Origin of the sequence: Pseudorhodobacter aquimaris (genome assembly GCF_001202025.1) — a bacterium.
Taxonomy (GTDB): domain Bacteria; phylum Pseudomonadota; class Alphaproteobacteria; order Rhodobacterales; family Rhodobacteraceae; genus Pseudorhodobacter; species Pseudorhodobacter aquimaris.
This window is the reverse complement of sequence record NZ_LGHS01000014.1, coordinates 54,943-112,278: the sequence shown is the minus strand read 5'-3', so window position 1 is coordinate 112,278 and position 57,336 is coordinate 54,943. Positions and strand designations below refer to the sequence as shown.

The following is a 57,336-nucleotide window of genomic DNA, read 5'->3' as shown; positions in this document are numbered from 1 at the left end:
TTGGACCCATCCACGGACACCATACAGGCCAGCGGCGTGTGAAAGCTGCATATATAGGCCGGACACACGACTGCACTGATCACATGTTCTGAGCAATCTGAAAAACTTCTTGCATTGAAAGGGGCATCCACACACGGGTTCTATAACCCACAAAGGTGGCATTCATCCCTTAGTGGCAAAAGCCCCTTGGCCGTTGGAAGAAAGACTGCCTAAATGAGTTGAGGGGTCGGAACGTAAGCGTGACAAGACCAAGTTCGATCCACGCCCGCCATTTGCTTTGCCGTCCCAAAGCACACCATGTCTGGTTTGAAAGCCTGCCCGACGATCTGAAAACGCGGCTTACCAGCCGCGCGCAACGCCGTCTTTTGCAGGTCTACAGATGTGGGGCAAAGTGTCTGCCGCCCATCGAAGGCGCCTGACGATGCCTTCGATGATAATGTTCCAGCTTTCTATCGGTGTGTCCCGGCCGGGGCGCATAACGCGCCCCGCCAAAACCACAGTGACGCGTCACTCTGCCAGTTCAGGCTTCGGGGACAGTTCCTCGGCCGATTTGGCCGACATGCCCAAAGCCTTGGCAACACCTTCGCCATAGTTTCGGTCGCAGCGCGTACAGTTGTCGATGTGACGCTGCTTTATGAAATCCGGAGCATCGCCCATGTTTCTCCCGGTGTTTTCAAACAGAACCTGTTGTTGTGCCGGAGTCATCAGTTGGAAAAGCTTGCGGGGCTGGGTGTAATAATCGTCGTCATCCTCACGGAAGTCGAACATTGCGGCGTTTCCGTCAATCTTGAGTGGCGGCTCTGCGTATTGGGGCTGATCGACCCATTGACCAAAGCTGTTCGGCTGATAGTGCGGCAGCCTGCCGTAGTTGTCATCTGCCCGCATAAGGCCATCACGGTGGTTGCTCATGACCGGGCATTTGGCGGCATTGACCGGCACCTGCTGGTAATTCACACCCAGGCGGTAGCGCTGAGAGTCCGGATAATTGATCAACCGCGTCTGAAGCATCTTGTCGGGCGAAACGCTGATTCCCGGCACGAGGTTGGACGGTGAGAAAGCGGCCTGCTCAACATCGGCGTGATAGTTTTCCGGATTGCGGTTCAGTTCGAATTCTCCGACTTCGATCAGTGGGTAATCTTCCTTGTACCAAACCTTGGTCAGGTCGAACGGATGAACGTGATAGGTTTCTGCCTCGGCTTCGGGCATCACTTGTACATACATCTTCCAGCGCGGAAAATCACCGCGTTCGATCGCATCAAAGAGATCGCGCTGATTGCTTTCGCGGTCATCGGCCACAACGGACGCTGCCTCTGCGTCGGTCAGGTTTTCAATGCCCTGCTGGGTCCTGAAATGCAACTTCACCCAGAAACGCTCACCAGCGGCGTTCCAGAAGCTATAGGTATGGCTGCTGAATCCGTGCATGTTGCGGTAACTCTTGGGAATGCCGCGATCAGACATCACCACCGTGACCTGATGCAGGGCTTCGGGCAGAAGCGTCCAGAAGTCCCAGTTGTTTGTCGGGGAACGCATGTTGGTTCGTGGATCGCGTTTGACGGCCTTGTTGAGGTCCGGGAATTTCTTGGCATCGCGCATGAAGAACACAGGCGTGTTGTTACCCACCATGTCCCAATTACCTTCTTCGGTATAGAACTTGAGCGCAAAGCCGCGAATATCCCGTTCGGCATCTGCCGCGCCGCGTTCACCTGCCACGGTGCTGAAACGGGCGAACATCTCGGTCTTTTTGCCGATTTCACTGAAAATGCTGGCGCGTGTGTAGCGGGTGATATCGTTGGTCACGGTGAACGTGCCGAACGCACCGGACCCTTTGGCATGCATGCGGCGCTCAGGGATGACTTCGCGCACGAAATTGGCCAGCTTTTCGTTAAGCCAGATATCTTGCACCAACACGGGCCCACGTTTCCCTGCGGTCATCGAGTTCTGGTTGTCGACCACCGGAGCACCGAAAGCCGTTGTCAGGTGGGACACCGGACATTTACCCTTGTTTAAGACATCATCTGACATGGCCATTCTCCCTTAAATAAAGTGAATTTCCATGGCACCTTAGAATGAGTATCAGAATTAATAAAGCGATGATGATGGAATAACAAAAACCAAAGTCTTTAAAGTCGGTGGCTTCCTGGCCTCCCTAGCAGTTTTGCGTCGGCGAACCCAAGTATCACGCACTTGTAGGGAACGGCAAAAAAGTCCGCAACTTGATCCACGGGATTACCAAGGATGAAGGTCTGTTCCAGGCCAGAAATGCTTGGGGTTTGGGTCAGTGTTGTATAACGCGGAACGTTGGTAAGATTCAGAAACCCGCGCCCATAGCGTCTAAGATCTGCAAGGTGCCACACGCGATATAAAAGCCACCGCATTCCCAACGTCCAGAGGCGACAAGAGCATCCGGCATTCCAAAGCCACGTCGCGGCGTTGTAGGATTTTACATAAAGGACGGCGGCAAAGCGTGCAGCCCCCGACCCCTCCCCAATCGCAATAACCGCATTGCCGAAACGCCAGAGGTGACGCCATCAATGCTGGTCTCCTCCAACGAGATCATCAACCCGGTGTCACGCGTGCAACCGGTCTCGTCATCAGGTTCTTTGGCGTAAGGCAGATGTGCATATAGCTTTGGGTCAGTCGGAATCAGCGCGCGCCCCCGACGTATAAGAAAAGTTGGGGCAATTTTGGGTGAAAATACCGGTCAGTTCTCAGTGGCAATCAAATGCACCCGACAACGACTATCACATATAGGCCCACCATTCCCAAAACGCACATCACTGCAAGGGAGCCGAGATCTTTTGCGTTGCGGGCAGCAACGCTCCATTCCGGTGATACGTGGTCAGTCAGGCATTCGATGGCGGTGTTGAGAGCTTCGACCGCGACGAGGAGAAGGAACAAACCGACAAGAATGAAAAGCTGGGCGGCGGAGGCGCCGACACACTCCAAGAGGGCCATACAGGCCAGAAAAGCCGCAAGTTCGTGACGAAATGCTGTCTCGCCCCAGAGCTTTTTCAGACCACCCCACGAATATCCCGCTGCCGCAAAGACATGCGCCGGCCCCGTGATGCGCGGTGGCACGGTTGTATCTTGGTGTCTGGGTTCAATCATTTACTCGCATTCCTGATAAAAAGTTCGCATCCATCACAAAGATCTATATCAGCCTCGGGTGCAATTGTCTGAACCCGCGCATCCCGAGACCGGAACAGGTCATCGTGACTGGTGGGGGCGTGTTGACACAGGCCTTGGTGATGGTGGGCCGCGTCATTCGCAACGGTTTGTTTGTCAGTGGTGCGAATGCATAACCAAGGGATCCGGCACGCCGGTGTAGGTTTGCGAGAACACGGCTGCGGTGGCGTTCTTCGTAAGCTGCCGCACCTGGATCCTGGCAGGCCATGCCAAAGCGGATGGCATTGTAAAACAGGACGGCGATCTTGCGGGCCGTCGCGGTCACTGCCTTCCGCTTTCCGATACGCGAAGACAATCGGCGATAGAATGCACCAAGTGCCGTGTCGCTCCGGCCAATCGTGACCGCAGCCAGACGCAACAGAGCTGCGGCCCGGCTGGAGGATCTCCGGGTCCGCGATGACAACAACTTGCCGCCGGATATCCTATTGCCCGGTACGAAACAGAGCCATGAGGTGAAATGCTTTGCGCCTTTCCACGCCTGCAGGTCGGTGCCGCATTCGGCGACCAGCTTCAGGGCAAGCGAGGGACCAAGGCCATGGATTTGGGTCAGGTCCGTGCCTAGAACGCCATACAGCGCAGCCCTGACGTCAAATGACGGAACACTGACTTGGCTGCGTTTGGTCCGGGCTTTGGCCAAAGGGGGAACATCGCAGATGGCCTTGATCGTGAGCGCGGCGACCGCCGCTTCCAACTTGCGATTACATTCCTCGATCTTAGTCTGATAGAAATCGTATAGATCGAGTGACTGGGTCAGGGCGAAGATATGTTCGTCCCTATCATTGCAAACTAAGGCGGCCTTGATCACCTCGATGGACGAGTGGCAGCGGACATTGCGAAAGGATGCCAACACGTCCGGATCGCGTTCGCCCGCAACGATTGCACGGATGATCCGCATTCCGGTGGCACCTTTGATGTCAGAAACGACATGATGGACCTGCAAGTTCACCTCTATCAGGGCTTTTTGCATGTGCTGAATGTGGGCGGCCGCATGCTCCACCAGGCGTTCGTGCTGTCGCAGATAGGCCCTCAGGGTGGCAATCTCAGCCTCGGGCCGGAAGCTCCCCCGCAACAGACCGTAGGAGTACAATTGGCGCAGCCAGCCCGCATCGCTGACGTCAGTTTTGCGGCCCGGTACATTCTTGGCATAGCGAGCATTCACCAAGATCACCTTAAAGCCGCGGGCTTCCAGCACCTCAAAAGCCGGGATCCAGTAAACACCGGTTGATTCCATTGCGATGCTGGTCACGCCGCAGGCTTTGAACCAATCCGCCAGATCATTCAGGTCTTGGGTGAATGTCCCAAAAGACTTCACCGGCGTGTCGCAGGCATCCGGACTGACGGCAGTCATATGCATGGTTGATCCAATATCAATCGCCGCCGCTGTCGGGTTGACCATCTTCAGGTCCGGGTGGCCACCGGTCGCAATCGGCATCATGGCATCTTCTCCAATTTGGAAGAAGGGCGTGGGCCATGCAAGTCCGTCATCTTCCTAACCGGGATCACCGCCAAAACGGCGTCACCACTCTCAGGTGCGCATCAGCCCATGTGCCACGTTTTTTAACGGGGTCTAACCCTCCAATAAGCAATCGGAAACTGCCCTCCCGGGGCGATGATAGCACAGGTTGTTTATACCGCGCACAGGCGGGCGGCGGCCCGTGACGGTTTTTTAGCACCTCCCGCGTCTCGTGCAGAAGTCGGACCTCTTTGCGAAGGCGGGTGTTTTCCTTCTCAACATCCTCATGCGGCCCAGACATCAGATTCTCGTGCTGATGTTGTTGACCCATTTGTCCAGCGTCGAGACGTCAACCCCCGAATTCGACGAAAGCTGCAGGCGCGTTAAGCCACTGGTCGCGGCCATCCGCACTGCATCACGCCATCCTCCACGGCGGGCCATGTAAATGTATGCCTTTCCAGCCGCTTGTAAGCCATCAGCAGCCCGGTGCCTTCCCAATAAAGCAGCGTTAATTGATCCGCCTTTTTGGCACGAAAGACAAAGACGGTCCTCGTGAACGGATCTTTGTGCAACTCGTTCTGCATCATTGCGGCCAAGTTGTCATCGCCCTTACGGAAGTGTGGACTTGGACGCCTCCGATACCTCCCACGCAAATCTCCATGGAAGCTGCAATCGCAGCTTGTAGATCCAGCCGGAAGGCGGGCTTGGAACAGCACTTACGATTTTCTGGCCCGTTCAATACCAAACCCGATCAACACCAAAAATGAGATAGAGTTTGCCTTCAGCCGTCTGAACTTCACTACCACCGCTTTGGCGGAATTGTCGCGCGAGGTTACTTTGGCCCAATCCTTAAAAGCGGCCCCGCGATGGGGCCGCTGGTATTTGGTACAGGAAATCAGACCCAGTACATCGGCAAGCGATAGTGTTCATGGGTACGCGTTTCCCAATCACGGTCAGCATGCCAATTATCATTGCGCGGCGGGGCGCCTTTGACTTCTTGCTCCGTTAGATCGGTGACAAAACCGTTTTGGTTCCTGTCATATTGTAGTTTGCCCCATGGGATGGGCTGATGGTCTTCGCCCATGCCCAAAAAGCCGCCGAAGCCCATCACGGCATAGGCCACTTTGCCCGACTGTTTATCAATCATCAGATGGTCGATCGATCCGATGTGCACACCGTCACGGCCGTAAACCTCGGTGCCATTAACGTCTGACGATGAAACAAGGCTGGTCTGTGTAGTATGGTCCATGTTGTCCTCCTAGGTTGCGATTACAAGAGGACAACACCGTAGGCATAAACCAGTTCCGGCGCGTTTTGGTGACAGGCAGAAAACTGCGCAAACACCTTGGCGATGGCCGGATCACCCCCGGTTAAGCAGATTGGCTTCGCCTTCTTCGACAATGGGCGTGGACTGTCTTTGCAGCAATTCATCATCTACGGCCAGATCTTTGTCAGTTGCGCTTTCGGCGGGTTCTGCAGTGTCCAGCGACCAGCGTTTTTCGATTTTCTTGCGCTCGGGTGTTGCATCCGTCCCGGCATCCAATTGCGTCAACGGCAGGCCCTGAGGAAAGATCACCTCGCGTGCGGCATCGGGCATGGAAATGCCGGATTCCATAAGGGACCGCTTGCATTGGCGCAGCAACGAGGACCGCAATTTGATGGCGGCAACAGATCGGCCGTTGAACCAGTAGTACGCTCTGATATCAACGGTCGATGCACCCAACTCATCGATCAACGCCATTGGCGCGGGATCGGATAACACGCCATCATGCTCGGATAGTATTCTGGTCAGGATTTCTTGCGCTTCGGAGGTGCTGTCATCATAGCCGATCCCAATTACGAAACTGCCACGAAGATAGGGGGCAGCCGTCTGGTTCTCGATGATGCTTTTGAAGATCAGCGAGTTTGGGATCTGGATATGATTGCCGTCTGGCGTAATCAAAACTGTACTTCGGGTGTTCATACTTTGAACGGTACCGGTTTCACCGGCGACGGTAATCAGGTCGCCGCTTCGAAATGGCCGGCGGATGCTTAGCAGCAGGCTTGCCAGAAAATTCTCGGCGATATCTCTGAAGGCAAAGCCGATGACAATGCCCATAACGCCAGCGCCACCAAGCAGGGACAGCGCAAGCTGGGTCAGGCCCGCAACCTGCAAGACGACGTAAATCCCGACCAAAAATACAGGAAACGCCACCGATCGCGCCAGCACTTTGCGCAAAAACGAAGACTCGACCCGCTTTTGCAGCGACCAGTGCATCAGTTTCGATACCAGCCCCGACAAGTACCACGCCAGCGGCAGGATGAGCAGTGACAGCAAAATCAGCGGCGCCGCGAGGATGAAATCATCGGCGAGAAGCCTAAGCTCGTTGAAGGCGGGCTCCAGGCTCCAGTTCACGATCTCTTCGACATCCAGTTGGTTGACGACTGCAACCACACCATCCGTTCTGGTGATCAACCGCCGTGCCCAGTCTTTGTACTCCACGCTTGTGGTCTGGCCGTCCAGAAAAACGATGCCGTCATCAACGCGCACATTTAGCGCGGTAAACCAGTTCGTGGCCTCCAGGATGTTTGTCACGCGATTGGCAATTTTTGCATCATTCGCAAGCGGTTCAATCTCTACGCGGTTCTCGGTGGTGCTGACGGTTGGCTGCGGCGCGTCTTGCTGGGCGTGACCAATGCCCGACATCAGAAGCAGTGAAATTGACACTAGCGCGATTAGAAAAAGTGACCGAGCGCCCGCACGTTGGGCCGCAATCGGTTTCAATGGGTGCGTTTTGCGCATCAAACTGTTCCTTGTTGCATTCGGCCAATCTGCCTTTGCTTTGGCGGCAATCGCATGTGTGACGTTCTGGGGACGCGCTGTGGAACGCCGATAGGCCTGCAAACCACCCTTTCAGGCTTATCCAAACGCCGCCGGAAAATCAAATTCCAATGCCGGGACTGAACAAGAGGCCCGGTTCTCTCGACACATCCAATCAGGTGGGGCACCTCAAGCGAAGAGCTCTTACAGCAAAAAAATATGTGCAAAAACGACCGCTTGAATTAATAGGAACACGTACCGCTGACCGAACAGCCCGCGCAGGCGACCCAGCCACCAGTCCGGATCAGCGGCGTGAATGTGCAGTTATCCACGCCATTTGACATCTCTTTGGCCTCTCTGGCGCCGTCTCTGTCTCACTTTATCAATTCGGTGGTTGCCTTTCGAGGAAAAACCATTAGCCCGTAACACCTTGCCCGCCTTGCAGATCGCCAAGGGGGAAAACATATCGAAATTCAATCTGCACGACCGTTTGGAGCGCGCCATGACCATCACCCATCTTGTCACACATTCCGGCGGCTTTCATGCGGATGAGGTTCTGTCTTCTGTTGTGCTAACCCGGTTGTTTCCGCAGGCCGTCTTGTGCCGGAGCCGCGAACGGCAATGGATTTCGCCCCAATCGGACCGGATTATATATGACGTCGGCGGGGATTATGATCCTGCGGCGCAAATCTTTGACCACCACCAACGCCCCGGTCCCCTGCGCGAAGATGGCCAGCCTTTCAGCTCTTTCGGTCTGATCTGGGCGCATTACGGGCGCGATTATCTGACGACGCTGGGCGTGCCCGCCGATCAGGTTGAGGCGATTCACCACAAGTTTGACACCAATTTCGTCTTGCCGATTGACCTGCTCGACAATGGCGCGATGGAACCATCCGTGGCGGGCCCACTGTCGATCCTGACCCTGCCCACGCTTTTGGGCAGCCTGAAGCCGGTCTTTGACGACGTATTGCCAACGGCCAATGATGACGCGTTTTTCACCGCCCTGCCCATTGCCCGACAGTTTGTCGAGGCGCAGATCCGCAATCTTGCCGCCAAAGCACGCGCCGTCGGTATCGTAAAAGAGGCCATCGCCAAGGCCGGCTCATCCCCTATATTGGAGCTGCCAATGGGGATGCCCTATCGCTCGGTGCTGGATCAGGCAGAGGCAGACCATATCCTGTTTGTGGTCCATCCGCGCGGCGACGACTGGACGCTGGGGGGGATCAAGCTGTCGGGTGATACGTTTGACCAACGCGCCGATCTGCCTGCGGCCTGGGCGGGTCTGACGGACGAGGCACTTGAAGCGGCAAGCGGCGTCAAGGGCGCAAAGTTTTGCCATAACGCGCGCTTTATCGCGGTTGCGACAACCCGTGAGGCCATTCTGGAAATGGCCAGGATCGCCGTACAGGATGTCAGTGACGCCCGTTAATCAGCCAAGCTGAGCAAGGGCCGCTGCACCAAATATCCCGAAATTGCGCCTTCTTTATCAGGCGGCGTTAAAACCGTTTATGCGGCCCTATGGTCCTGCCTGAATAAAATCATCGATATTACAGGACCTTGGGGCTTCGGCTTGCGCAAGCGGGGGATGCTTACCCATCAACGAAAATTCCTCTTGCAGAAGGGTGTTTTTTATACAGAATGACTTCGGGAGGCTATCCACAAGAATGATTCTTCATTTCGATCCGGATAACGCGCGTGTCTCCATCAGGTTCGCAACAGATGGGCCATCATTTGCCGCGAGAGGAGACCAAGAGGCGCGCAAGAAGGGGTTGGCCGATGCATGGCGCCACAACAGACCCCTTGGCCACACAAGAGTTACTACTCTAGGAGGAGAGACATATGTATTGCCAATGCCTACGTGTATTCGGCCAACCGCTTGATGGCGAAGATCGCCCCGACATGGTCCCGCAAGGAACCGAAGTTATCATCCGCGTCACGGCGGCGGGCGTTTGCCACACCGACCTGCATATCCGTGAGGGCGGCTTTGATCTGGGCCACGGGCGTCGACTCAGCTATGCCGAACGCGGGATGAAATTGCCGATGGTTGCGGGGCATGAGGTGGCCGGTGTTGTTGCGGCCGTAGGGCCGGATGCAGTGGGGGCGGATGGCCAGCCGATTGATAACGCCAAGACCTATGTGGTCTATCCATGGAGCGGGTGCGGCAGCTGTGATGTCTGTAAAACCGGCGCCGAACAGCTTTGCTCCAATCCTAGGTTTCTGGGGATCCACCGCGATGGCGGCTATGCCAGCCACGTGCGGGTGGCGCATCCGCGCTATCTGGTGGATGCGGGCACTATTGCGCCTGAAATCGCGGCACCTTTGGCCTGTTCGGGGCTTACAACCTATGCCGCGCTGAAAAAGATCGCGGCGACGGCAAGCACCCATACGCCGGTGCTGATCGGCGGCGGGGGTTTGGGGCTGATGTGTCTGGAGCTGCTCAAGGCGCAGAACATGAAAATGCCGGTCGTGGTCGATATCGCCGCAGACAAGCGCGAGGCCGCTTTGGCCGCAGGGGCGGTTGCCGCCGTTGACCCAACCGATGCGGATGCCTTGCAGCAAGTGCAAAAGGCCTGTGGCGGCACCCCGATGGCGGTGATTGATTTTGTCGGGGCGGAAAAAACTGCCGAATTTGCGATGGATGTGGTGGGCAAGGGCGGAACCATCATAATTGTCGGTCTTTTTGGCGGCGCAGCCCCTTGGGCGCTTCCGATGCTGGCGCTGAAATCGGTCACTGTTCAGGGCAGCTATACCGGCTCGCTGACCGATTTTCGGGAACTGATGGAGATCGCCCGCACCGGCGCGATCACCCCGATTCCGACCAAGATCTATCCCCTGACCGATGCAGATGACGTGCTGAATATGCTGGAGGGCGGCAAGGTTATTGGCCGGGCTATTTTGGCAAAAAGCTAATGACGGCGGCCCGCTCGGGCCGCTGGTCCATCAAACAGGAGGAGCAATCATGAAAAATTATAAAACACTGGCCTTTGCGACGACGATGCTTTGCACCGTTGTATCCGGCATCACCGCACATGCAGAAACCCTGCGTTATGCCATCGGCTTCCCCCCCGGCGGGGCCGCGACGGACGGGGTTGCCGAGTTCAACGAACGCCTCAAGGCCGAGACCGATCTGGAGTTGAAAGTCTATGAGCTGTCATTGCTCGACCTAAAGGAAACACCCCCGGGGGTGCGCGACGGGATGGCCGATGCGGGCTATATCATCACGCCCTATTACCCGGCCGAGTTTTCGGAAACCAACCTGCCTGCCAATATGTCGATGCTGGCAACGGTTGGCACACCGGCAAAATCCTCGGGCGCGGTTATGGCCGGTGCGATGAGCGAATACATCATGTTGCATTGTGACGAATGTCAGCAACAATATACGGCGCAGAACCAGATCTTCCTCGGGGCGATTGGCACGCCGGAATATGTGCAGCTTTGCACCACCCCGATCCGCAGCATCGCTGATATCAAGGGCAAAAAGATGCGGTCCTCCATGGATGCGATGGGCCGTTGGGCGGAAAGTTTCGGCGGCACCAAAGTATCCTTACCCGCGAATGATATCTATGAGGCGATGTCGCAAGGTGTGGTCGACTGCACCATGATTTCGGCGCCCGAACTGGGCAACCTGCAACTTTTCGATGTCACCAAATACATCACGCTTGGCCTGCCGGGTGGCAGCTTTGCGGGTGTGGGCTCGATGAATGTGAACCTTGATACCTGGCGCGGGCTGTCACCCGAACAACGCACGTCCCTGATCCGGCTTTCGGCGTTCAACTCGGCGGCGATCACGGTGAACTATTACCTTGCCGCGGCGCAGGACATTGAAAAAGCAAAAGGAATGGGCACCGAAATCATCGCGCCCCCAGAAGAGATGCTCAAGGCAACCGAGGCCTTTGTTGCGGCTGATGCCGATGTCATCCGCAAGAGTTTCCAAGACGATTACGGGCTGCAAAATGTCGATGCAAAATACGACACCATCGCTGGTCTGATCGAAAAGTGGAAAGGTCTGACGGCTGATGTCTATGACGACAAAGACGCCATGACAGAGCTGCTCTGGACCGAGGTTTTCTCAAAATTGGACGCTGCAAGCTACGGCATGGAGTGAGCCTTAGGGCGGGCTGACCCATCGGCCCGCCCCCTGAACCGAGAGGTTTTTATGCAAAAAACAGACAAGCTATTGCGCGTTATGATTGCGGTTTACGGGGCTGTGGGTGCGGCCGCGATCTTTTTGATGATGCTGCATATTACGGCCGATGTTATCGGAAAATTCATGTTCAACCGTCCCCTGCCCGGCACCACCCCGATTGTTTCGCAATATTATATGGTAGCGGCGGCCTTTTTGCCCTTGGCGATTGTCGAGCGGATGACGGGCCATATCTCGGTCGAGGTTCTGTTCACGACCTTTCCGCGCAGGTTGCGGGCGGTCCTGACCCTTTGCGCCACGGCCTTGGGGAGTGTCGTCTTTGCGGCGATGACATGGGCAAGCTGGAATGAGGCGCTCAAGAAACATGCCATGGGGTCGTTCAGCTATGAGCAGGGCGTCAAGATTTTGATCTGGCCGACGCATTTCATCGTGCCTGTCGGAACCGCGTTGATAACGCTGGTGCTGTTATGGCGGCTGACTGCGTTCTTGATGCGGATAGAGGATGCCTCTGCGCTGGCTGTGGGTCAGGCCCATCCACGTCATGAGGGAGCGTCCATTGACTGATATTCAAATCGGCTTTGCAGGCATTGCGATCCTGCTGGCCCTTATTGCGCTGCGCGTGCCAATCGCGATTGCCCTGATCAGCGTGTCTTTTACCGGCATCGGGCTTTTGGTCTCGTTCAAGGCGGCTTGGGGCGCGCTTGGCGTTATTCCCTATAGCTTCACCGCGACGTGGCACCTGTCGTCGATCCCGATGTTCGTTCTGATGGGCTTCTTTTGTTTTCACGCGGGGCTGACGACGGGGTTGTTCAAGGCCGCGCGTATGTGGCTTTCGGCCCTGCCCGGCGGGCTGGCGATTGCGGGGGTTCTGGGCTGTGCGGGTTTTGCCGCGGTGACCGGCTCCTCGATCGCCTGTGCGGCGGCGATGGGGCGGATCGCCGCGCCAGAGATGTTGCGCTATCGCTATGATCCGGGGCTTGCCACCGGCACAATCGCGGCGGCGGGGACCATTGGCGCGCTGATCCCGCCCTCTATCCTGTTCATCCTTTACGGGATGATCGCACAGGTACAGGTCAGCCAGCTGTTTCTGGCCGGGACGGTTATCGGGCTGATCACGGTTCTGGCCTATACTTTGGTGATCGTGATCCGCGTGATGTTGAACCCCGCCCTCGCCCCGCCGGTCGAAGAAGACATCAGCTGGGGTGACCGTTTTGCCGCCCTGCGAGAGGTCTGGCCGGTTCTGGTGCTGGTCCTTGGCGTCTTTGGCGGCCTCTTTGCCGGTATTTTCACCCCGACAGAGGCCGGCGGTGTTGGCGCCTCGATGTCACTCGTGATCGCTTTTGTGCGCCGCTCTATTGATGTCAAAGGGATCTGGTCGTCGCTGATGGAGACGCTGACGATTTCCTCCTCGATCTTTATCATCGCGGTAGGGGCCAGCATGTTGACACGGTTCTTCACCTTTTCCGGCGTCAGCGATGCCCTGGCCGATGGTGTGCTGGAAATGGGCGTATCGCCGCTGATGCTGATCCTTGCGATTACCCTGCTCTATCTGGTGCTGGGGATGTTTCTGGAGCCGATTGGCGCGATGCTGCTGACCTTACCGATCCTTTTGCCGCTGGTCGAAACCGCCGGGATTGAATTGCTCTGGTTTGGGGTGCTGGTCGCCAAACTCTTGGAGATCGGGATGATAACCCCGCCAATCGGGTTGAATGTCTTTGTCCTCAAGGGGGTGATGGCCGACCGGGTTTCGACCGGTACGATCTTCAGGGGGGTTGCCTATTTCATCATGGCCGATCTGGTGATTATCGGCCTGATGGTCGCCTTTCCCGACATGATCCTCTTTACCCAGAATATGTTGCCATAACGGGCACATCACGAAGGAAATATCTTATGCTGACTGATACAAAACTGTTCATCAACGGTGTTTGGCGCCCCTCATCCGATGGGGCCCGCGCGCCGGTCCATAACCCGGCCACCGGCGAGGTGATTGGCCATCACGCGGTGGCAACCAAGGCCGATCTGGAAGAGGCCGTGCAGGCCGCTGAAAAAGCCTTTGCGACTTGGCGCGAGGTTTCCGGGATGGAGCGGGGCGCGATCCTGCGCCGCGCGGCAACGGCCCTGCGCGACCGGATGCCCGAGGTGGCGCGGGTGCTGACCCTTGAAATGGGCAAACCATTGGCTGAGGCCGAGAACGAGTTGCGCACCGCCGCCGACCTTCTGGATTGGTTCGCCGAGGAGGCCCGCCGGATCTACGGTCGTGTGATCCCTGCGCGCAGCCCCGATGTGATGCAGCTTGCGCTGAAACAGCCGATCGGGCCGGTTGCGGCCTTCACGCCGTGGAACTTCCCCTTCTCGCAACTGGTGCGCAAAGTGGCCCCTGCCCTTGCCGCAGGCTGCACGATGGTGGCCAAGCCGCCAGAAGACACACCTGCAAGCCCGGCGATCCTTGCCGAAATTCTGGCCGAGGCGGGGCTTCCGGCCGGTGTGTTGAACTTCGTTTACGGCAACCCGCCCGATATCGCCAACTATCTGATCCCGCATCCCGCCATTCGCAAAGTGTCCTTTACCGGCTCGGTTCCGGTGGGCAAATTGCTGGCCTCGCTGGCCGGTCAGCATATGAAGCGCATCACGATGGAGCTGGGCGGTCACAGCCCTGTTCTGGTGTTCGAGGATGCCGATATCGAGGCCGCCGCCCGTGATATCGCCGCCTTCAAGTTCCGCAATGCCGGTCAGGTCTGTATCTCTCCGACACGGATTCTGGTGCAGCGCGGCGTCTATGACCGTTTCGTCGCTGCCTTGAAGGCCGAGGTTGAAAGCATCACCCCCGGGGCGGGTATCGACCCTGAAACGCGGATGGGGCCCTTGGTCAGCAAACGCCGTGTTGAGGCCGTGACCGAGATCATCGCAGAGGCTGTCAACGAGGGTGCCAAGCTGGTGACAGGCGGGGAACGTGTTGACCATCCGGGGTTCTTCTATCGTCCGACCCTGCTGGAAAACGTGCCGCAATCCGCGCGCATTATGAATGAGGAACCCTTTGGTCCGGTGGCCTTGCTGGCACCTTTCGACACGGTGGATGAGGCCGTGACCGAGGCGAACCGTCTGGCCTACGGCCTTGCCGCCTATGCCTTCACATCCTCGATCCGCACCTCGCAGATCCTGCACAATAATATCGAGACGGGGATGCTGGCGATCAACCACACGGCGCTTGGCCTGCCCGAATTGCCATTGGGCGGCATCAAGGATTCAGGCTTTGGCTCCGAAGGCGGGCCGGAGGCGATTGAATCCTATGTCTACACCAAATTGGTGACGCAGAAATCCTGATCAAAAGCATGGCCGACCCCTGCAAAAGGGTCGGCCATTCAACGCTTGCCCAAGGTCAGGCGGCGATCCGGGCAATCAGTTTCGCCAGCCCGTCTTGCTGGTCCAGCCCCGCCACGGTTTGCCACAGATCCGCGGCCCCCTCTGCCCCCAACAAAGAGGTGGCCTTATCGCGCAGCCGCCCTTCCAGCACCGCAGGGTCATTCTCGGTCAGGATATCATATCGGGCGGTAACATCCCCCTGCCCCGCCGTGGTCACCGTCACCTCAGAGGCGCTGTCGGCCAAGCTGTCATCGGCAATCACCTCGATACGGTCGCGCAGGGCAACCAGATCGGGACGGGCACAAAGTTCATCGGTATATGTCTCTAATGCCGCGGTATCGACACCTGTCAGCATCATCGCAGCCGTCAGCCGATAGCTGAATTTCGCCTCCAACCCCGTTGCGGGCGCGGGTTTGTTGCAGACCGCAAACCAGCGCGGATGGGTGCGGATGGTGATGGATTGCAGGTCATTAGGTCGGTTTTCATGCAAAGGGCCGTCCCGAAGGCTGCGAACCGCCTCTAGCATCGCATGAAGACCGTGGCAGCAGGCATGGAATTTATAGGAAATGTTGGGGAACAGCCACGCCTGCCCAAGCCCGTCAAAGACACTTTCATCGGCAGCCCCCGCATGGGTCGGACCAAAGCCTTGCACGCCCTCGATTGCGTTCTGCGCCGATTGCGCCCCCGCTTGGGCCAGCAGGGCCGAGGTCACGCCCACTTCGGCCGCAAATCCGGCATTGAGCGGTTTGCCCATCGTTCCGAACTGGCTTTTCAACCCTGCGGCGCGGGTGGCCGTCAGGCGGAACCCCTGTGCCATCTGCTCGGCATCAAGGCCCAAAATCCGCCCCGCCGCCGCCATCGCGCCAAATGCGCCCGAGGTGCCTGTCTGGTGAAACCCCGCCTCATAATGTGCGCGGCCAAGCCAGGCCCCCACACGGCAGGCGGTTTCCAGCCCCACGGCCAGCGCCTCCAAAAGGGTCGCGCCATCCACGCCCTCGCGTTCGGCCAGGGCAAGGGCTGCGGGTGTCACGGCAACGCTGGGGTGGCCGATATGGCCGAAATGCGTGTCGTCATAATCCAGCGCATGGCTGGTGGCGCCATTGACCAGCGCCGCCGTTGCCGGTGCCACGCGCCCGCCCCGAAACACAGTCGCGCCCGTTTCCATCGCCGCATTGCCCAAGGCCATTTTGCGCGCGGCCTGTGCCACCGGCTCATCCCCACCCGCAATGCCGACTGTGGTCCAGTCGAACAATGAGAGGCGCACGAAATCGCGCATGGCCACTGTCGGATTGATCGGGCCAGCGGCAAAATCGCCAAGTCTGCGAGCGAGTGTCATTGGGGCGTTCCTCTATTTGTTAATGCGGCTGGCAGTATCGCAAAGCGCCGATCGGGCCGCGCGATATTCGGCCACCATGCGCGCGACCACCTCGGCGGCAGGGCTAAGATGTTGTGATTGACCGACGGATTGGCCCGCGCTCCAGACATCTTTCCACGCTTTGGGGCGGTTTGAATCGGTCTTGGCGCGCATCTTTTGGGGCAAGGCTTGCTGTGCGGCGTCAATATCGACGCCAGCGGCCTCTATGCTGGGGATCAGATAATTGGCGGGGGTGCCGGAAAACATCGGCGTGTACATGATCCCGTCAGCGGCCGCCGCGATGATCATTTCCTTATGCGCAAGCGGGGCCGTGGATTCCTCGGTCGGGATGAAAACCGTGCCCGCATAGGCGAAATCACAGCCCAAGGCCTCGGCCGCCAGCACCGCACGCCCGTTGGCAATCGCCCCCGACAGCACAAGCGGGCCGTCGTAAAAGGCGCGCACTTCTTCAATCAGCGCAAAGGGGCTAAGGGTGCCTGCGTGCCCCCCCGCACCGGCGGCCACAAGGATCAACCCGTCAACACCTGCGGCCACCGCGCGGCGGGCATGGCGGGCCTTGACCACATCATGAAACACCAATCCGCCATAGCTATGCACCGCCTCAACCACCTTATCGGGCGCCGAAAGCGAGGTGATCACCAAGGGCACCTTATGGCGCACCAATGTCGCCAGATCCTGCTCCAGCCGTTCGTTATAATCGTTCACGATCAGGTTCACGCCATAGGCCGCCGGGGTTTTCCCTGTGGTCTGGCGATATGCCTCCAGCCGTGCCTCAATCTGGACCAGCCAGTTGTCCAGCTCGGCTGCGGGGCGGGCATTCAGCGCGGGAAAAGTGCCGATAACCCCCGCGCAGCATTGCGCCACCACCAGATCCACCCCCGAGGCCAAAAACATCGGCGCGCCGATCAGGGGCAATTCCAATCCGGCCTTCAGAACCTCTGTCGGGCCTTGCGTCATCCTGTTTCTCCCTATGGTCAAAGGCTGCTTTTTCAGGTCAGGATTGTGGCTTCGGTCAGGGCTTGAACCGCATCGAGGCTGTTGCCGGGTGCAAGTTCAACCAGACGAAAGCCCGCGGGCGTGACGTCCAGCACCGCCAGATCGGTATAGACACGGCTGACCACCCCTAGACCTGTCAATGGAAAGCTACAGGTTTTCAACAGCTTCGGGCTGCCGTCACGGTTGACATGGCGCATCATCACCAGAATTGTCGGAACGCCAACCACAAGATCCATCGCACCGCCAACCGCGGGGGGGTATTTTTCATCCAGCGTGGCCCAATTTGCCAGATCGCCATTTTCGGCCACCTGATAGGCGCCCAGAACCGCGATATCGATATGCCCGCCGCGCATCATCGCAAAGCTATCGGTCTGATCGAAATAGGCGGCCCCTGTCGCGGGGGTGACAAAACGTTTGCTGGCATCGATCAGCTCGGGGTCCTCGGCACCTGTCGGTGGCACGGGACCAACGCCCAAAAGGCCGTTCTCGGATTGGTAAAGCACCTCGCGCCCCTCGGGCAGATGTGCGGAGACATGTGTCGGCTTGCCAATCCCAAGGTTGACATAGGACCCGTCAGGAATGTCCTGCGCAACCCGTGCCGCCAATGCGCTATCGCTAAGTGATTTCATGGCCGTACCCCGTATTCCACAACGCTTTGGACAAAGATTCCCGGTGTTATCACCGTTTCCGGGTCCAGCGGTTCCGATGCCAGATGCCGAACCTCTGCGATGGTGTGGGCTGCGCCCATGGCCATCACCGGGTTAAAATTGCGGGCCGTCGCGTGATAGCTGAGGTTGCCGTAGCGGTCGCCACGCGCGGCACGGACCAAGGCGAAATCGGCATGCAGCGGGGCCTCCAGCACATAGCCGCGCCCGTCGATGACACGGGTCTCCTTACCCTCGGCCAGACGGGTGCCATAGGCGGTCGGGGTCAGGAAACCGCCCAGCCCCGCGCCCGCCGCGCGGATCCGTTCGGCCAATGTGCCTTGAGGGACCACCTCCAGCGCGACCTCGCCCGCCTCATAGCGGCGCTCAAACCAGATTGACCCGGGCGTGCGCGGATAAGAGCAAATCACCTTGGCCACCCGCCCCGCCTTGAGCAATGTGGCGATGCCCGTCTCCCCCGCGCCTGCGTTGTTGGAAATCACCGTCAGGCCGGTTGTGCCTTGTGCGCAAAGGGCATCGATCAGCCCGAAGGGGATGCCCGATGATCCGAACCCGCCAATCATGATCGATGCGCCATCTGTGATCGGCGCGACCGCGCGCGCCAGATCCGCTACTGTCTTATCCATAAAGCTGCCTCACGTTTTCACGGCGGGTTGCCGTCTGAATTTCAAATTGATCCCGATGGTTGCAATCAGAACCGCACCCCCAAGCAGGCTGGTCGGCAGGTCGGGGAACAAGATCAAAACGCCACCGACCGCCACCGCAATCCGGCTGATCGTGCCGATCCGGCCCACCTTGTAGATCCAGCTTTCAAAGGCCGAGGTGATCGCCCAGATCGCCACCAGCGTCAGGCCGACGCGCTCGATGATCTGCAAGGCTGTGCCCTCCATGATCAGCGCCGGATCATAGACAAAGATGAACGGCAGCACGAACAGCGGCATCCCCAGACGCATCGCGTAAAATCCGGTCTGCATCGGGCGCGATCCGGCCACACTGGCGGCGGTAATCGCGGCCAGCGCCACCGGCGGCGTGATGTACGACAGCATCCCCCAATAGAGGATGAACAGATGGCTTGCGATCGGATGCAGACCGGCCTGTACCAATGCCGGCGCCAAGAGGATCGACAAAAAGATATAGCAGGCCGTCACGGTCATCCCCATGCCCAGCACAAAGCTTGTCACCGCGCCCGCGATCAACATCAGCGCGGTATTGCCATTGGCATAAAGCAGCAATTCACGCGAAAACGCCCCCGCAACACCGGTATAGGACAGCCCGCCCACCACCAGCCCGATCCCCGCCAGCACCGCCACAAGACCCGCGATATTGCGCGAGGTGTCCTGCACCAGCTCCAGGACACGGTTCACCGTCAGGCGGGTTTCCTTGCGAAAAGAGGTCGCGACCAACATCACCACCGAGGCGTAGTAAGGCGCGCGTGCCTCCATCCGCATGATCATCAAGACATAGATCAGCACCGCAAGGCTAAGGAGATAGGGCCAGCCGGATTTCAGCACCGGCCAGACCGGCGGGATCTCGCTGCGGGGCAGGCCCGCAAGACCGCGCCGGGCGGCATACATATCCACCTGAAACAGCAGGGCGACATAGAACAGGATCGCCGGAATAAGGGCCGCGATCACGATGCTCGAATATTGCACGCCAAGGAATGACGCCATCACAAAGGCAACCGTCCCCATCACCGGCGGCATCAAGGTGGCCCCGGTTGAGGCGCAGGCCTCAACGGCGGCGGCGTAATGCGCAGGATACCCCACGCGCCGCATCGTCGGGATGGAGAACGGCCCCGACGTCAGGATATTGGAAATCACACTGCCCGAAAGCGACCCGAGGATGCCAGATCCAAGCACTGCAACCTTGGCCGGCCCGCCGCGGGTGTGACCCAAAAGCGCCGAGGCCAGCTCCATGAAAAAGTCGCTGCCCTTGGTGATGACCAGCACCGAGCCGAAAATGACAAAGCCGATGACCAGCTCGGCCACGACCTGCATCGGAATGCCTATCACCGATTCTACGCCCAGAACATGCGCGCGCACCGTGCCCATCAGCGAATATTCCGTCCCCCACAAAAAGCCGGGCATACTGTCAGCCCAAAGCGGATAGGAGCCAAAGAGCAACGCGGTGAACAGCAAGACCGTCCCCCCCGCGCGCCGCACCCCTTCGAGCACCAGAAACAACAGGATTGAGGCCATGATATCGGCCACCAACGGCGCGTCATATTCCCAGCCCCGCTGCAAGATATCCAGCCCGTGAAACCCAAGCCAGCCTGCGCTGGTCAAGGCCGCAACCGCCAAAACAGGGTTGAGCCAAAACAGCCGCTCGGGGTGCATGATGCTAAACGGTAATGTCAGGAAAGCGATGGCCAGAAATATCCCGATCAGATAATAGAGATAGGCATTGCCCAAAGGCTGAAACCCGAAAATCCCCAATAAAAACTGTTGGTTGATGGCCATGATGACGCCGATCGTGCCAAGGATCATCGTGAGGATCTGCACCACATGTTGCCGTGGACGCTGGGGGGGTACCGTTTCGGCAACGGCGTCTTTTGTCGAAACCATAATCTTATCCTGACATTACCTGGAATACCCCCGGCGATGATAACCCGCCGGGGGAAAAGAGCGCGCTGCGGATCAGTTCAGCGCGGCGACCACCTCGGCGCGGTGTGCCATCCAGGCGTCGGAGAATGCCTCTTCGGACAGGCCCTCATTGGCGGGCTTGAATTCGGCCCAGGCGGCCAGCAGCGCATCCATGCGCGCGGTGCGCTTGGCGTTCCAGGCGTCATCCTCGGCGGTCCAGATACCCTTTTCCTTGAGATAGCGGATCGCCCCTTCGTGGAAGGGAACGTCAATCGCAGGCTTGCCCGATTGTTCCAGCGTCCAGCGCTTCATCGTGGCCGTGCCGTCCTTGTAAAGGTCGTAGGTTTCATCCAGCGCCTTGATGAAGGCGTAAACCTCATCTGCGGATTTTCCGGCGGTGGTGGTAATGACCGGATAGCGATAAGCGGCCATCTTGGCGATTTCGCCCTCGGGCAAACCGGCGGCGACATCTTCATCCGAGGGGCCCATGATCGGCAGCACCTTAAGAAGACCCTCCCACCCGTCGGCGTTATCTGCCTCTAGCGGGACATAGAAAATGCCGCGCGGGCTTTCGGCAAGCTCATAAAGCTGGCTGGTGGTGGGGGTGGTGCAGGTCGCATCCGATTCGTTGCGCGTCATCGATGCCATGGCCGAGGCATAGGTCGGGAAGGTGATCACCTCCACATCGTCCAGCTTCAGCCCGCCAAAGGCCAGAATCGCCTCACATTTGACATTCACCGACGGGTTGCCGGCCACAAAGGCGATCCGCTTGCCGCGCGCGTCGGCAACGGTCCTGATGCCTGCATCCTCTGCCGTGATCAACGTGATACCTGCCGGACGCCCCGCGACGGCGCGCAGCTCAGTAGGGCCCCAATCGGGGGTGGCGAAATCAAACGCACCCTCGGCCACGAAAAACGCCTCGGTCGCAAGGAATGCGTAATCGGCGCGGCCCTGCAACAAGGGTTGCAAACGGCCGATGCCGCTGCCCGAGGGTTGGATCCGCACGCGGGTGCCGAATTTCTTGCCAAAGGCATCGGCAATGGCCGAGGCCTCGGCATAGCCGGCCGAGCCGACATCATAAGATGTCCAGACCATTGTGTCCGGCATTTCTTGTGCCATTGCGGCCGGGGCCATCATCGATGCCGCCAGAAAGCCGGTCGCAGCCAGCCCGAGTCGAAACGTCGTTTTCATGTTATTTTTCCCTGTTGATTCCAGACAAAGCGCCTCACCGATCCTCCATCGGCTTTTATCCGGCATGACCCCTTTGGGGGGCGGCACGCCGGACGGTGCTGTGCCGCTCCTGATTTGACCATAAGGACTGGAAGCCATGTTTCAAATGCATTATTGATATATCAGAGATACGCATGAGGCATGAATGGATTTCCGTCAGCTCCGAAACTTTATCCAGGTGGTTGAACTCAGCAGCATTACCGCCGCTGCGGATCATCTGAACATCGCACAGCCCGCGCTGAGCCGACAGGTAAAGGCGCTGGAAGAAGAGCTGAATGTCGCCCTGCTGCGCAGGCATGGGCGCGGGGTCATGCCAACAGAAGAGGGGATCCGGCTGGCGCGACGGGCGCAAACCATTCTGGAAGATGTTCAGGATCTGGCCAATGACATCTCGGGGCATCGCGCGCCGCTGTCGGGGATGGTCAGGCTGGGCCTGCCGCCGACCGTTTCTGAAATCCTCGCCACACATTTGATCGAGCGGGTGATGCAGATCTATCCGAACGTCAAACTGCGGATTATTTCGGGTTTCAGCGGCCATGTGCAAGACTGGCTCCAACGCGGCAAGATTGATCTGGGGGTTGCCTATGAGGGGCAGCAATCCAACCTGATCAAGGCGCAGCCCATTCTTATCGAGAAACTTTTCTATATCCAATCAGCGGCAGAGGGAACGCAGGACGGTGTCCCGATTGACGCCCATACGGCCCTGCAGCAGCCCTTGATCCTGCCCAACCCCGAACATGGCCTGCGCGCGCGGATCGAAGCGATTGCCGCGCGGGAAAACCTTGCCCTTGATGTGGTTCTGGATGTGGATATCCTGACGACCATGCTGGCCTTTGTCGAGCGCGGGCTGGGTGGTACGATCCTGCCGCTTGTCAGTGTGCTGCAACAGGTGCGCGACAAAAAGCTGGTCGCCCGCCCGATTGAACGCAGCCCGATCGATCGCACCCTGGTGCTGATGTCACCGCTCAACCGGCCAAGTTCCCGGCTGACCACCAGCATCGCCGAGTTCATCACCGCCGAGGTCCACCAGATGGTGACCGCCGGCGAATGGCCGGGCACAACGCTCTAGACCCATCCGAAATGTATCAGCGCCCATAAAAAGGCTGACCAGATCATCAGAATAAGGATGGAATAAGGTCCGTTCCAAACAGGGCCGATCACTTCGGCCCGCCGGTCAATGATCGCGGCGGAAATCGCCAGCGTGGTGATAAAGGGCGAAAGCCCCATCACGGCGGTCCAGCCCCCGATAATCGACAGGGCGATGGCGACATTGCTAAGACCCGGCACCGCCAGCTGGGCCGCAATCGCCCCCAGAACCGAGGCCGTAATAATCGGATTCACCCCGACAAGCGCCAGTATGAATATCGAAAACGTAAGGCCAAAGGCATAGGAGAAGGCGGACAGACCCCAATGGGCGATCACCTCTCGCAGGGCGTCCATCGGGATCAGCGCCAAAAGCACCACGGCCAAAAACCCGGCCGAGGCAAAGACACCGACCTCTGGCCCCATATTCGCCAGCCGCAGCAGCTTGTCTGTGCGACCTTGCCGATGCCGCCCAAGACGCCGCGCGTGTCGTGGCGCATCGCCGCCCCGGCCCAAAGCACGGCATAGCAGGGCACAATCACGATCAACCCTTGCTGAAAGCTGAGCGAGGTCATCCCATGGAGGACAAACACCCCCGCCCCCAACGCCAACACATGCCCAAGCAGCAACGCCACCGCCAAGCCGCTTTTGGGCGGCGGCGTAGCGGTCAGCAATCCGCGACCGCGGAACCGTCGGCCCTCATAGGTATCCCAGGCCCAGCCAATCGCGGTCAGCACGAATGACATCGCAAACCCTATCGGCCCGAATTCTACATAGGAAATCCCCGGCAACGTCAGCAGGATCGCATTTGTGGCAAATCCGAACGGCGACCAAAGCGCAATCATTGAAAACCCGCGTATCACGGCAAGGGTCATCCGGCGCAAACGGGCCTCTTGAACCTCGGCGGGTAATTGAGTGGTGCCTTCGCGGTCCATCGACTGTTTCGCAATATCCAGCAAGAGCGCCAAACCGCCAAAATTGACCAACACCCCGAAAAGATGGCCGCCAAAGGTCATGGACAGATAGCGGCGTGAGGCGGGTTGATTGGTCACCAGCGCCCCCGCCAGCCGCACCTCGGGCGCCAATGCCGCCGCGGATCGCAAGGTCGCCAGCATCGCAATCAAGGCCGCCAGAAACAGCATCCGGTCCAGCCCGCGCCATATGACATCCGCCGGGACATGCTGCACCATTGCCAATACCGCCGCCCCCAGCGAGAGCAGCACCGGCACCCAAGTGCCAATGCCGAACATCTTGCACGACAGCGCCAGAAACCCGACCAACATCCCCGTGCCAAGGCCGATCACCAGATGCGAGGGCGCGAAAATCTGCACCACGGCCGCGATCATCACCCCCAACATCAAGGCCCGCCGCAGATCGCAGCCAAGCGATAAAATCGGCGCGGAGGGCACCTGCCCCCCCCTGTTCAGCATCCGCGAAACTGCGGAGGTCTTTTCTCCGCAAAGGCCGCGCGCCCTTCGGCAGAATCCGCACTGTTGAGCAGGGCCGGTTGAATCGACTGTTCGTAATCCAGCGCCGCGGCCACATCCCGCGCGAACCAATCCACGATGAACTGTCGTGGCAGGGGCGCGCCCTCGGCCTCTTGCAACGCGACCTCACAGGCACGGCGCAGCACATCCCCCGCCTCGGCCAGCTCATCCACCGCGCCCAAGGTCAGGGCTTCCGGCGCATCAATGACACGGTTGGTCAAAAGCAGCCGACGGGTCTGTGCGGCGCCGATCCGGGCGGGCATGGTCGCCAGCACGCCCATATCCGGTATCAACCCGATCTTGGTAAAGCTGGCGACAAAGCGGGACTCTTTGGAGGCGACGATGGTCGGGCAGGCAAGCGCGAGGGCAAAGCCGCCCCCCGCGGCCCAGCCCTCAACCCCCGCAACCAAAGGTTTGGAAAAGCGCGTCATCCGCATCACCAGATCCTTGATCCGCGAAAACCGTTCGCGGTGCTCGGATACGCTGCGTTCGCCCTGATCGCGGATATCGCCCCCAGCAGAAAAGTTCCCGCCAGCCCCCGTCAGAACGACCGCCCGCACGGCATCGTCGCCCTCGGCCTGCGACAATGCGGCGATCAATTCGACACGAGCGGCATGGCCAATGGGGTTACGGCGCGCAGGCTCATTTATCGTGATGACGCAAAGCCCGTCGGACCGGTATTCGACATCGATGCTCATACGGCCTCCTTATGCTTGAAAATTCCGTTGCCCATGACGATCACATCCCGTTCCACAGCGCGGGTACGAAATGACCCGTCTGCCCAAATCTCTGTCCGTAATGTTTCACCCGGAAACACATGCGCGGTAAAGCGCAAATCCATCGCGCCAAAGCGGCTGGCGTCATAATCACACAACACCGCCAGCAAAGCATGGGCGGCACAGCCAAAACTGCAAAGCCCGTGCAGAATGGGCCGCTCAAACCCCGCCTTGGCGGCCACGCGCGGGTCCAGATGCAGCGGGTTCGGATCGGCATTCCAACGGTAGGCCAGCGCCTGTTCGGGCCGTGTCGGGGTGTCGAACACATGGTCGGGCGCGGTATCGGGCAGTTGATGCGGTTTCTTGGCCGGCCCCGTTGGCCCGCCAAAACCGCCATCCGCGCGCAGGAATGTCGTGTTACGGCAGGTCGCAAGATGCAGGCCGGTTTCCGCGTCATGCAACTGTTTTTCACTGTATAGCAACGCGCCCTTGCCCTCCCCCTTATCAATCAGGCCCGTCACTCGGGTTTTGCCCCGGATCTTGCCCTCCATCGGGATAGGGTTGTGCAGGGTCATGCCTTGTTCGCCATGCACCAGTTTGACGGCATTGACGCCGGTCTCGGGATTGCCCAGCCAGAACCCCGGATGCCCCAGCACATTGACGATGGCCGGCATCACCCGACGATCATCGGCCAGCCCGTCAACATAGGCAAGCTGGCGCAGGTCCATCGGGTCCTGTCCCATGCCAACGGTCAGCCCATAGCGCGCGACCTCCATCGGGCCATAGCTCTGCTGCACCTCGGGGATATCGAAGTTCAGCAGGGTTTCATAATCAATGGCCATCGGCAGCCCCCTCTTGTGCAATTTCAATCACCGCATCCAGCGCATAGGCGCCCTGCCCCGCTGGCATCGCAAGCACAGGGTTCAGGTCGATCGAGGTCAGCCCCTCGCCCGCCCCCGCCGCAAAGACCGACAGGTTAGAAAGCATCTGCGCCAGCGCGTCGATATCCGAAGGCTGCGTACCCCGCGCGCCTTGCAAGATTGCCGCACTGCGGATCGACAGGATCATCTCACGCGCGGTATCAACCCCAAAGGGACAGGCCCGCACCGCAACATCATTGAGGAGTTCAACAAAAATCCCGCCAAGACCGAAGACCGCAATCGGCCCGAATGTCGGATCTCGGTTGATCCCCATCAGGCACTCCACCCCGCCCGAAAGCTGTTTGGCCACCAGCATCCCCGTCACCGAGGCCTTGGGGGCATGTTCGCCAACGACGGCCATGATCTCGGCGTAGGCCGCGCGTACCGCGTCCGCATCATGCAGGTTCAGCTTGACCGCGCCGATATCGGATTTGTGCAAAATATCCGGCGAGAGGATCTTCATCACCACCGGATAGCCAAAGCCCTCGGCGGCTTTTACCGCCTGATCGGCATCCGTGACGGCCTGTTCGGGGGCGGCGGCAATTCCGGCCTTGGCCAGAATGGTCTTGGCCGTCGCCTCATCAGGGTTGCTGGCCGGAAGCGTGATCTGCGTCACAGCGGGCAGATCCGCCGTCACGCGGTTTTCCATCGACTGGCCCAGCCGCAAGACCGCATCCAGCGCCCGCACCGCACGACAAGGATCGTTGAACACAAGGATCCCCGCATCGTCATAGTGCTGCAAGACCTCCGGGTCGCCAAGCGCACAAAAGGCGATGATCCGGTCGGGATATTCGGCACGCAGCGGGGCGATGGCATCAAGGATCACTTGCGACATCGCCCGACTTCCTGCCACATAGGTCAGGAAACACATCACCGCGCCGTAACCGCCATCCTCCAGCGCGGCACGGGTGAATTTTTCCAACAAAGTCGGATCATTCAGCGCCTGCGCCGTGCAATCCAGCGGATTGACCGGCGAGGCATAGGGCAGCACCTCGCGCAGGGCCTCTTGGGCCGCATCGGGCATGGCGGGCATCGGCAGGCCGACGCGCTCTGCCTCATCGCTGGCCACAATCCCTGCGCCGCCACTGACGGTAATCACGCCAAAGGAATGCTGTTTCGGGAACACCTTTTTAGAGGCGGCATAGGCGATATCCATCATCGATTCCGGGTCACGCAGGATGATCGCGCCATGATCGGTCAGCACCGCATCCGCAACCACCGCATCCCCCGTCAATGACGCCGTATGTGAGGCCGCCGCCCGCGCCCCCACCGCCGAGCGTCCCGATTTCAGCGCCAGCACCGGCTTGCCCGCCGCCCGCGCCGCATCCAGCGCGGCCAAGAGCGCAGGCGCATCATTCACCGCCTCCATATAGGTGCAGATCACATCAACCGTATCGCTTTGCGCCATCCAGCCAATCGCATCGGCCACGGTGATATCGGACTCGTTTCCGGTGGTGATCAGAACCGAACAGCCGATCCCGCGATCACGTGCCAGCGCGCCCAGATGTGCGCCAAAGGCCCCCGACTGGCTGGCAATGCCGACATTGCCCGACTTGGGAAATCCGGTATCCAGCGAGGAGGAAAACGTGCCGTAATAGCCGATATCCACATTGTAGACGCCCAATGTATTCGGCCCAAGCAGGCGCATCCCGTGCTGTTTGGCCAGCTCTTCAAGCGCATGTTGCGCGGCCAGACCTTCGGCCCCGACCTCGGCAAAGCCTGCCGAAAAAAGCGTCGCGGCACGGCAGCCCATCCGCCCCAGTGCCTCAATCGTTTCGGGCACCATTTTCGCCGGAACCGCAATCAGCGCGGCATCCGGCACCTCGGGCAGGTCTTGGACGCTGGCATAGCACGGCAACCCCTGCACCTTGTCGCGTTTGGGGTTCACCGGCAAGATCCGGCCCTTATACCCGGCCCGCAGCATCGCCGCGATGGGCCGCCCGCCGATCCGCGTCACGTCATCAGAGGCGCCGATGATCGCGACCGAGCGCGGGGCGATCAGCCCGTCAATATCCGAAAAGCCGCTCATAATGTGGCCTCTGACCCGAGGATCGCCGTGCATTGGCTGGAAAGCGTACCGCCATTGCCGTGACAGAGCGCAAGGTCGCAACCGTCAATCTGGCGCGCGCCCGCCTCGCCACGGATCTGGGCCACGGCCTCGGCAATCAGGAACAGCCCGTACATCCCTGGATGCACACAAGACAGCCCGCCCCCGTTGGTATTGACCGCAAGCTCTCCGCCCGGCGCGATCCGCCCGTCCGCGACAAAGCGACCGCCCTCCCCTTTGGGGCAAAAGCCAAGATCCTCAAGGAACAGGATCGTGTTGATCGTGAAGGCATCATAGAGCATCACCAGATCCAGCTCTTTGCGCGACACGCCGGCCATTTCCAGCGCACGTGCGCCACTATCAACAGCGGCGGTGGTGGTCAGATCCGGCATCGCCACGATGGAACGGTGGTAATTGGCCGCCCCCGCCCCAAGGAAATAGACCGGCTTGGCCGCCAGATCCTTGGCCCGATCCGCCCGCACCAGAACGCAGGCCGCAGCCCCGTCCGTCACAAGACAGCAGTCCGATTTGCTCAGCGGGTCCGAGATCATCCGCGCCGAAAGCACCTCATCCTTGGTCAATGGGCCGCGTGCAAAAGCCTCGGGGTTGAGGTTCGCCCAGCCCCGTGCCGCAAGCGCCACATCGGCCAGATTTTCGCGCGTGGTCCCGTATTCGGCCATATGGCGGCTGGTGGCCAAAGCATAGGCGGTGATCGGGTGGCGCGGCTTATAGGGGGTCTCGTGCCACTGTGGTTCGCTCATGGAGACAAGTGCCCCACCTGCGGTGCGCTGGTTCGAGCCATAGCAGACCAGCGCCACATCACATAGCCCCGCCTCCAGCGCCATGGTCGCCTGCAACAGATGCAGCTCAAAGCTGGAGCCGCCAACATTGGTGCCGTCGAAATAGCGCGGCTTCAGCCCCAGATATTCGACCACGCTCATGGTAGGAAAGGCGTGGCTGCTGGTCGCGGAGAACACGGCATCAACGTCTTGCATCTTGAGCCCGGCATCGGCCACGGCCGCCACGGCCGCTTGTCCCAACAGCTCCATCGCGGAGAAACCGGGGGCCTCGCCCATACCTGCGGTTGCCATGCCGACAATTGCGCTTTTACCCCTCATTTCGCATCCTCCATCAGATCAAAGATCACACGCGGGCCGTCCTCGGCCACCTCAACCCGTGCCTTGACCCGCGCGCCGATCGGGGCGGTTTCCACCGCTGGCAAGGTCGACATCATGCGCACGCCCTCATCCAGCTCGATCAGGGCCACATTCCATGACCCCCCGCGCGCCCGGTTCACCGTGATCGCATAGACCGTGCCGGTCCCCTTGGCGGGCACCCATTCCAGATCGGTCGCCCCCGAGGGCGTCAACACCCGCGGCCAAAACACATATTCACCCGTACTTTTGGCCCGTTGGATCATAAAGCGGCCCGCCTCCAGATGGGCCTGATAGGCCGCCTGCGGCCCCAGATTATCAATCGCTGTCATAGCTCCCCCCTATTCCTTCCATCCCAAAAACAGATGCGTCTGCGATGTCATTCCGACCGTCTTGCCGTCGCCGCGTGTCATGATGACCTGCAAGACGACCGTGGTCCGGCCAACATGCAACGGCACACAGCGCGCCGTCACGGTATCGCCCACCTTGATCGGGCGCGTGAAGTTGGTCTTTGCCTCTACCGTGGTGTTGGACACATCGGCAGGGCTGTTGATAAAGGCCGATGTCCCCGCCGCCGTATCGGCAAGCGTCATAAGCGCGCCCCCATGCAAAACCCCGTTGCGGTTGCCCATCTCGGGGGTGACGACCATCTGGCAGATCACCTCTTCGGGGGTGCAAACAACGGTTTTGATGTCCAGAAACGCCGCAAAACTGGATCGCGGCGGCATATCAGCGGCATCGCGTGTTGGATGAGACGCCATGATCAACCCGCCCGATTGGCAAGGGTGCGGCGCGCGATCACCAATTGCTGGATCTGGCTGGTGCCCTCATAGATGCGCAAAAGGCGGATATCGCGGTACAGACGCTCAATATCATATTCCGCCATATAGCCCGCGCCACCATGGATTTGCAGCGCCCGATCCGCGATCCGGCCCGCGGCCTCGGTGCAGAAATACTTGGTGCAGGATGCCTCGAGGATCGCCTTGCCCTCGCGGTTGAATGTATCAGCCGTGGCACGCACAAGGGCGCGGGCAGCGTGAAGGTCGGTCTGACAATCGGCAAGCAGCCCTTGCACAAGCTGATGCTCGCCGATCGGCTTGCCGAACTGTTTGCGGTCCAGCGCGTAATCGGTGGCAATATCAAGCATCCGCTGGCTTTGCCCCACGGCCATCGCGCCAACATGAATCCGGCCACGGTCCAGCACCTTCATCGCGGTGCGAAAGCCCTTGTGCAGGTTCTCTGGCCCGCCGATGATCGCCGATTGCGGCACGCGCACATCATCGAAAATCACATCCGAGGTCTTGGTGCCGCGCTGGCCCAGCTTGCGGTCGGGCTTGGCCACGGTGATGCCGGGCGTATCTGCAGGCACGATAAAGGCGGAAACCCCATCGGCGCCGGGCTTGTCGGCATCGGTGCGGGCAAAGACGGTGAACACGCCTGCGCGCACCGCATTGGTGATATAGCGCTTGGTGCCATTGATCACGAAATCATCGCCGTCGCGCCGGGCAGCGGTACGGATACCACCCGCATCCGACCCGTTATCAGGTTCGGTCAGCGCAAAGGAGGCGATGGTGTCACCGCTGGCAATCCCCGGCAACCATTGGTCTTTTTGCGCAGCAGTGCCATCCATCACGATGCCCTGTGCGCCAATGCCCACATTGGTCCCGATCAGTGACCGGAAGGTCAGAGAGGCATAGCACAACGCCTCGATCAACCGCGCCTCTTGCGGCACATTCAGGCCGATGCCGCCGTATTCTTCGGGGGTCGAAAGGCCGAACAGCCCCATCTCTTTCATCTCGGCAATGATCTCTTCTGGGATCGCATCCTCTTCTTCGACCTGCCGTTCCGCAGGGATAAGCCGTTCGCGCGCGAATCGGCTTACTGTATCTATCAGCTGTTCAAAAACATCATCATCCACGCCTACGGCCATCGAATTTCCTCCCATTGGACGGTCTCAATCAACTCTTGAACTAGCAGGATTATTCTGTATAGTAAATTATATTCTGTTCAGGGAATTATATGACAGACGACCAAAGCCATAAACCCGTACCTGCCGTGCAAAACGCCATGATGATCATGCGCCTGCTGGCCACAACCAACCGCCCCATGGGGGCCACGCAGATTGCGCGGGAAACGGATATGAATGTTTCTTCGGCGTTCAACATCCTGCGCACGCTGGCGCATGAGGGGTTGCTCAGCTTTGATCCGGCGACCAAGGCCTACCGTGTCGGCATGGGATTGATGGAGCTGGCGGCCCCACTGCTGGGTGCGAACCCGTCGGATCTGTTGCGCTCGACGCTGAACAATATCGCGCAGGATCATAAGGTGGTGATCGCCCTGTGGCAGATCACCCCGCAAGAGCGGATCGTGCTGATCGACAGGTTCACCGCCCCCAATATCGTGCAGGCCGTGATCGCCCGAAACACCCGCCTGCCGGTCTTTGCAGGCGCAGTCGGGCGCTGTTACGCCGCCACGCTGGGGCTGGGCAAAGCCGCGACCCGCAAAGGGTTCGACGCCGTGCGCTGGCAACAAGCGCCCGATTTTGACGCCTATTGGCAGGATGTCGCCACCGCCAAGGCCACCGGCTTTGGCCGCGATCGCGGGCAATTGTTTCGCGGGCTTGATATCGTCGCCTCTGTCGCCCGCGACGGGGCCGGTATCCCCCGTCTGGGGATGAGTAGCATCACCATTGCCGCACAGCACGACGACGCCAGCCTGACCGAGGTCGGCAAGGCCCTGGCCGAGGCCGCCCAGCTGGTTGAACGCTGTCTTTTCGTGCGCCCGGCGGGCCGCTGAATGACCCATGATCAGACCACATAACGGAGGATATATGTCAGAACCAAAACCCCTTGGCGGAAAGGTCGTCCTTGTAACGGGCGCAGGCGGCGGGATCGGGCGGGCCATAGCGCTGGAGGCCGCAAAGGCGGGGGCTTCGGTTGTCGTGAATGACATCGGCGCATCGCTTGACGGCAAGCGCGACTCCAGCGCCGCCGCCGAGCAAACCGTCACCGAGATCGAAAAGCTGGGCGGCAAGGCCGTGGCCAATGGCGACGATGTTTCCATACAGGAGGGTGCGCAGGCCATGGTGCGGCAGGCCACAGACAGCTTTGGCCGGCTGGATGCGGTGGTCAATAACGCGGGCATCCTACGCGATTGCTTCTTTCACAAGATGACCTATGAGGATTTCGACGCGGTGGTGAAAGTCCATCTTTACGGCACCTTCAACACCAGCCGCGCGGCAGCAGATGTGATGCGCGAGCAAGGTTCCGGCAGTCTGATCCATATGACCTCTACCTCGGGGCTGATCGGTAATCTGGCACAGGCCAATTATTCGGCCGCGAAACTGGGCATTGCGGCCTTGTCAAAATCCATCGCGCTGGATCTGCGGCGCTGGAACATCCGGTCCAATTGCATCGCCCCCTTTGCCTGGAGCCGGATGACCTCTTCGATCAAGGTCGACAGCCCCGAACAAGAGGCGCGCGTGAACCGGATGAAGGAAATGGCCCCGGAAAAGATCGCGCCAATCGCGCTCTATCTGGCATCGGATGAGGGCGCCGATACCACGGGCCAGATCTTTGCCGTGCGCAACAACGAGATTTTCCTGATGTCACAGCCGCGCCCCACCCGTTCGGTCCACCGCGGCGAGGGCTGGGATCTGGACAGCGTGCGCAGCCATGCGATCCCGGCACTGCGGGGCAGCTATGTGCCGCTGGATGTTTCGGCGGATACCTTTTGCTGGGACCCGATTTAAGCCAAAGGCACGACGTTTGAACGGTTTCCAAGGCGGCCCCCCAAGGGCCGTCTTTTGCATTTCGGCCCCAACCGGCCATGCCGATCAGGCATATCTGAAAGGCCATTCAGATATTTGTTAAATGAGTCGCCCTGTCAGACAATCAGGAAAACCCCTCTTGACGCCAAAACACCGAGGAGCCTTCCGTTGTATCAGCACGACGCAAATGATTTCCAAGATATCCGCGATGCGGTCCGCGCCCTTTGCGCAGATTTCCCTGACGAATATCACCGCAAGATCGACGAGCAGCGCGGCTATCCCGAAGAGTTCGTGGAGGCGCTGACCAAAGCCGGCTGGATGGCGGCGCTTATCCCCGAGGAATACGGCGGATCGGGCCTTGGGCTGACCGAAGCGGCTGTGATCATGGAAGAGATCAACCGCGCGGGCGGCAATTCGGGGGCCTGCCACGGCCAGATGTACAATATGAACACGCTGGTGCGCCACGGATCAGAGGCACAGCGCCAGAAATACCTGCCCCGCATTGCCAGCGGCGAGTTGCGCCTGCAATCCATGGGCGTGACCGAGCCGACAACCGGCACCGATACCACCCAGCTGAAAACCACCGCCGTCAAAAAGGGCGATAAATACGTCATCAACGGCCAAAAGGTCTGGATCAGCCGGGTGCAGCATTCCGACCTGATGATCCTGCTGGCGCGCACCACGCCGCTGTCCGAGGTCAAGAAAAAATCCGAAGGGCTTTCGATCTTTATCGTTGATATCAAAGAGGCGATGAAATCGGGGATGCGGGTGCAGCCGATCCTGAATATGGTCAACCATGAGACCAATGAGCTGTTCTTTGACAACCTCGAAATCCCCGAAGAAAACCTGATCGGGGAAGAGGGCAAGGGTTTCAAATACATCCTGACCGGCCTGAATGCCGAGCGCACGCTGATCGCGGCGGAATGTATTGGCGACGGCTATTGGTTCACCGACCGCGTTGTGCGTTATGTCAAGGAACGTGAGGTTTTCGGCCGTCCGATCGGCCAGAACCAGGGTGTCCAATTCCCGATTGCCGAAGCCTATATCGAGATCGAAGCCGCCAACCTGATGCGCCAAAAGGCCTGCGCGCTTTATGACGCAGGCCAGCCTTGCGGGGCTGAGGCGAATATGGCGAAATACCTTGCCGCCAAAGCCTCATGGGAGGCGGCGAATGCCTGTTTGCAATTCCACGGCGGGTTCGGCTTTGCCTGCGAATATGATATTGAGCGGAAATTCCGCGAAACGCGGCTCTATCAGGTTGCGCCGATCTCGACCAACCTCATCCTGTCTTATGTGGCCGAACATATCCTTGGTCTGCCGAGGTCGTTTTGATGCGGCCGCTGGAAGGGATCAAGGTTGTCTCTATTGAACAGGCCGTCGCCGCACCGTTTTGCACCGCGCGCCTTGCCGATGCGGGGGCCGAAGTTATCAAGATCGAACGCCCCGAGGGCGATTTCGCGCGCGGCTATGACAGCGTGGCCAGGGGGCAGTCGAGCTATTTCGTCTGGCTAAACCGGGGCAAGACCTCCCAGACGCTTGATCTGGCATCGCCCAAGGGCAAAGAGGTGCTGGCCGAACTGCTGGCCGGTGCGGATGTGCTGGTGCAAAACCTCAAACGGGGCGCGCTTGACCGGCTTGGCTTTGGGCCGGAACGGCTGGCCGATGAGTTTGCGCATCTGATCTGCTGCTCTATCACTGGGTATGGCGAGGGTGGGCCGATGGCCGATCGTAAGGCCTATGACCTGCTGGTGCAGGCGGAATCGGGGCTGTGTTCGATCACCGGTGGCCCGTCCGAACCGGCCCGCGTTGGCATCTCTATTGTCGATATCGCCACGGGTGCCACCGCCCATGCCGCGATCCTTGAGGCATTGTTGCGTCGTGCGGTGACGGGGCAAGGGGCCAATATCTCTATCTCTATGTTTGACGTGATGGCGGATTGGCTGACGGTGCCCCTTTTGAACCATGAGGCGGGCAACAGCCCCAAACGCATCGGCCTTGCCCATCCGTCCATTGCACCCTACGGCGTGTTCACCGCCAAGGATGGCGCGCAGATCCTGCTGTCGGTGCAAAGTGATCGGGAATGGAAAAACCTGTGCAACCTGTTCTTGCAGGCGCCCGACTTTGTGACCGATCCGCGTTTTGCCCGCAACATCGACCGGGTGCAAAACCGCGATGAGACCGACGCAATTATTAGCGCGGCCTTTGCCCGCATGACCGCCCCCGAGGCGGTTGCCGCCCTAAGCCGGGCGGATGTGGCGCTGGCCCAGCTGAATGATATGGGCGGGCTGTCCAATCACCCGCATCTGCGGCGCATCACGGTGGAAACCGAGGCGGGGCCGGTTTCCATGCCCGCCCCTGCGCCGATATGGGGCGATGATCCGCACGGCTTTGGGCCGGTGCCCGCGCTGAACCCGTTAGAGGATTAGGGTATGACACTTGATATCGACCATCTGCGCCAATGGATCGGACGCAAAGATCACGCACATGAGGTTCTGACACCGACGCTGGTGCAACGTCTTTATGCCACGCTTGACCGTCAGGGCCCGACCGAGGAAGGGGCTGACGCGCCGCTGTTGACACATCACTGCCTGTGCCAACCTCTTGTGCCCACGGCGGAGCTTGGCCCCGATGGCCACCCGACGCGCGGCGGGTTTTTGCCGCCGGTGCCCTTGCCACGCCGAATGTGGGCAGGCGGCGCGCTGCGGTTTCACTCGGCACCAAAGATAGGCGAGGACATCACGCGTCGCTCGGTGATTGAGGATGTGAGCATGAAAAGCGGGCGTTCGGGCCCGCTGTGTTTTGTGACCCTGCGCCATGATTTCAGCAGCCCGCACGGCCCCATCCTAAGCGAGCGCCAAGACATCGTTTACCGTGATGCACCAACCGGCAATGCCAATCCTGCACCGACCCCTGCCCCGCAAGGCGACGAGCGGCGCGAAATCAGCGCCTCACCGGCGTTTTTGTTTCGCTATTCGGCGCTAACCTTCAACGGCCACCGCATCCATTACGATCAACCCTATGCGCGGGAGGAGGAATTCTATCCCGGCCTTGTGGTTCATGGTCCGTTGCAGGCGATGCTTTTGGCGCAATATGCCGGTGACCTGATGGGCCGCGCGCCGACAGGGTTTTCGTTTCGCAGCATGGCCCCGATTTTTGGCGGGGGCAGCTTCTTTTTACATGCGCAAAGGCAGGGGGATGACCTTATGCTCTGGACCGCCGCACCCGACGGGCCAGTGGCGATGGAGGCACGGGCCAGCTGGGACTAGATCCCGCCAATCCACCAGTCGGGATAAATCATCCGGCCTGCACAAGCACCTGCGGGTTGACGACCAACGAAAGGTCCAGCCGCCCATTGATCCCGTCCAGACAGTTTTGCGCCGCCGTCAGCGCCATACGCGCCGCGCCATCATCGCTCATCGCGGCCATATGTGGTGACAGGATGATATTGTCCAGCGCAAGCAACGGATTGTCCATCGACACCGGCTCTTGTGCAAACACATCAAGGCCTGCTGCACGAATCTCTCCGCTGGCAAGGGCGCGCGCCAAGGCCGCCTCATCCACCACGCCACCCCGCGCGGTGGAGACAAGCACCGCAGAGGGCTTCATCATCGCCAAGGCCTTCTCCCCGATCAAATTGCAGGTGGCGGGCATCAAGGGAACATGGATGCTGACAACATCGGCCTCTTGCAACCCCTCGGCAAGGCTGACCTTGGTCCAATTGGGATCATGGCTGCCCGGACCTGTCGATCTGTTGCAATAAGCGATTTTCATGCCAAAGGCCTCGGCACGTTTGGCAACCAGGGCACCGATCCGGCCCATACCCACCACCAAAAGCGTCTTGCCCGCCAGATCGCGCGCGGCCAGCGCATCGCGAAACCCCCAATTGCCCACGCGCGTCGCCTTGTCATAGCGCAGCCCCATCTTGGTCGCCGCAAGCATCAGGTAAAACGTATGTTCGGCAACCGTTACCGCGTTTTGATCCCCGATCACCGTCAAGGGAATTGCACGGCGGTTCAGCGCCTCAAGGTCGATATTGTCGATCCCCACGCCATGCCGCGAGACGATCTTTAGGTTTTGCGCAGCGTCGATATGCGCGGCCGTAAGGGGCAGGGTTCTGATCAGGATCGCGGTCGCGGTCCGGGTGGCGGCGATGACGCCGGCGCTGTCATTCTCGTCAACGATGACCGGAGTGATACCGGGCGTATTTTCCAGAAACGCGATCCCGCGGGGGTGAATATTTCCGATAACTGCAATTTCCATTCAGGGATCTTTCAAAACATTTCAGCTGGCTTTGGTCCGATAAGACCTGTCACGGCAAAAGACCAGATGAAGCGACCGACACCTCGGGGAATTTACGCAGCATCAGCCCCGCTGCGGCACAGCTGCAAAAGCCAGTCTTTGAAACCGGTTGCTGCGGGCGACAGGATTGTCTCTTTGGGGACAACAAGATGATAGGCAAAAGAGCTTTTGAACGTCTGATCAAAGAGCTGAACCAAAACGCCTGCGTCCAGCTCTGGCTGGATCATCCGCTTGGAGAAAAGCGAGACCCCAAGCCCGTCGATGGTCGCGTTCAACTGAAAGTGCCGGTCCTCCAACAAGATCTCGCGGTGCGGTGCAGGGGCCTCTATCAGGTTGTTTTTCAACACCTCTGACCACATGCGAACACCTCTGACCACATGCGTTTGTCATCGACATGCAGTACCGTGCAGGTCCTGAGGTCGGAAAGATCCTTGATCGCATGGGCCTTGCGATATTCAGCGCTGCAAACCGCGACCAGCTCTTCGTTCCACAGCCGGATCACATGAAAACCGGGCCAATCCCCCCGGTTGCGCCTCCCACATCAGGCTCAGCCGCAGTGACAGCCACCTGCTGGCAAACATCGGCAGCACGGCAACACGCACCAAACCCCGCCTGTTCGCCACCTGGTCCAGCCCCGCCTGGATCAGGTTAAGGCCCTGCGCCACGCTGAAATCCAACCCTCTGGCCTCGGTTTTCCGGCTGGGCAGCAGCAGCCATGAGGAAGAGGCCGTCGAGGCGCGTATCGACGACATCCTGCATCTGGCCGATCTGCACCGGATCGCGGATAAAAAGGTCAGCACAATGTCCTCGGGAGAGCAGTGGCTCTTGATGATCGCCACCGCCCTTGCCGCCGATCCCAAGCTGGTCTTGCTGGATGAACCGGCCGCAGGGCTTATCTCGCATGAACGCAAAACCCTGAGCGAGCTGATCAAATCGATCCGCAGCCGCGGCATCGCCATGCGCCCCGACGGGCGGCAGGTGTTTCCGCAAATGGCGGTTCTGCAAAACCTGCGCATGGGCGCCTATTCGCACAAGGATAACGAGCAGGCGCAAGACGTTGAGGAAATGATGGATATGTTCCCGATCCTGCGCACCCGTGCCGGTCAGGCGGCAGGCACGCTCTCGGGCGGGGAGCAAGAGATGCTGGCGATTGGCGGCGCGGCTGTTTGCGGCCTGCCGCAATCGCAATCGGTGGAAATGGCCGCCGAAGAGATCAACGCAAGCGGCGGCGTCAAGGTGGGCGACGGCACCTATATATCTGGAGGTCATCACCCGCGAATCCTTTGGCCTCAAAGACCGCGACATGACCCCGCAACTGACCAAAATCCGCAGCCTTGAACCCGATGCGATCCTTGTTGTCGGCTATGTGGAACCTGCCGCCTTTATCTATCGCCAGTCGGTCGAACTGGGCATCGACGTGCCGCGTTTCGGCTTTACCAGCGGCAGCGTGGGCAATTCCAGCGCGTGGCCAATTCCGACCAGATGGAAGGCGTCCGGGACCTGCGCCCGACAGAGCTGACCCTGCTTTCGGCCACCGACAACGGCACCGCCTACCATAAGAATTTCACCCGGAAATTTGGCATCGCGCCCTCGCCAAGCTACCCATATGACCATGACCAGACCTATGCGCAAAAAGACGCGCTAGAGGCCGCAGGCGATGTTGACGACACCGAGGCCGTTGCCGCCGCCCTGCGCGGTTTAGCGAGAAAAGAGAAGTGAAATAATTGAGATCATTCAACAAATTATCAACGGCATTGCGATTGGCGGTGTCTATGTGCTGATCGCACTTGGCCTTACAACCGTGTTTGGCATTCCGGGCATTGGCCATTTCGCGCATGGGTCGGTATCGATGTTCGACGGCTATCTGACCTTCTTTCTTGTAACGGGTCAGGGGTTTTTGCTGTTGCCGGCCATTCTTCTGGCCTTGCTGGTCGGGATGGTTCTGGGGGTCGCGATCGCGCTTTTGGCCTACCGCCCCGTACGAAAGGCCAACCACATCAACGCCTTTATCGTAGCGCTTGGCCTGATGATGATGGTTGAGGGGATCAACCTGCAATTCTTTGGTGCCGAGCAGATCGTCATCCCGACCAATTTCAACCATGTGTTCAACATCGGCGGCGTGACCATTCCCGAATTGCGGCTTTACGTCATTCTGGCGGCGGCGCTGATCCTTGGCATGACGGTATTTGTCGAGAAAACCAGGGCCGTTCAGGCGGCCGGTGCCGTAGCTGAAAACCGTGATGCACCGCCTTGATGGGGATGCATTTCGGGCTTCCGGTCTGGATGACCATCACCCTTGCGCCCTTTGTGACCGCGATTTTCACGCTGGCCATCGGCTATCCCGGCCTGCAGGTCAAGGGGCATTACTTTGCCTTTGTCACCTCGGCGATGTTTGCAGGGCTGACGGGCGCGCTTTATGCCGCGCGGGATTGTCGGGCTGCTGGATGTGATCCGCGCCACGCTGCCACGGCGGACATGATGACCCTGACCGCCGCCGAAACCGACACCCTTGCCCGGACCCGTGATTTCGCCGCGCAAGTGGTAGCCCCGCAGGCCGCCGCCTTGGGCCTGACGGCCATCAAGGTTCCGGTTGCGGACGGGGGGCGGGGCCACAGCTATGCCCTAAAGGCCGCGACCTCTGAGGTGTTGGCGGCGTCCGATTTCGGTTTTGCGATGTCGCTCGTCAACACCCATAAACTATCACAATGCGCGGCGTCGGCCGTTAAGACGAAATACCTTCCGGCCTTGCTGGACGGTTGCCAAACCGCCTGCACGGCGCTGACGGAAAAGACCTCCGGCTCTGACTTTGCCGCGATAGAGATGCGGGCGACCAAACTCGAAGGCGCCTGTCGTCGTTCTGGTTGCATTGCGCATAGACGATGGCGGTTGAGGCATGGCGCGGGCCGAAACCGATCTGGCGGATGGCCGCGCTCAACTCTCGGAATCTGATCGTGCCTGAACGGGGCTATGGCCGCGCGACGGGCAACCTGCCTCTGATCCCCGTTTGCGACGGTGTCGGAGAGGTCGTCGCCATCGGCGAAGGTGTCACCCGTGTGGCCCTGGACGCCCGCGTTTGCCCCACCTATTTCCAGAACTGGACCGGCGGCGCGCCAAGCCCTGCGCGGCGTGCCTCCTCGCTAGGGGGGCCGATTGACGGGGTGATGGCCGGCGAGACCACGCTTCCGCTCTCGCTGCGGGCGGTGCGGCCGGGTGGGACGCTCTCGATGATCGGTGTGCTTTCGGGGCGCAAGCTGGAGGCCTCGCTTGGCCCGATTGTCGCGCGGCAGGTCCGTCTGCAAGGCGTCACCGTCGGCCACCGTGACGGGCTGGAGGCGATGATGAAAGCCATGGCACAGCATCAGATCCATCCCGTGCTTGGCGAAACCTTTGGCTTTGCCGACCTCAAGGCAGCGATGAGCCATCTGAAAACGGGCGATAACTTTGGCAAAACACTGATCGGATTTTGACCATGACGACCCTGCCATATCACCCCCGCACTCATGCCCTGACTACGCCTGACAAGCTGGCCTTCCAGATGTGCACCACGGGGTGAGGATGTCACCTTTGCGCAACTGAGGGGCGCGGGCCAATCAGGGCGCGCATCAGTTGCGGTCACTCGGTCTGAAGGACGGAGATCACGTTGCTTTCCTTATGGAAAACCGGCGCGAGTTTCTGGAGCTATGCTTTGCCGCCGACCGGGTTGGGCTGTTTTACACAACCATCAGCACCCATCTGACCGCCTCAACCACCAATGCGCAGGGCTGGACCATCCTGCGGTTATGGATGCGGTCGTAATCGGCGTCCCGAATGAGGATTTCGGCGAGGAAGTAAAAGCGATTGTACAGCTGATGCCGGGGCAAGATGGCTCCCCCGCTTTGCAAGACGCGTTGATTTCCCATTGCAGAACGCGGCTTTCTTCCATCAAATGTCCTCGCAGCATTGATTTTCGGACCGATCTGCCGCGCACGGCCACGGGCAAGCTGCTCAAACGGATGCTGCGTGACGAATATTGGATTCAAACAGGAAGCTGATACCGCATAGCCGCAAACAAGGAATACGCCATGGATAAACACGCCGCTGACGCCTTTGCCACATTGATGAAAGAGGCCGCCAAGACCCATCCCTTGTTTGCGGGTATCGACCCCGAGAAAACCGCGCAGATGACCGGCGAGATGTCCAAGACCCTTCAGGCGATCCTCTCGCCTCAGGGTTTGGGAAACTGGATGCAAAGCTGGATGGCCTATCAGACCGAGATGGCCCGGCTTTGGCAACGCAGCCTTACCGCCGAGAGTGCCGAGCCGAGCACGGACGCGCGGTTCAAGGCCGATGACTGGAACGAGGGGATCTTTCCCTTTCTGCACCAGTCTTACATGCTGACGGCCAAGGCCATGGCCGATTTCGCCGATAGGGCCGGTCTGCCCGCGCATGACCAGCGCAAGCTCAGCTTTTATACCCGTGTGGCCGCCGATGCGATGGCGCCCTCTAACTTCGCGTTGACCAACCCCGAGGTTCTGAAGCTGGCGCGCGAAACCAACGGGCAGAGCCTTGTCGACGGGTTCCGCAACATGCTGGCGGATCTGGAAAAGGGCTATATCACCACCACGGATGAGACCGCCTTTACCGTCGGCGGCAATCTGGCCAACACGCCGGGGTCGGTGATTTTCCGCAATGAGCTGTTTGAGCTGATCCAGTATCAACCACGTACCGACAAGGTCCGCTCCAACCCCATTCTGATCATCCCGCCCTGTGTCAACAAATTCTATATCTTTGACATAAATGAGAAAAAATCCATGATCCGCTATTTGCTGGATCAGGGCCATAGCGTGTTTACCATCGCATGGCGCAATCCGGGGCCGGAGACGCGCGATCTCGATTGGAACGATTACCTGCGCGACGGGATCTTTGCCGCCCTTGATGTGACCACCGATATCGTAAAGGGTGCAAAGGTTGATCTGTTGTCATGGTGCAATGGCGGCACCATGTTGCTGGCCGCGCTGGCCGTGATGAAACCCGAACAAAAGACCCATGTCGGCACGGCGACTTTCCTCTCCTCGATGATCGATTTTGCCGATCCGGGGCAGGTAGAGGTGTTTATCGACCAGCCACAACTGCAAGCCTATAACAAACGGCTTGAAACCGCCGGAGTGGCGCCGGGGCGTGATATTGCCGCCGCGATGGCGATGCTGCATGTCAACGAATCCATCTGGGGCTTTGTCGTTGGCAATTACCTCAAAGGCAAATCCCCGCTGCCCTTTGATATTTTGTACTGGAACGCCGATACATCCAACCTGCCGGCCAAATGGTATTCCTATTACACCGAGGAAATGTATCTGGCCAACAAGCTCAAGGAGCCGGGCGCGCTGACCTTGCTGGACACGCCTGTGGATACCCGCAACATTGATGTGCCCTGTTATTTCGTCGCCGCCACCGCCGATCATATCGTGCCGTGGAAGACGTCTTATCTTGCGACGGGGCTGGTCTCGGGGGATACCGAATTTGTGCTGACAACGGGCGGCCATGTTTCGGGCACGGTGATCAACCACCCCGAGCGCAACCGGCGTTATTTCCTGACCGGCGGCGATCGCACCCAAGGCCCCGAGGATTGGCAAGCCGGCGCCACCCGCATAGAAGGCAGCTGGTGGCCCCATTGGCTGACGTGGCTGGCCGAGAAAAACAACGGCACCGAAAAGCCCGCCCCCGCCAAGCCGGGCAACCGCAACCACCCCGCGCTGGCGCCTGCCCCCGGAACCTATGTTCTGGAACAGGTGCCTCAACAGGGCTGAACGGCACGGCCAAAGCATAAGAAAGCGATTATGACACAGGATCTTCCAACGCGCGCCGGTGACGAGTTCCGCTTTATCAAAGCCGGGGGGCATCGGTTGCGTGTCTTTACCCGCGATCTCGACAAGGCGGGGCCACCACTTGTGATCTGCAACGGCTTGGGTCAGGCGATTGAGATGCTCTTGCCGATGATGGAGGCGCTGCCCGAACGTCCGATCATCAGCTTTGACGCCGCCGGTGTCGGGCGCTCTGATACGCCCGACCATGGGGCATCGATGCAGGATCATGCCTTGATGTTGCGCGCGGTTCTGGATGAACTGGGCGTGGACCGCTTTGATATTTTGGGCATCTCATGGGGGGGTGCGCTGGCCCAGCAAATCGCGCATGACCTGCCGGACCGTTGCCGCAAGCTGGTGCTGGCCATCACCTCGGCGGGCGGGATCGCAAGCTGGTGGGGATCGCCCGTGGCCCTGGCCGAGATCATGTTTCCCTGGCGCTATTTCAACAAGGCCTATGGCAATTTCATCGGCCCCTTCATGTATGGCGGTGAGGCGATCTTGCATCCCGAACTGTTCCGCGCATATTCCCGCCACGCGATCCGCCCGACCTATGAAGGCTATTCCGCGCAGGTCAAAGCCATGTGCAGCTGGAGCAGCCTGCCGTGGCTGCACCGATTGACACAACCCACCCAGATCATTGCAGGCGCGGGTGATATGCTGATACCCGTTCCCAACCAGATCCTGTTGGCCTCGCTTATTCCCGATGCCAAGCTGAAGATCTTTCCAGCAGGCCATCTGGTGATGTATTCCCGCCGCGAGGAGGTCGGCCAGTTGATGACCGGCTTTCTGAACGCAGCCTAGACCCTAATCCTTTGGTGAGGAGGCAATTTTGCCATCACAACAAAACCCCGAAACACTCGACCTTTTCGTCATTGGCGGCGGCATCAACGGCTGCGGCATTGCGCGCGATGCCACGGGTCGCGGACTAAGCGTCGCACTGGCCGAGATGAACGATCTGGCAAGTGCCACCTCTTCGGCCTCGACCAAGCTGTTCCACGGCGGATTGCGCTATCTTGAGTTTTTTGAGGTCCGGCTGGTCCGTGAGGCGTTGAAAGAGCGTGAAACCCTGTTGCAGGCGATGCCGCATATCAGTTGGCCCAAGCGGTTTGTGCTGCCCTATCACAAGGATATGCGCTTTGACGGGGACACACCAACGTCGCGCATTTTGAACATCGTGATGCCATGGACCAAGGGGCGCAGGCCCGCCTGGCTGATCCGCTTTGGTCTGTTTCTTTATGACAATCTGGGCAACCGCAAGATCCTGCCTGCGACCTCGACCGTGGATCTGACCAGTGATCCGGTCGGCGCGGTTTTGCAGGACCGCTTTACCAAGGCCTATGAATATTCCGATTGCTGGATTGAGGACAGCCGCCTTGTGGTCCTGAATGCCCGCGATGCCGAGGCGCGCGGCGCACAGATCATGACCCGCACCAAGGTTACATCCGCCGAACGTGTCGGCGATCTTTGGCAGATCACCACCGAGGATGCGGACAGCGGCGAGACGCGGCGTTTCACCGCGCGGATGCTGGTCAATGCAGGCGGGCCATGGGTGCAGGATGTGATCCGTTCCAAGGTGCGGATCAATTCGACCGAGGGCGTGCGGCTGGTCCGCGGCAGCCATATCGTGACGCGCAAGCTGTTCGACCATGACAAATGCTATTTCTTTCAGGGTGAGGATGGCCGCATCATTTTCGCCATCCCCTATGAGACTGACTTTACCCTGATCGGCACCACCGATGCCGATCATGACGACCCATCGACCCCGCCCGAATGCACCGAGGCAGAGGCCGATTATCTGCGCAATTTCGCCTCCAGCTATTTCAAGAAGCCGGTTGAGAAAGAGGATATCGTCTGGACCTATTCCGGCGTGCGTCCGCTTTATGATGACGGGGCGTCCTCGGCCACGGCGGCGACGCGCGATTATGTGTTGAAGGTGAATACCGATGGCGGCGCGCCGCTGTTGAATGTTTTTGGCGGCAAGATCACCACCTACCGCAGGCTGGCCGAATCCGCATTGGCGGCCCTTGCACCCTATATCACCAGCCCCCGCCCCGATTGGACGGCGGGCGTCAGCCTTCCGGGCGGGGATTTTCCGGTGGACGGCGTCGATGCGCTGATTGCCGATCTGCGCAAGGCCTATCCCTTCCTTGATGCCTTTTGGGCGCGCCGTCTGATCCGCGCTTATGGCACCGATGCGCGCAACATTCTTGGCGATGCGAAAACCGAACAGGACCTTGGCCACCCCTTCGCCGCCACATTGACCGAGCGGGAAATCCGCTGGTTGATGGAACGCGAATACGCTCGCACCGCCGAGGATGTCGTCTGGCGCCGTTCCCGTCTGGGGTTGCGCATGACCGCCGATGAGATTGCCACGCTGGACACATGGATGAAATCCGCCCGTGCGTCCGAAACTGTTTCGACCAAAGGGTGACCATATGACCCATATCCTCGCCATTGATCAGGGAACCACCTCCAGCCGCGCCATCCTTTATGATGCGAAGATGCAACGTGTTGGCAGCGCACAGCGAGAGTTTACCAGCATTACCCTGACTCCGGCTGGGTGGAACATGACCCCGAGGATCTTTGGCAAACCGTCGTCACCACCTGTCATGAGGTGATGGAGACCACCGGCATTGCCGCCACGGATATCGCCGCAATCGGCATCACCAACCAGCGCGAAACCACTCTGGTCTGGGACCGCACCACCGGCAAGGCCATCCATAACGCCATCGTCTGGCAGGATCGTCGCACCGCCGATACCTGCCGCACATTGCGTGAGGCGGGCCACGAAAAGATGATCAACGACCGCACCGGATTGTTGATTGATCCTTATTTCTCAAGCACGAAACTGAAATGGATCCTCGATCATGTTGAGGGCGCGCGGACACGGGCCGAAAAAGGGGAGCTGTTGTTCGGCACCGTCGACAGCTTTCTGATCTGGCATCTGACGGGGGGGGCTGTTCATGCCACCGATGCCACCAATGCCGCGCGCACCATGCTTTATGATATCCGCAAAGGCCTATGGAGCAGCACGATCTGCGACCTGCTGGGCATCCCGATGCAAATGCTGCCCGAGGTCAAGGATTGCGCCGATGATTTCGGCCAGACCCGCCCCGATCTGTTCGGCGCGGCCATCCCCGTTGCCGGTGTGGCGGGCGATCAACAAGCCGCGACCTTGGGCCAGGCCTGCTTTGCGCCGGGGATGATCAAGGCCACCTATGGCACCGGCTGTTTCGCGCTTTTGAACACCGGAGAGACCCCGATCACCAGCACCAACCGCTTGCTGACCACCATCGCCTATCAGCTGAACGGCAAACCGACCTATGCGCTGGAGGGGTCTATTTTTGTGGCCGGTGCCGTGGTGCAATGGCTGCGTGACGGGCTGAAAATTATTGAGGAGGCACGCCAAACCCAACCCCTGGCCGAGAGCGCCGATCCCGCGCAGCAGGTCGTGCTGGTCCCTGCCTTTACCGGCCTTGGCGCGCCCTATTGGAACGCAGACTGTCGCGGTGCGGTTTTCGGGCTGACGCGCAACTCCGGCCCCGCAGAGCTGGCACGGGCGGCCCTCGAAAGCGTCGGCTATCAGACCCGCGACCTGCTTGAGGCCATGCATGAGGATTGGGCCGGCCACGAGACCGGACAGGGAGGCGAGGCCGTCTTGCGGGTCGATGGCGGTATGAGCGCCTCTGACTGGACGATGCAGTTTTTGTCCGACATCATCAACGCCCCCGTTGACCGCCCGCAAGAGCTGGAAAGCACCGCCCTTGGTGCGGCATGGCTGGCGGGGATGCATGTCGGGCTCTATCCCGATCAGGCAGAGTTTTCCAAAGGCTGGGCGCTTGACCGGCAATTCCTGCCGGTGATGGATCAGGATCAGCGGGCCAAAAAATACGCCGCATGGAAACGCGCAGTGACCGCCACCCTGGGCTTTTGATCACGGCCAGAACCCGGCAAATGCAGCCGAAAAAGCCATGGACAAACCCCGCCACCGGGTTCAAAAGATGATCCCCGAGGTTTGCGACCAAACACCCCGACCTTGGCGCAAAGATCAACTGCCGCAAGGCAAGGGAGAAGACATGAAAGACTGGACTGCTTTGGCAAGTGACCTCTATCGCGGGGAATTTCGCCCGATGTTCATAGATGGCAACTGGTGCGAAGCCCGATCCGGCAAAACCCTTGAGGCACGCAATCCCGCCAATGGCGCGCTTTTGGCGACCGTCCCAGAGGGCGATAGCGCCGATATCGACCGCGCCGTTACCGCCGCGCGCAAGGCCTTTGAGGGGCCGTGGTCCAAATTCACCCCCTTTGAGCGTCAGGCCCTTTTGCTGCGCATCGCCGAGAGGTTTGAGGCCGAATGGGAAACCCTTTGTCTGTCGGACACTCTGGATATGGGGATGCCGATCCAGCGTACCCTTGCCAACAGCCGCCGGGTTCTGGGGATGCTGCGGTTTTATGCCGGACAAGCGGTGATGATCCACGGCAACACCATCCCCAACTCTTTCCCCGGTGAGATCTATTCCTCGACCGTGCGCGAACCTATTGGCGTGGTCGGGGCGATCATCCCGTGGAATGCGCCGATTGCGGGCTCTGTCTGGAAAATCGCACCGGCGATTGCGACCGGCTGTACCGTGGTTTTGAAACCCTCCGAGGAGGCCTCGCTTACTGTTTTGATGATCGCGCGGATCATGCAAGAGGCGGGGCTGCCGGACGGGGTTTTGAACATTGTCACCGGCCATGGCGATACGGCGGGGGCCGCCCTTGCCGCCCATCCGGGCGTGGACAAGATCGTCTTTACCGGCTCTACCGCCACAGGTCAGGCCATCGCCCGTGCCGCGACCGGCAACCTCAAGCGTGTCTCGCTGGAGCTGGGCGGCAAATCGCCGGTGATCGTCTGCAAGGACGCCGATATTGACAAGGCGGTGCCGGTTGCCGCGATGGCGGTTTTCGCAAACTCCGGCCAGATCTGCATTGCGGGGTCGCGCCTGTTTGTCGCGCGTGAGATCCACGATGAATTCCTGCGCCGTCTGGCCGATTTTGCCAAGGGCCTGAAAATCGGCCACGGGGTTGCCGCCGATACCGATATCGGCCCGATCATCTCGGCGCGGCAGGCGGAGCGGATTGCGGGCTATCTTGCCGCTGGCCCGAATGAGGGCGCGCAGGTCGTGGCCGGTGGTGCCAAGGCCGAGGGGCCAGATCTGGCGGGGGGGCATTACATCCAGCCCACCGTTTTTGGCAATGTGACCGACCAGATGTCCGTCGCCCGCGAAGAGATCTTCGGCCCGGTGATTTCCGCCCTGCCCTTCGATACGCTGGATGAGGTGGTCACCCGCGCCAATGCCACGCCTTACGGGCTTGCGGCGGGGGTGTTTTCAACCCATCTGGGCACGGCGCATAAGCTGGCAAACCGTCTCAAGGCAGGGTCGGTTTGGGTGAACATGTATCACGCGATTGATCCGGCCGTGCCCTTTGGCGGGGTGAAAATGTCGGGCTATGGCCGCGAGGGCGGGATGGAGCATATGGAAGAATACCTTGATACCAAGGCCATCTGGATCAATGCCGATTGATATGCCCACCCCAGCACCAAAGGAGAACAGGATGCAGGTCGGAATTATAGGCGTCGGGCTTATGGGCCATGGCATCGCGCGCAATGTGTTGAAACGGGGTGGCTTTGCCCTGCGGTTTCTGGACCACCCCGGCAACCAGCCGGTAGAGGAGCTGACCTCCCTTGGCGCGCGCGCCTGTGCCACGCCTGCGGATATTGCGGCGGCCTGTGATGTGATCATCCTCTGCGTCACCGGCTCACCACAGGTTGAGGCGATTGTCACGGGTGAAAACGGGATTTTGTCCGGCCTCAAAGCGGGGTCGGTGATTGTCGATTGCTCTACCGCGCTGCCCGATTCCACCCTGCGGATGGGCGCGGCCATTCGCGCCGCCGGTGGCCATTACATCGACGCGCCGATGACGCGCACCGCCAAACATGCCCATGAGGGTACGCTGAACCTTTTGGTCGGGGGCGACCCTGCCGATCTGGACAAGGTGCGGCCGGTGCTGGCCTCTTTTACCGACAGCGTCGAACATGTCGGCGCGCTGGGGCATGGGCACCGGTTAAAGCTTTTGCATAACTATGTGTCCATCGGTTTCATGACCTTGCTGGCCGAGGCCGCCGCACAGGCCGCCGATGCCGACATTGACCCGCAGGTTTTCGTGGATGTGCTGGCCCACGGCGGCGGCGCATCGGCCGCGCTTGACCGGCTGGCCCCCTATATCACCAAGGGCGACCGCGAGGGCTTGCCGTTTTTCATCAGCAACGCGCAAAAAGATATTGATTACTACCGCGCCATGGCCACCGATGCAGGCGCACAAAAGCCCGTGGCCGACAGCGTGTCCGCGGCAATTTCAAGCGCGGTTGAGGCGGGCCACGGTCAGGACTATGTGCCAGAGCTGGTATCGATTTTCCGAAAACCGGGGGCGCAGTAACGCGCGGGGATAATCAGCGGCAGGCTTGCCACTCTGACCCGGCTTCTATAGCACTTATCCAAATTTAACTGGGAGGTTATCCATGACATTCACTATCCGCAGTCTGGCCGTTGCAGGCGCTGTTGTTGCCATCGGCGGTCCGGCCTTTGCACAGACCGAAATCAAGATGGGCTATGCGCTGGCCCCCGACAGCCATTACGGCGTTGCTGCCAAGAAATTCGAAGAGGTTTTGCTGGGTGAGACCGGCGATCAGTTCAAGGTGACGCATTTCCCGTCTTCGGGTCTTGGCGGTGAGCGTGAGGTGATCGAGGGGCTGCAAATCGGCACGATTGAGGCGACGATTGTCTCCTCCGGCACTTTGGCCAATTTCGTGCCGGATACCGGCGTTTTCGACATCCCCTTTCTGTTCAGCGGGCTGGACCATGCCCGCGCTGTTCTGGACGGGCCGATCGGTCAGGACATTCTTGCCAAATTCGACAATGTCGGCCTGCACGGGCTGGCATGGGGTGAGCAAGGCTTTCGCCATATCACCAACAACCGCAACCCGATCCACACCCCCGCCGATGTTGAGGGGCTGAAAATCCGCACCATGGAAAATCCGGTCCATCTGGCGGCCTTTGATGCCATGGGTGCCGCGCCAACGCCGATGGCATGGCCCGAGGTGGTTTCCTCTTTGCAGCAGGGCGTGATCGACGGGCAGGAAAACCCGCTTTCGGTGATTGTTTCGGTCAAGCTGAACGAGGTCCAGAAATATCTGACGATCTCGGGGCATGTTTATTCGCCCGCAATGCTGCTGGTGTCCAAGCCGTTCTGGGAAGGTCTGGATGACACCCAAAAGGCCGCGGTGGAAAAAGCCGCGACCGAGGCTGCGGTTGCGATGCGCGGCTTTGTCGATGATGTTGAAACCACCGGGGTTGAAACATTGAAAGAGCGCGGCATGGAAGTGAACGCCCTCACCGCCGAGGAAAAAGCGGCATTCCAAGCCTCGATCAAATCCGCTTATGAAGGATACTATGAGACTTATGGCCAGGAACTGGTCGACTCTATCGTATCGTTTAAGTGACCCGAAACAACCGGCGCCTCCGCTTGGGCGCCGGTTTGTGACCCCTAAGGTGCAGCTTGAAAAAACTCGAATCCATTTTTGTCACGCTGAACGGCTGGGCGCTGATCGTGATGCTTGCCGCGATGTCGTTGATTGTGGGCGCGAATATCCTGTTGCGCTATACCACCGCGCATTCCCTGCCTTGGGCGGATGAGGCCGCGCGTTATCTGATGATCTGGATGACCTTCAGCGGTGCGGGGCTTGTTCTGCGCACGGGCGGGCATGTTGCGATTACCAACCTTCAGGATGCGCTGCCCGATATGGGGCAAAAGATCCTGCGCGGGGCGATCACCCTGACGCTTTTGCTGTTCTTTTGCTTTATGGTCTATGTCGGGATGCAATATGCGCAGCGTATGCAATATCAGGTGACGCCTGCCATGCGCATCCCCTTCATCTATGTCTATGCGGCGATGCCGGTCGGATTTACCCTGATGATCCTTCACCTGATGCTGATCGCGCGGCCCTTTATCACCGCGGGCGAATACAAACACGGCGACACAGACGCCCTACCCGGAAGCGCAAATGGCTGAGATCCTCTTTCCGGCACTGTTCATCCTGCTGGCACTCGGGCTGCCGGTTGCCTTTGCGATGGCGATTGCGGTTTTCGCGGCGCTGAGCTTTGGCTCCAGCTATCCGAACCTTGTTGTCGTCAAAGAGATGTTTGCCGGTCTGGACAGTTTTCCGCTGCTGGCCGTGCCCTTCTTTGTTCTGGCGGCCGAGATCATGACCGGCGGGGCCATCACGCTGGCGATGCTGCGGCTGGCGCAATCGCTGGTCGGGCATCTCAAGGGCGGGCTGGGCCATGCCAATGTTGTCAGCTCGGCGATGTTTGCGGGGATTTCCGGCAGCGCGCTGGCCGATGCGGCGGGGCCCGGTACGATGATGATCCGCATGATGGAAAAGGGCGGCTATCACCGTGCCTATGCGGGGGCGCTGACGATCGCCAGCTCGGTCGTGGGGCCGATCATCCCGCCCTCTATAACGATGATCATCTATGCGATGCAGGATCAAGAAGTCTCGGTCGGGTCGCTGTTTATGGCGGGTGTTTTGCCGGGTATTCTGATTACGGTGCTTATTCTGGTCGCCAATGCCTATGTCAGCCACAAGCGCGGATATGCCAGCGGCGCGCCGATGCCCCCGGTCAAAGAGATCATACGGGTCGCGATCTATGCCGTGCCTGCGTTGTTTTTGGTGGTGCTTATCGTCGGCGGCATCCGCTTTGGCGTTTTCACCCCGACAGAGGCCTCTGTCATCGCGGTATTCTATGCGCTGTTTGTGGGCATGTTCATCTATCGCTCATTACATATCAAGGACTTGCCCGGCATCATCTTGCGGGCGGCGCTGGTGTCCACCGCCGTGTTGCTGATCCTTGGCGCGGCGCGGGCCTTTGCATGGGTGCTGATTATTGAGGGCATCCCGCAGTTTCTGGCCGAGACCATCATCGCATGGGACCTGTCGCCCATCGTGTTCCTCTTGGCGGTGAACCTGCTGTTGTTGATCTTTGGCCTGTTCATGGACCCGCTGCCGGGGGTGATGATTCTGGTGCCGATCCTTGCGCCGATTAGCCTTGCCTTGGGGATTGACCCCGATCATTTCGCCATCATCGTGATCGTCAACCTGACGCTTGGCCTGACCACGCCGCCAGTGGGCAGCCTGATTTTCGTGGTCTCCTCTACCATGCGGATCAAGCCCACGACGCTGATCAAGGAAATGCCGCCCTTCTTTTTGGCGCTGGCCCTGGCGTTGTTGCTGATCACCTTTGTGCCGGTGCTGTCCACATGGCTGCCTGGCGTCAGCGGGTTCTGACACCACTCTTTTGTTTTTATGTATAAAAAATCGGATGCCCTATGGATTTGGGGCATCCTTTGCGCATGTGCGTTTTCCAGCAATGGCAAATTTTTTGGATGCTGGAAGTATTTTTTATGTCGACATGAAGCGAAGTTTGTTTATCATAACACTCCTAAGCCGTCAGAACATAACGATCGACGGCCCCCAGCAGAGGAGCTCTCAATGACCCATTATTCAAAAACTCTGGCTTGGGCCGGTGCCCTGTCGCTTTTGGCGGCCGGGGCCTCGGCGCAGGATGTCACATGGCGCGTGCCGACATCGGTGCCCGAGGGGTCGCCTTTTTACGTCAACTTTCTGGAACGTTTTGCCGATAACGTCGATGTGCTGACCGATGGCGCGGTTGAGGTACAGCCCTTTGGCGCGGGCGTTCTGGTCCCTGCGCTTCAGGTCTATGACGGGGTGCGCGACGGTATCGTTGAGGCGGGACATTCCACGCCCAGCTATCTGGTGAACCAGAACCCGATCAACGCGATCTTTTCCGGCTTTCCCGGCGGTATGGGCCCCGAGGCCTATGCCACATGGATCTATGAGGGCGGCGGCAAGGAAAAGCTGCAGGAAATCCGGGATGCGGATGGGTTCAAATCTCTGGTCGTGGGCATCGGATCGTCGGAAATCATGGCCCATGCCAACAAGCCGATCCGCAACGCCGAGGATCTCAAAGGGTTGAAATACCGCACCTCAGGTCCTTGGGCCGAAGTGATGCGCGATTATTTCGGCGCGGTCCCCACCGTTGTCCCCCCGGGTGAGATTTACACCCTGCTGGAACGCAAAGGCGTGGATGCGATCGAATGGGGTCCGCCCTCGGCCAACCTTCCCGAAGGCTTCCATGAGGCAGCGCCCTATATCATCACCCCCGGCGTTCACCAGCCGACCTTCCTTTGGGAAGTGGTCCTGAAACAGGAAACCTGGGACGCGCTGGATGATGCCCTCAAGCCCAAGATCGAGGCGGCGGCAGAGCTGACAACCTTGCAATCGCTCCTGAATTTTTACGATCAGGACATGAAGGCGATGGAGGTTTTCCGCGGTGGCAGCGCCGAGGTGATCGCGCTTGACCCCGCCTTTGCCGATGAGCTTTCTGCAGCAGGTCTGGACTGGATCAAGAAAAAAGCCGCCGATCAGCCCGAGATGGCCGCCACTCTGGATGATTACATCGCCTATATGGACCGTTGGACGGCTGAAAGCGGCTATCTGATCCGCAACGGCAAGTAATCACGCAAGGGGCCAATCATGAAAAACCTGTTTCTTGCAATCGCGGACGGTATCTCGCTTGTTCTGGGATATATCGCACAGGCAATGGTGCTTATCCTGATCGGCTCCATGCTTTATGAAGTGGTGGCGCGCTATGCCTTTGGCGCGCCAACCGAATGGGCCTTTGACATCGCTTATATGAGCACGGGGGTGCTCTTTGTGCTGGGCGCCGCGCAGGCGCTGCGCGAAGATGCCCATGTGCGGATTGATTTTCTGGCCGCAAAATTTCCCGTGCGGTTGCGGGCGGGGATTGACGGGGTGATCTATCTTTTCATCCTCTGTCCGGTCTTTGCCAAGCTGGCCACGATTGCAGGCACGCGAAGCTGGCGCGCCTTTGTCACCGCCGAGGTCGAACATGTCAGCCCGTGGGCGCCCTTGATGTGGCCGTTCTATACCGCGCTGACCGTGGGACTGGCGGCCCTTGCGCTGCAAATTGCCGCCGAAGGTATCCGCGCATTACTGGGCCCACGGGTCGAAACCACATTCAAAATCGAGACCTGATATGGCCACCGCAGCCCTGATGTTTCCCGCCCTTTTCGCCCTTATCCTGCTTGGCCTGCCGGTCGCCTTTTCCCTTGTCATCGTCTCGGCGGCGGGGGGGTTGCTGGCCTTTGGCCCGGTCGGGTTCAACCAGCTTTACGGCTCTTTCTATTCGGCCTCGACCAATTTCATCCTCTCGGCGATCCCGATGTTCATCCTGATGGGGGCCTTGCTGGAACGGTCCGGCATCGCAGAGCGGCTGTTTCGCGTGATGAATATGTGGCTGGGCCGCCTGCCCGGCGGGCTGGCCTTGGCGACCATCGCCATGGGGGCCGTCTTTGCCGCCGCCGCGGGCGTTGTCGGCGCGGTTGAGGTGATGATCGGGATGATGGCCATTCCCGCGATGCAAAAGGCGCGCTACAGCAACACGTTGATTGCGGGCACGATCTGCGCAGGCGGCTCTTTGGGCACCATGATCCCGCCCTCGGTGATTGCGGTGATGTATGCCTCGCTGGCGCAGATGTCGGTGGGCAAGCTGCTGGCGGGGATGATGATCCCCGGCTTGATGATGGTCGGTCTGTTTCTGGGCTATATCGCCGTGCAAGGCATGCTCAACCCGCCCCAAGCCCAAGAGGGCGACGCCCCCGAGGAAACATTTACATTGGCCGAAAAGCTGCGCGCGACCGTCACGACCTTGGTGCCGGTGTGCCTGCTGATCTTTTCGGTGCTTGGCTCTATTCTTGGCGGGGTCGCCTCCCCGACCGAGGCGGCGGCGGTGGGGGCTGCAGGGGCGCTGCTCCTGTGCGTGGTCAACCAACGGTTCAACTGGGCGGTCTTGCGCGAATCCCTGTCGATCACGGTGCGGATTTCCGCGATGATCCTGTTGATCGTCGCGGCCGGAACCATGTTCATGGGGGTCTTTGCGGCCAATGGCGGCGCGCGGCTGATCCGCGACTTCATCGAGGGTGCGGGACTGGGGACCACCGGCATGATCGTTTTCTTTTTGCTGGTGGTGTTCATCCTTGGCTTTGTGCTGGACTGGACCGCCAATGTCCTGATCTGTGTGCCGCTGTTTGCGCCCTTCATCCGTTCGGCCGGGATTGACCCGATCTGGTTTGCGACCCTCGTTCTGATCGTCATCCAGACCGGATATCTGACACCGCCGATGGCCTCTTCGATCTTTTACCTCAAATCAATCGCCCCGCCCGATATGACCTACGGGCAGATGTGCCGCGGGGTGCTGCCCTTTATCGGGTTGCAGGTGCTGACGCTGATCCTGATCGTTCTGTTCCCCGAACTGGCAACATGGCTGCCCGAAAAGCTGATCGGATAGCCCGCGCGCGGGGGCTCAGGCCGCGAGGGCCCGGGCCTCCTCTCGCGCGAACAGCAGGTAATAGAACACCGGGGCCGCCACCAGCGTCAGGATGGATGCAAAGGCAAGCCCCCCCATGATCGTGATCGCCATGGAGACAAAGAACGCATCCGACAACAACGGCGCCATCCCAAGGATCGTCGTCACCGCCGCCAGCATCACCGGCCGCAGACGAGAGGTGGAGGCCGTGACAATTGCCTCTTTTAGCGGCACCCCTTCGGCGCGGACCAGATCGATTTCCTCGACCAGCACGATACCGTTCTTGATCAACATCCCCGAGAGCGACAACAGCCCCAAAAGTGCTGTAAAGGTAAAGGGCATATCGGTGCCCAACAGCCCGATCACGACCCCGTTGACCGACATCGGCACCAAAAGCCAGATGATCAACGGCTGACGGATCGCATTGAACAACAGCACCGAGATCAGCACCATAATCAACACCGAAATCGGGATCTGTGCGCCAAGGGCCGCCTGCGCCTCACGAGAGCTTTCGTAGTCGCCGCCCCATTCCATGGCATAGCCAAGCGGCAGCTCCACCGCCTCAACCGCAGCCTGAATTTCGGCCTGAACCTGCGGGGCGGTAAAGCCGGGCGGGATATCGGCCTGAATAGTCAGGGTGGACACACGGTCACGCCGATGAACCAACGTATTCTGCACCTCATATTTCAACCCGTCGATCATCTGTTCAATCGGCAGCACCTCACCGGTGGAATCGGAAAACACCACCTGATCGAGCAGCCCCAGCTCACTGTCGCGCGGCAGGCGGGTGATGATCGGGATCTGGCGGTCGCCCTCACGGTAGACGCCGCTGGTGATCCCGTCGGTCGCAAGCCGGAAGGTATCGGCAATATCATCACGGCTGACACCTGCGGTCTTGGCCCGCTCGGTCGCATAGATGGGTTTGAGGACCAGCTCTTGTTCGCGCCAGTCGGTGCGCATGGCCAGCAGGTTATCCGACGCCCCTTGCATCACCCCCGCCATCTGGACCGAAAGCTGACGCAGCACCGCCGGGTCCGTCCCCGAGAGCCGCAACTGGATCGGCGCGCCGCCCCCCGGTCCGAAAACCAGCCGTTCGGTACGGAATTCCCCCTCGGGGAAATTGTCGCGCCCGAAGGCATTCAGATCGGCCTGAAGTGCCGGGATCTGGTCCAACGTTTCGGTCTGGATAATCAGGTGGCCATAGCTGGGGTTCGGCTTGACCGCATCATAGGTCAGCATAAAGCGCGAGGCCCCTTGGCCTACGAATGTGGTCACCGATTGCACCTCATCGCGCGCGGCAAGCCAGGTTTCCATCTTGCGCATGTCATCGGATGTTGCGTGAATATCGGCGCCCTGCGGCAGTTGATAATGCACATAGAACATCGGCGTATTGCTGTTGGGAAAGAAGGATTGCTTGACCATCCCAAAGCCCGCAAAACACACCACCGTCACTGCAATAAGGCCGACCACAACCAGCCACCGCAGGCGCAGCGACCATTCCAGCGCCTTGCCATAGATGCGGAACATCCAGCCGTCATAGGCGTCATCGGTATCACCCGAGCCTTGTTTGAAAAAGTAATGCCCCAAGAGCGGCGTCACCGTCAGCGCCAAAATCCATGACAGCAAAAGCGAAATCCCGATCACAGCAAAGAGCGAGAACAAAAACTCCCCCGTCGCATCCGGCGAAAGCCCGATACCGGCAAAGGCCATGATACCGATGACCG

Annotated in this window: 55 protein-coding genes and 2 pseudogenes (1 of these 57 only partly in view); 32 read left to right on the top strand and 25 right to left on the bottom strand. The window is 59.7% G+C overall.

Annotated features, from left to right (window positions below; genetic code table 11):
- Window positions 1-507 precede the first annotated feature (507 nt).
- The 6 genes from AKU94_RS02640 to AKU94_RS02615 form a co-directional block, all read right to left on the bottom strand.
- Window positions 508-2,022, bottom strand: a complete 1,515-nt coding sequence (locus AKU94_RS02640) for a catalase (protein ID WP_050525797.1) — start codon at window positions 2,020-2,022, stop codon at window positions 508-510.
- A 696-nt stretch (window positions 2,023-2,718) separates the two neighbouring features.
- Window positions 2,719-3,108 (bottom strand): diacylglycerol kinase, encoded by a 390-nt coding sequence (locus AKU94_RS02635; protein WP_050525796.1) that lies wholly within the window; start codon window positions 3,106-3,108, stop codon window positions 2,719-2,721.
- 43 nt (window positions 3,109-3,151) lie between these two features.
- Window positions 3,152-4,621: an IS110 family RNA-guided transposase gene (locus AKU94_RS02630; protein WP_456300031.1), complete on the bottom strand. Its 1,470-nt coding sequence runs from the start codon at window positions 4,619-4,621 to the stop codon at window positions 3,152-3,154.
- Between the two features lie 401 nt (window positions 4,622-5,022).
- Window positions 5,023-5,355: an IS66 family insertion sequence element accessory protein TnpB gene (gene tnpB, locus AKU94_RS20775; RefSeq protein WP_408633654.1), complete on the bottom strand. Its 333-nt coding sequence runs from the start codon at window positions 5,353-5,355 to the stop codon at window positions 5,023-5,025.
- Between the two features lie 179 nt (window positions 5,356-5,534).
- On the bottom strand, window positions 5,535-5,888 hold the full coding sequence (locus tag AKU94_RS02620) for a PRC-barrel domain-containing protein (RefSeq protein ID WP_050525795.1): 354 nt from the start codon (window positions 5,886-5,888) through the stop codon (window positions 5,535-5,537).
- 111 nt (window positions 5,889-5,999) lie between these two features.
- Window positions 6,000-7,421: a mechanosensitive ion channel family protein gene (locus tag AKU94_RS02615; protein ID WP_232295656.1), complete on the bottom strand. Its 1,422-nt coding sequence runs from the start codon at window positions 7,419-7,421 to the stop codon at window positions 6,000-6,002.
- 520 nt (window positions 7,422-7,941) lie between these two features.
- Here AKU94_RS02615 and AKU94_RS02610 point away from each other — a divergent pair.
- The 6 genes from AKU94_RS02610 to AKU94_RS02585 all read left to right on the top strand — a co-directional run bounded on the left by AKU94_RS02610 (window position 7,942) and on the right by AKU94_RS02585 (window position 14,904).
- Window positions 7,942-8,868, top strand: a complete 927-nt coding sequence (locus tag AKU94_RS02610) for an MYG1 family protein (RefSeq protein ID WP_050525811.1) — start codon at window positions 7,942-7,944, stop codon at window positions 8,866-8,868.
- Window positions 8,869-9,278: 410 nt separating this feature from the next.
- On the top strand, window positions 9,279-10,349 hold the full coding sequence (locus tag AKU94_RS02605) for a zinc-binding dehydrogenase (RefSeq protein WP_050525794.1): 1,071 nt from the start codon (window positions 9,279-9,281) through the stop codon (window positions 10,347-10,349).
- A 49-nt stretch (window positions 10,350-10,398) separates the two neighbouring features.
- Window positions 10,399-11,544, top strand: a complete 1,146-nt coding sequence (locus AKU94_RS02600) for a C4-dicarboxylate TRAP transporter substrate-binding protein (protein WP_050525793.1) — start codon at window positions 10,399-10,401, stop codon at window positions 11,542-11,544.
- Window positions 11,545-11,595: 51 nt separating this feature from the next.
- A complete protein-coding gene (locus tag AKU94_RS02595; protein WP_083444892.1) occupies window positions 11,596-12,147 on the top strand; it encodes a TRAP transporter small permease in 552 nt (183 codons plus the stop codon).
- Entirely contained in the window at window positions 12,140-13,447 is a 1,308-nt protein-coding gene (locus AKU94_RS02590; RefSeq protein WP_050525791.1) for a TRAP transporter large permease, read from the top strand. Before AKU94_RS02595 ends, AKU94_RS02590 begins: the two co-directional genes overlap by 8 nt.
- A 26-nt stretch (window positions 13,448-13,473) precedes the next feature.
- Window positions 13,474-14,904 carry an NAD-dependent succinate-semialdehyde dehydrogenase gene (locus AKU94_RS02585; RefSeq protein ID WP_050525790.1) on the top strand — a complete coding sequence of 477 codons (1,431 nt, stop codon included), beginning with the start codon at window positions 13,474-13,476 and terminating at the stop codon, window positions 14,902-14,904.
- Between the two features lie 55 nt (window positions 14,905-14,959).
- Here the strand turns inward: AKU94_RS02585 and AKU94_RS02580 are convergent, their stop codons facing one another.
- From AKU94_RS02580 to AKU94_RS02555, 6 genes are all read right to left on the bottom strand, one after another.
- Window positions 14,960-16,279 (bottom strand): MmgE/PrpD family protein, encoded by a 1,320-nt coding sequence (locus AKU94_RS02580; protein ID WP_050525789.1) that lies wholly within the window; start codon window positions 16,277-16,279, stop codon window positions 14,960-14,962.
- Window positions 16,280-16,291: 12 nt separating this feature from the next.
- Window positions 16,292-17,275, bottom strand: coding sequence for an NAD(P)H-dependent flavin oxidoreductase (locus tag AKU94_RS02575; protein ID WP_050525788.1), 984 nt, complete (start codon window positions 17,273-17,275; stop codon window positions 16,292-16,294).
- A gap of 32 nt (window positions 17,276-17,307) precedes the next feature.
- Window positions 17,308-17,943, bottom strand: coding sequence for a 3-oxoacid CoA-transferase subunit B (locus tag AKU94_RS02570; RefSeq protein WP_050525787.1), 636 nt, complete (start codon window positions 17,941-17,943; stop codon window positions 17,308-17,310).
- The gene (locus AKU94_RS02565; protein ID WP_050525786.1) at window positions 17,940-18,605 is read right to left on the bottom strand and encodes a 3-oxoacid CoA-transferase subunit A; all 666 of its coding nucleotides are present in this window, start codon (window positions 18,603-18,605) and stop codon (window positions 17,940-17,942) included. Before AKU94_RS02565 ends, AKU94_RS02570 begins: the two co-directional genes overlap by 4 nt.
- A 9-nt stretch (window positions 18,606-18,614) precedes the next feature.
- Window positions 18,615-20,543: a TRAP transporter permease gene (locus AKU94_RS02560; RefSeq protein WP_083444891.1), complete on the bottom strand. Its 1,929-nt coding sequence runs from the start codon at window positions 20,541-20,543 to the stop codon at window positions 18,615-18,617.
- A gap of 72 nt (window positions 20,544-20,615) precedes the next feature.
- Window positions 20,616-21,752, bottom strand: a complete 1,137-nt coding sequence (locus tag AKU94_RS02555) for a TAXI family TRAP transporter solute-binding subunit (RefSeq protein WP_050525809.1) — start codon at window positions 21,750-21,752, stop codon at window positions 20,616-20,618.
- 184 nt (window positions 21,753-21,936) lie between these two features.
- Here AKU94_RS02555 and AKU94_RS02550 point away from each other — a divergent pair, with 184 nt between their 5' ends.
- The gene (locus AKU94_RS02550; RefSeq protein ID WP_050525785.1) at window positions 21,937-22,860 is read left to right on the top strand and encodes a LysR family transcriptional regulator; all 924 of its coding nucleotides are present in this window, start codon (window positions 21,937-21,939) and stop codon (window positions 22,858-22,860) included.
- On the opposite strand, the gene AKU94_RS02545 is transcribed toward AKU94_RS02550, so the two are convergent.
- The 9 genes from AKU94_RS02545 to AKU94_RS02505 are packed head-to-tail and all read right to left on the bottom strand — an operon-like array spanning window position 22,857 to window position 31,128.
- Complete coding sequence (locus AKU94_RS02545) at window positions 22,857-23,300, bottom strand: hypothetical protein (RefSeq protein WP_050525784.1); 444 nt, start codon at window positions 23,298-23,300, stop codon at window positions 22,857-22,859. The genes AKU94_RS02550 and AKU94_RS02545 overlap by 4 nt on opposite strands.
- Entirely contained in the window at window positions 23,237-24,283 is a 1,047-nt protein-coding gene (locus tag AKU94_RS02540) for a hypothetical protein (RefSeq protein WP_157056366.1), read from the bottom strand. The genes AKU94_RS02545 and AKU94_RS02540 overlap by 64 nt, the downstream gene beginning before the upstream one ends.
- Before the next feature lie 14 nt (window positions 24,284-24,297).
- Complete coding sequence (locus AKU94_RS02535; protein ID WP_050525782.1) at window positions 24,298-25,059, bottom strand: enoyl-CoA hydratase/isomerase family protein; 762 nt, start codon at window positions 25,057-25,059, stop codon at window positions 24,298-24,300.
- Window positions 25,056-25,919, bottom strand: a complete 864-nt coding sequence (locus AKU94_RS02530; protein ID WP_050525781.1) for a MaoC/PaaZ C-terminal domain-containing protein — start codon at window positions 25,917-25,919, stop codon at window positions 25,056-25,058. Before AKU94_RS02530 ends, AKU94_RS02535 begins: the two co-directional genes overlap by 4 nt.
- Window positions 25,909-28,026: an acetate--CoA ligase family protein gene (locus tag AKU94_RS02525; protein WP_050525780.1), complete on the bottom strand. Its 2,118-nt coding sequence runs from the start codon at window positions 28,024-28,026 to the stop codon at window positions 25,909-25,911. Before AKU94_RS02525 ends, AKU94_RS02530 begins: the two co-directional genes overlap by 11 nt.
- Window positions 28,023-29,162, bottom strand: coding sequence for a thiolase (locus tag AKU94_RS02520; RefSeq protein WP_050525779.1), 1,140 nt, complete (start codon window positions 29,160-29,162; stop codon window positions 28,023-28,025). The genes AKU94_RS02525 and AKU94_RS02520 overlap by 4 nt, the downstream gene beginning before the upstream one ends.
- Window positions 29,159-29,530: a Zn-ribbon domain-containing OB-fold protein gene (locus AKU94_RS02515; RefSeq protein ID WP_083444890.1), complete on the bottom strand. Its 372-nt coding sequence runs from the start codon at window positions 29,528-29,530 to the stop codon at window positions 29,159-29,161. The genes AKU94_RS02520 and AKU94_RS02515 overlap by 4 nt, the downstream gene beginning before the upstream one ends.
- Before the next feature lie 9 nt (window positions 29,531-29,539).
- The gene (locus AKU94_RS02510; RefSeq protein ID WP_050525778.1) at window positions 29,540-29,959 is read right to left on the bottom strand and encodes a PaaI family thioesterase; all 420 of its coding nucleotides are present in this window, start codon (window positions 29,957-29,959) and stop codon (window positions 29,540-29,542) included.
- Between the two features lie 2 nt (window positions 29,960-29,961).
- On the bottom strand, window positions 29,962-31,128 hold the full coding sequence (locus tag AKU94_RS02505) for an acyl-CoA dehydrogenase family protein (protein WP_050525777.1): 1,167 nt from the start codon (window positions 31,126-31,128) through the stop codon (window positions 29,962-29,964).
- Between the two features lie 89 nt (window positions 31,129-31,217).
- Between AKU94_RS02505 and AKU94_RS02500 the strand changes: the two genes are divergently transcribed.
- The 5 genes from AKU94_RS02500 to AKU94_RS02480 all read left to right on the top strand — a co-directional run bounded on the left by AKU94_RS02500 (window position 31,218) and on the right by AKU94_RS02480 (window position 36,233).
- Window positions 31,218-31,994 (top strand): IclR family transcriptional regulator, encoded by a 777-nt coding sequence (locus AKU94_RS02500; RefSeq protein WP_083444889.1) that lies wholly within the window; start codon window positions 31,218-31,220, stop codon window positions 31,992-31,994.
- Between the two features lie 34 nt (window positions 31,995-32,028).
- The gene (locus AKU94_RS02495) at window positions 32,029-32,949 is read left to right on the top strand and encodes an SDR family NAD(P)-dependent oxidoreductase (protein ID WP_050525775.1); all 921 of its coding nucleotides are present in this window, start codon (window positions 32,029-32,031) and stop codon (window positions 32,947-32,949) included.
- Window positions 32,950-33,135: 186 nt separating this feature from the next.
- Complete coding sequence (locus tag AKU94_RS02490) at window positions 33,136-34,299, top strand: acyl-CoA dehydrogenase family protein (protein WP_050525774.1); 1,164 nt, start codon at window positions 33,136-33,138, stop codon at window positions 34,297-34,299.
- Window positions 34,299-35,393, top strand: a complete 1,095-nt coding sequence (locus AKU94_RS02485; protein ID WP_050525773.1) for a CaiB/BaiF CoA transferase family protein — start codon at window positions 34,299-34,301, stop codon at window positions 35,391-35,393. The genes AKU94_RS02490 and AKU94_RS02485 overlap by 1 nt, the downstream gene beginning before the upstream one ends.
- Before the next feature lie 3 nt (window positions 35,394-35,396).
- Window positions 35,397-36,233 carry an FAS1-like dehydratase domain-containing protein gene (locus AKU94_RS02480; RefSeq protein WP_050525772.1) on the top strand — a complete coding sequence of 279 codons (837 nt, stop codon included), beginning with the start codon at window positions 35,397-35,399 and terminating at the stop codon, window positions 36,231-36,233.
- Between the two features lie 28 nt (window positions 36,234-36,261).
- Here the strand turns inward: AKU94_RS02480 and AKU94_RS02475 are convergent, their stop codons facing one another.
- The 3 genes from AKU94_RS02475 to AKU94_RS20140 form a co-directional block, all read right to left on the bottom strand.
- Window positions 36,262-37,227 carry a hydroxyacid dehydrogenase gene (locus tag AKU94_RS02475; protein ID WP_050525771.1) on the bottom strand — a complete coding sequence of 322 codons (966 nt, stop codon included), beginning with the start codon at window positions 37,225-37,227 and terminating at the stop codon, window positions 36,262-36,264.
- Between the two features lie 92 nt (window positions 37,228-37,319).
- Window positions 37,320-37,625, bottom strand: coding sequence for a LysR substrate-binding domain-containing protein (locus tag AKU94_RS02470; protein WP_050525770.1), 306 nt, complete (start codon window positions 37,623-37,625; stop codon window positions 37,320-37,322).
- A 96-nt stretch (window positions 37,626-37,721) separates the two neighbouring features.
- Entirely contained in the window at window positions 37,722-38,018 is a 297-nt protein-coding gene (locus AKU94_RS20140) for a hypothetical protein (protein WP_050525769.1), read from the bottom strand.
- Here AKU94_RS20140 and AKU94_RS20135 point away from each other — a divergent pair.
- The 20 genes and pseudogenes from AKU94_RS20135 to AKU94_RS02375 all read left to right on the top strand — a co-directional run bounded on the left by AKU94_RS20135 (window position 37,909) and on the right by AKU94_RS02375 (window position 55,594).
- Entirely contained in the window at window positions 37,909-38,604 is a 696-nt protein-coding gene (locus AKU94_RS20135) for an ATP-binding cassette domain-containing protein (RefSeq protein WP_332307199.1), read from the top strand. The genes AKU94_RS20140 and AKU94_RS20135 overlap by 110 nt on opposite strands.
- A complete protein-coding gene (locus tag AKU94_RS20130) occupies window positions 38,570-38,785 on the top strand; it encodes a hypothetical protein (protein ID WP_050525767.1) in 216 nt (71 codons plus the stop codon). Before AKU94_RS20135 ends, AKU94_RS20130 begins: the two co-directional genes overlap by 35 nt.
- Complete coding sequence (locus tag AKU94_RS20125; protein WP_050525766.1) at window positions 38,749-38,985, top strand: type 1 periplasmic-binding domain-containing protein; 237 nt, start codon at window positions 38,749-38,751, stop codon at window positions 38,983-38,985. The genes AKU94_RS20130 and AKU94_RS20125 overlap by 37 nt, the downstream gene beginning before the upstream one ends.
- 55 nt (window positions 38,986-39,040) lie before the next feature.
- Window positions 39,041-39,520, top strand: a complete 480-nt coding sequence (locus AKU94_RS02445; protein ID WP_232295655.1) for a branched-chain amino acid ABC transporter permease — start codon at window positions 39,041-39,043, stop codon at window positions 39,518-39,520.
- Window positions 39,521-39,525: 5 nt separating this feature from the next.
- Window positions 39,526-40,215, top strand: a complete 690-nt coding sequence (locus tag AKU94_RS18875; RefSeq protein ID WP_232295654.1) for an acyl-CoA dehydrogenase family protein — start codon at window positions 39,526-39,528, stop codon at window positions 40,213-40,215.
- Window positions 40,146-40,733 carry a zinc-binding dehydrogenase gene (locus tag AKU94_RS02440; RefSeq protein ID WP_083444888.1) on the top strand — a complete coding sequence of 196 codons (588 nt, stop codon included), beginning with the start codon at window positions 40,146-40,148 and terminating at the stop codon, window positions 40,731-40,733. The genes AKU94_RS18875 and AKU94_RS02440 overlap by 70 nt, the downstream gene beginning before the upstream one ends.
- A 124-nt stretch (window positions 40,734-40,857) precedes the next feature.
- A pseudogene (locus tag AKU94_RS20120) lies at window positions 40,858-41,061 on the top strand (AMP-binding protein); the annotation flags it as partial.
- Entirely contained in the window at window positions 41,046-41,297 is a 252-nt protein-coding gene (locus AKU94_RS02435; RefSeq protein WP_050525764.1) for an AMP-binding enzyme, read from the top strand. The pseudogene AKU94_RS20120 and the gene AKU94_RS02435, both read left to right, overlap by 16 nt.
- Before the next feature lie 30 nt (window positions 41,298-41,327).
- On the top strand, window positions 41,328-43,049 hold the full coding sequence (locus AKU94_RS02430) for a PHA/PHB synthase family protein (protein WP_050525763.1): 1,722 nt from the start codon (window positions 41,328-41,330) through the stop codon (window positions 43,047-43,049).
- A gap of 30 nt (window positions 43,050-43,079) precedes the next feature.
- Entirely contained in the window at window positions 43,080-43,907 is an 828-nt protein-coding gene (locus tag AKU94_RS02425; RefSeq protein ID WP_050525762.1) for an alpha/beta fold hydrolase, read from the top strand.
- Window positions 43,908-43,935: 28 nt separating this feature from the next.
- Window positions 43,936-45,537, top strand: a complete 1,602-nt coding sequence (gene glpD / locus AKU94_RS02420; RefSeq protein ID WP_050525761.1) for a glycerol-3-phosphate dehydrogenase — start codon at window positions 43,936-43,938, stop codon at window positions 45,535-45,537.
- Between the two features lie 4 nt (window positions 45,538-45,541).
- Window positions 45,542-47,040, top strand: a pseudogene (gene glpK, locus AKU94_RS02415) (glycerol kinase GlpK).
- Between the two features lie 142 nt (window positions 47,041-47,182).
- Window positions 47,183-48,670, top strand: a complete 1,488-nt coding sequence (locus AKU94_RS02410) for an aldehyde dehydrogenase family protein (protein WP_050525807.1) — start codon at window positions 47,183-47,185, stop codon at window positions 48,668-48,670.
- Window positions 48,671-48,701: 31 nt separating this feature from the next.
- Window positions 48,702-49,583 (top strand): NAD(P)-dependent oxidoreductase, encoded by an 882-nt coding sequence (locus tag AKU94_RS02405; RefSeq protein WP_050525760.1) that lies wholly within the window; start codon window positions 48,702-48,704, stop codon window positions 49,581-49,583.
- An 82-nt stretch (window positions 49,584-49,665) separates the two neighbouring features.
- Window positions 49,666-50,646 (top strand): TRAP transporter substrate-binding protein, encoded by a 981-nt coding sequence (locus tag AKU94_RS02400; protein ID WP_050525759.1) that lies wholly within the window; start codon window positions 49,666-49,668, stop codon window positions 50,644-50,646.
- A 56-nt stretch (window positions 50,647-50,702) separates the two neighbouring features.
- The gene (locus AKU94_RS02395) at window positions 50,703-51,215 is read left to right on the top strand and encodes a TRAP transporter small permease (RefSeq protein WP_050525758.1); all 513 of its coding nucleotides are present in this window, start codon (window positions 50,703-50,705) and stop codon (window positions 51,213-51,215) included.
- Window positions 51,208-52,491, top strand: a complete 1,284-nt coding sequence (locus AKU94_RS02390) for a TRAP transporter large permease (RefSeq protein WP_050525757.1) — start codon at window positions 51,208-51,210, stop codon at window positions 52,489-52,491. The genes AKU94_RS02395 and AKU94_RS02390 overlap by 8 nt, the downstream gene beginning before the upstream one ends.
- Before the next feature lie 204 nt (window positions 52,492-52,695).
- A complete protein-coding gene (gene dctP, locus AKU94_RS02385) occupies window positions 52,696-53,742 on the top strand; it encodes a TRAP transporter substrate-binding protein DctP (RefSeq protein ID WP_050525756.1) in 1,047 nt (348 codons plus the stop codon).
- 18 nt (window positions 53,743-53,760) lie between these two features.
- Window positions 53,761-54,282 carry a TRAP transporter small permease subunit gene (locus tag AKU94_RS02380; RefSeq protein ID WP_050525755.1) on the top strand — a complete coding sequence of 174 codons (522 nt, stop codon included), beginning with the start codon at window positions 53,761-53,763 and terminating at the stop codon, window positions 54,280-54,282.
- Between the two features lies 1 nt (window position 54,283).
- Window positions 54,284-55,594 (top strand): TRAP transporter large permease, encoded by a 1,311-nt coding sequence (locus AKU94_RS02375; protein ID WP_050525754.1) that lies wholly within the window; start codon window positions 54,284-54,286, stop codon window positions 55,592-55,594.
- A 15-nt stretch (window positions 55,595-55,609) separates the two neighbouring features.
- On the opposite strand, the gene AKU94_RS02370 is transcribed toward AKU94_RS02375, so the two are convergent.
- Window positions 55,610-57,336, bottom strand: partial view of an efflux RND transporter permease subunit gene (locus tag AKU94_RS02370; RefSeq protein ID WP_050525753.1) — the 3' portion only. It continues 1,312 nt past the right edge of the window; 1,727 of the gene's 3,039 nt are visible here — the last part of the coding sequence; its start codon lies beyond the right edge, outside the window; its stop codon occupies window positions 55,610-55,612.

Bases quoted from the DNA above. Each gene is read 5' to 3' on its own strand.
- AKU94_RS02580 (WP_050525789.1), bottom strand. From the start codon at position 16,279: ATGACACTCGCTCGCAGACTTGGCGATTTTGCCGCTGGCCCGATCAAT.
- AKU94_RS20130 (WP_050525767.1), top strand. From the start codon at position 38,570: ATGACCCCGCAACTGACCAAAATCCGCAGCCTTGAACCCGATGCGATC.
- AKU94_RS20125 (WP_050525766.1), top strand. From the start codon at position 38,749: ATGGAAGGCGTCCGGGACCTGCGCCCGACAGAGCTGACCCTGCTTTCG.
- AKU94_RS02430 (WP_050525763.1), top strand. From the start codon at position 41,328: ATGGATAAACACGCCGCTGACGCCTTTGCCACATTGATGAAAGAGGCC.
- AKU94_RS02435 (WP_050525764.1), top strand. From the start codon at position 41,046: ATGGATGCGGTCGTAATCGGCGTCCCGAATGAGGATTTCGGCGAGGAA.
- AKU94_RS02610 (WP_050525811.1), top strand. From the start codon at position 7,942: ATGACCATCACCCATCTTGTCACACATTCCGGCGGCTTTCATGCGGAT.
- AKU94_RS02400 (WP_050525759.1), top strand. From the start codon at position 49,666: ATGACATTCACTATCCGCAGTCTGGCCGTTGCAGGCGCTGTTGTTGCC.
- AKU94_RS02380 (WP_050525755.1), top strand. From the start codon at position 53,761: ATGAAAAACCTGTTTCTTGCAATCGCGGACGGTATCTCGCTTGTTCTG.
- AKU94_RS02595 (WP_083444892.1), top strand. From the start codon at position 11,596: ATGCAAAAAACAGACAAGCTATTGCGCGTTATGATTGCGGTTTACGGG.
- AKU94_RS02545 (WP_050525784.1), bottom strand. From the start codon at position 23,300: ATGGGGCCAGAGGTCGGTGTCTTTGCCTCGGCCGGGTTTTTGGCCGTG.
- AKU94_RS02515 (WP_083444890.1), bottom strand. From the start codon at position 29,530: ATGACAGCGATTGATAATCTGGGGCCGCAGGCGGCCTATCAGGCCCAT.
- AKU94_RS02520 (WP_050525779.1), bottom strand. From the start codon at position 29,162: ATGAGGGGTAAAAGCGCAATTGTCGGCATGGCAACCGCAGGTATGGGC.
- AKU94_RS02550 (WP_050525785.1), top strand. From the start codon at position 21,937: ATGGATTTCCGTCAGCTCCGAAACTTTATCCAGGTGGTTGAACTCAGC.
- AKU94_RS02500 (WP_083444889.1), top strand. From the start codon at position 31,218: ATGACAGACGACCAAAGCCATAAACCCGTACCTGCCGTGCAAAACGCC.
- AKU94_RS02535 (WP_050525782.1), bottom strand. From the start codon at position 25,059: ATGAGCATCGATGTCGAATACCGGTCCGACGGGCTTTGCGTCATCACG.
- AKU94_RS02555 (WP_050525809.1), bottom strand. From the start codon at position 21,752: ATGAAAACGACGTTTCGACTCGGGCTGGCTGCGACCGGCTTTCTGGCG.
- AKU94_RS02630 (WP_456300031.1), bottom strand. From the start codon at position 4,621: ATGATGCCGATTGCGACCGGTGGCCACCCGGACCTGAAGATGGTCAAC.
- AKU94_RS02600 (WP_050525793.1), top strand. From the start codon at position 10,399: ATGAAAAATTATAAAACACTGGCCTTTGCGACGACGATGCTTTGCACC.
- AKU94_RS02495 (WP_050525775.1), top strand. From the start codon at position 32,029: ATGTCAGAACCAAAACCCCTTGGCGGAAAGGTCGTCCTTGTAACGGGC.
- AKU94_RS02585 (WP_050525790.1), top strand. From the start codon at position 13,474: ATGCTGACTGATACAAAACTGTTCATCAACGGTGTTTGGCGCCCCTCA.
- AKU94_RS02485 (WP_050525773.1), top strand. From the start codon at position 34,299: ATGCGGCCGCTGGAAGGGATCAAGGTTGTCTCTATTGAACAGGCCGTC.
- AKU94_RS02615 (WP_232295656.1), bottom strand. From the start codon at position 7,421: ATGCGCAAAACGCACCCATTGAAACCGATTGCGGCCCAACGTGCGGGC.
- AKU94_RS02530 (WP_050525781.1), bottom strand. From the start codon at position 25,919: ATGGCCATTGATTATGAAACCCTGCTGAACTTCGATATCCCCGAGGTG.
- AKU94_RS02635 (WP_050525796.1), bottom strand. From the start codon at position 3,108: ATGATTGAACCCAGACACCAAGATACAACCGTGCCACCGCGCATCACG.
- AKU94_RS02605 (WP_050525794.1), top strand. From the start codon at position 9,279: ATGTATTGCCAATGCCTACGTGTATTCGGCCAACCGCTTGATGGCGAA.
- AKU94_RS02440 (WP_083444888.1), top strand. From the start codon at position 40,146: ATGGCGGTTGAGGCATGGCGCGGGCCGAAACCGATCTGGCGGATGGCC.
- AKU94_RS02470 (WP_050525770.1), bottom strand. From the start codon at position 37,625: ATGTGGTCAGAGGTGTTGAAAAACAACCTGATAGAGGCCCCTGCACCG.
- AKU94_RS02375 (WP_050525754.1), top strand. From the start codon at position 54,284: ATGGCCACCGCAGCCCTGATGTTTCCCGCCCTTTTCGCCCTTATCCTG.
- AKU94_RS02505 (WP_050525777.1), bottom strand. From the start codon at position 31,128: ATGGCCGTAGGCGTGGATGATGATGTTTTTGAACAGCTGATAGATACA.
- AKU94_RS02405 (WP_050525760.1), top strand. From the start codon at position 48,702: ATGCAGGTCGGAATTATAGGCGTCGGGCTTATGGGCCATGGCATCGCG.
- AKU94_RS02510 (WP_050525778.1), bottom strand. From the start codon at position 29,959: ATGGCGTCTCATCCAACACGCGATGCCGCTGATATGCCGCCGCGATCC.
- AKU94_RS02525 (WP_050525780.1), bottom strand. From the start codon at position 28,026: ATGAGCGGCTTTTCGGATATTGACGGGCTGATCGCCCCGCGCTCGGTC.
- AKU94_RS02410 (WP_050525807.1), top strand. From the start codon at position 47,183: ATGAAAGACTGGACTGCTTTGGCAAGTGACCTCTATCGCGGGGAATTT.
- AKU94_RS02570 (WP_050525787.1), bottom strand. From the start codon at position 17,943: ATGAAATCACTTAGCGATAGCGCATTGGCGGCACGGGTTGCGCAGGAC.
- AKU94_RS02575 (WP_050525788.1), bottom strand. From the start codon at position 17,275: ATGACGCAAGGCCCGACAGAGGTTCTGAAGGCCGGATTGGAATTGCCC.
- AKU94_RS18875 (WP_232295654.1), top strand. From the start codon at position 39,526: ATGCATTTCGGGCTTCCGGTCTGGATGACCATCACCCTTGCGCCCTTT.
- AKU94_RS02560 (WP_083444891.1), bottom strand. From the start codon at position 20,543: ATGGTTTCGACAAAAGACGCCGTTGCCGAAACGGTACCCCCCCAGCGT.
- AKU94_RS02425 (WP_050525762.1), top strand. From the start codon at position 43,080: ATGACACAGGATCTTCCAACGCGCGCCGGTGACGAGTTCCGCTTTATC.
- AKU94_RS02565 (WP_050525786.1), bottom strand. From the start codon at position 18,605: ATGGATAAGACAGTAGCGGATCTGGCGCGCGCGGTCGCGCCGATCACA.
- AKU94_RS02390 (WP_050525757.1), top strand. From the start codon at position 51,208: ATGGCTGAGATCCTCTTTCCGGCACTGTTCATCCTGCTGGCACTCGGG.
- AKU94_RS20140 (WP_050525769.1), bottom strand. From the start codon at position 38,018: ATGTCGTCGATACGCGCCTCGACGGCCTCTTCCTCATGGCTGCTGCTG.
- AKU94_RS02640 (WP_050525797.1), bottom strand. From the start codon at position 2,022: ATGTCAGATGATGTCTTAAACAAGGGTAAATGTCCGGTGTCCCACCTG.
- AKU94_RS02480 (WP_050525772.1), top strand. From the start codon at position 35,397: ATGACACTTGATATCGACCATCTGCGCCAATGGATCGGACGCAAAGAT.
- AKU94_RS02620 (WP_050525795.1), bottom strand. From the start codon at position 5,888: ATGGACCATACTACACAGACCAGCCTTGTTTCATCGTCAGACGTTAAT.
- AKU94_RS02475 (WP_050525771.1), bottom strand. From the start codon at position 37,227: ATGGAAATTGCAGTTATCGGAAATATTCACCCCCGCGGGATCGCGTTT.
- dctP (WP_050525756.1), top strand. From the start codon at position 52,696: ATGACCCATTATTCAAAAACTCTGGCTTGGGCCGGTGCCCTGTCGCTT.